Origin of the sequence: Klebsiella sp. 2019SCSN059 (genome assembly GCF_021739525.1) — a bacterium.
In the GTDB taxonomy this organism is placed as follows: domain Bacteria; phylum Pseudomonadota; class Gammaproteobacteria; order Enterobacterales; family Enterobacteriaceae; genus Klebsiella; species Klebsiella quasipneumoniae.
In genome coordinates this window covers 1-56,497 of sequence record NZ_JAKKOM010000026.1, presented here as the reverse complement: position 1 = coordinate 56,497, position 56,497 = coordinate 1, and the positions used below count along the sequence as shown (strand labels likewise).

The window sequence follows — 56,497 nt, the reverse complement described above, 5'->3', positions numbered from 1 at the left end:
CATAGGAGAGCGAGCTCAGGCCAAAGAGGACCACCACCATGCGGTACGACGGCGCGGGGCCAAAGCGAATGCACAGCGGGATCATGGCTATCACGGCGATAAACTGGAAAATCGCCATCGTTCCCAGCAGATTCGAGGCGACAGAGGCCTCCTGCATCAGAACAAAGACCACGTAATAGGTGAACACGGCATTGAAGACGTCCTGGGCGATATAGCCCCCCAGATACATGCCGAGGTGCTGGCGGAAGATTTTTATCCGCAGCGTGGAGCTCAGCTCAATCACCAGGCGATTGAGGCTCTGGGCGAGGGTTAAGTTCTGTTTTTCCGCTTCCGCCCGCAGCGCAGCCTCTGACCAGGCCTCACGCGGCCGCTCCCAGGTGAAACACCAGACGAAGGTCAGCATCACCGCGCACAGGACCGAGAACACCAGACTGGCATAAAAGAACGAGCTGGCATTGTCTTTTCCGAGCCAGGTAAGGAGGATCCCCGGCAGAAAGGAGGCTAAAATCGCCGACATTTGCGCCATTGAGATGCGCGCGCCGGAGAATTTGGTTTTCTGTTTAAAGTCATCGGTCATCTCAGGCACCAGCGTCTCGTAGGGCACCAGAATCATGGTGTAGACCATATCAAACAGCAGATAGGTGAGCAGGTAGTACCAGAAGCCCATCTCGCCAACCCACATCGCCGAGTAGCTGAATACGCACGGGATGCCGAGCAGAATAAAGAATTTTCTGCGGCCGAAGCGCTTGCCGAGCCAGGTGGTGCCGAAGTTATCGGTGAGAAAGCCCATCAGCGGGCTCACCACCGCATCCAGTACGCGGGCGGAAGCGAATATCAGCGTGGCTTCTATCGGAGAGAGTCCGCAGAAGGTGGTGTAAAAGTAGAGCAGCCATGCGGCGGTTAGCGCCGTGGTGCCGGCGCCGAGGAAATCGCCCGCGCCGTAGGCCAGGTAGTTAGCCAGTCCAATCTTTCGTGTTTTCATCGCCGTGATCCTGTGTCTTTTTTTAAGAGAACGCCGACAATCTTTCCGGATTTGCCACCGGAAGGGAGTGGGTACCTGGCTACACTAAAAGCAGCGAAACGACGTTACCTTTGTGCTTTTGCCACGCAACCGCCGCCGGTGGCAAAATGACAAAGAGATGACGTCTTCACTTCACTCATTTATAAAACGGCATTTCCTTTAAATCAAAAGACAGGTTCATCATTGTGATCTAACCGTAAAAACACTGACTGGCGAAGAGGCTCGCAAATCCCGGGATCGGCCCTTGCGCAGCCGGGTAAACAGGAGTAAAGAAAGAAGGAAGAAAGGGTTATTCCGCGTATCTCAAGGAGGTCAGATGCCTTATTCACATCTGCTGGTTGCCGTCGCGCCAACGCCGGAGAGTCAGGTATTAATTAAAAAAGCGGTGTCGATTGCCCGGCCCGTGAACGCGAAAGTGAGCTTTATCACCCTCGCCACGGATCCGGAGCTGTATAACCAGTTCGCTGCGCCGATGATGGAAAATCTGCGCGAGGTGATGCAGGAAGAGACGCGTGATTTTCTCAACGAGCTGGCGCGTCACGCGGACTACCCGATAGAGAAAATGACCATCGCCTGCGGCGAACTGGGCCATCATATTAAGGACTTCTGCCGGTCGCACCAGGTCGATCTGGTGATCTGCGGCAATCATAACCATTCCCTTTTTTCGCGCGCCACCTGCTCGGCGAAAAATATCGTCGGCAGCTGCGGCGTCGATGTCCTGCTGGTTTCCCTTGAAAAGGGCTAACGCCGGTTAGCCCTTTTCCTGAACTAGGCCAGTTTAGGGAACGTGGCTATCTTCCCCCGCAGGCGGCTCTCCTCACTGCGCGGTGAAATATGCTGCAGATCGTCGACAAAGCGCGCCTGCCAGTTATGAATATCATTTTCTCTGATCACGTCCAGCATCGCAGAATGACGGGCAATACGTTCCGCCAGCGGCATGCTAAGGGCGCGATCCAGCGCGGCGGCAACCTCGTCGCGATCGTAGGGGTTGACGATCAGGGCGCTGGTCAGCTCCTGCGCCGCACCAGCAAATTGCGACAGGACCAGTACGCCAGGGTTATCCGGATCCTGCGCCGCCACGTATTCCTTCGCCACCAGGTTCATACCATCGCGCAGGGGCGTCACCAGGCCGACGTCAGAGTAGCGGAAGACCTTCATCAGCAGCTTACGATCAAAATGCTGGTTCAGGTAGTAGAGCGGGGTCCAGCCAAGCTGGCCAAACTGGCCATTGATGCGCCCGGATGCAGTTTCCAGCTGGTGGCGGATATCCTGATAGGCCTGCACATCGCCGCGGGAGGTCGGTGCGATCTGGGTATAACGGATCTTACCGTGATGCTGAGGATACTTTTCGAGCAGCGTCTCATAGGCGAGGAACCGCTCCGGCAACCCTTTCGAGTAGTCAAGCCGCTCCACCGAGAAGATATTCTTCACGTTTTTGAGCTCGTTTTTCAGCTGGACCAGCTTCGGCGGCAGCGGACCTTTGGCGTTGCGCGTAATCTCGTCCGGATCGATCCCTATCGGATAAACCTCAGTGCTGAACGCCTTACCCCACGCCTGATAGCGTTTGTCTCCGAGGTCGGAGAGTCGGGTCTGCATGGCAATGCTGTCAAGAAACGCGGTTCTGTCGCTTTCAGTCTGGAAGCCCAGCAGGTCGTAATCGCACAGTTGTTCCAGCAGCTCAGCGTGCGGCGGTAGCGCGTTAAAAATCTCCGGCGTCGGGAACGGAATATGCAAAAAGAAGCCGATCCGGTTGTTGACCCCACGCTTGCGCAGTTCGCTGGCGAAGGGCAGCAGATGGTAATCATGGATCCACAGCGTATCGTCTGGCTCGATCAGCGGCAGAAGCTTGTCCGCCAGCATGGCATTGACTCGCTGATATCCCTCCCAGGCTTCGCGCTGGAAGCTGACCAGATCAAGACGATAATGGAAGGCCGGCCACAGCACGGCATTAGAGAACTGGTTGTAGTATTCGTCATGGTCACGTTCATTAAGGTTGAACGACGCCCATGAAATATTTCCGCGGGAGACCTGCTTCAGCGGTTGCTGGTCATCGCCAATTTCGCCGCTCCAGCCAAACCACAGACCCCCTGCCGCTTTCAGTGCCCCCAGGATGCCGACGGCCAGACCGCCAGCGCTCGATTTTTTATCGTCCGGTAAGGCGATACGGTTAGAGACTACGACTAAACGACTCATGGTCATCCCTCCTTTCGGTTTGCGCGTCATACGCCAGATGTTGCAACCACGTCCTTACGGCGGCGGCATCCGCCAACCGCCAGTGCGCCTGGGTTTCCCCGGCGCCCACTTTTATCGACATTCCCTGCAGTTGATTAACCACGCTGAATCCCGCTTCGTCGGTCAAATCATCGCCGACAAAAACCGGTTCGCGACCGGCAAACGGCGCTTCCTGCATGAAGGCGGTGATCGCCTCCCCTTTGTTGACACCGCGGGGTTTAATCTCCACTACGCACTTGCCAAGCTGTAGCGCCAGCAGCGGGTAGCGCTGAACGATGCGCTGCGCCAGCTCCAGCACCGCGCTCTGCTGCTGCGGCGCCTGGCGGTAGTGGAGCGCGAAGGCCATCTCTTTACTCTCCAGCTCGCACCCGGGGAGCGCCTGCAACGCCGAGGTCAGCTCAGCCGCGATTTCATCGCGCAGAGCCGACGGCAGAGAGACAATATAGGTTTTACCATTAATATCACGGCGTTCAGCCCCGTGAACACCGGCCAGCGGTAGCCGCCAGGGATGGGTTAGCGCGTCAAGTTCAGACATTGAGCGCCCTGAAATCAATGCCACCGCCCCGCCCTGCTGCCGGGCCAGCGCGTTGAGCGCCTGCAGCGTGTTGTCGGGTATCACCACCTGATCGGGGTGCGGCTGGATATCGGCAAGAGTACCGTCGAGGTCAAAGAAAAAAGCGTAGTTTCCGGTTAGCGCAGGCGGTACAGATATCTGGTTATCCACCCTGTTTCCTCCTTATCATGGCCAGCCGAAGCTGGTTGTTAATTATATGTTAGCCATGTAAGTATAGACAGTGTGACCAACCTCGCCATTTTTGATAGTTACCGCCAGCGAAACGGGCGCTGGCGGTAATTACTCTGTAGACTTAAAAGTTATGCCTGAAATCAGGCCGCACGTTTGGCTTTTTGTTTGTAGCGGTCAAAAATTACCGCCGCCAGCAGGATGACCCCGCGCACAACGTATTGTGAAAACGGCGAGATGTTCAGCAGATTCATCGCGTTCTCCACGGTCCCGAGGATCAGGATCCCGGCCACCACGTAGGAGATCTTGCCGATCCCGCCCTTCAGCGATACCCCGCCCAGCACACAGGCCGAAATAACAATCAGCTCATAGCCAATCGAGGTCATCGGCTGGCCGCTGGTCATCCGCGACGCCAGAATGATCCCCGCCGCGGCCGATACCAGACCGGAGAGCACAAAGATAATAATCTTGGTGCGCACCACCGGAACACCGGCCAGACGCGCCGCCTCTTCATTGCCGCCTATAGCCAGCGTATTACGGCCAAAGGTGGTTTTGTTTAGTAATAATCCGAAAACCACCAGGCAGGCGACCGTCAGCCAGATCGGCGCCGGCAGACCAAACCAGTTGGCGTAACCGAGGGTGAAGAAGCGTTCATCTTCGATCCCCACCGCTTTACCGTCGGAGATAATGTAGGCCAGACCGCGGACAATCTGCATAGTGGCCAGCGTGGTGATCAGGGCGTTGATCTTCAGCCGGGCAATGACAAAGCCGTTGACCAGGCCACTGATCGCCCCCAGCAGCAGACCGGCGGCAATCCCCAGCCACAGGCTTTCGCTCAGGTTAATCACCACCGCGGTAGTGACCCCGGCACAGGCGATAACCGACGCCACCGACAGGTCGAAATCGCCGGAGGCCAGGCAGAAGAGCATACCGCAGGCCACCATCCCGGACATCGAGATCGCCAGGCCCAGCCCCTTCATATTGACGAATGAGGCAAAGTTAGGCACAAAAATTACGCAGCCGATAAACAGCACCGCAAACACCACCAGCATGCCAAACTGATCCCAGATACGGGCAAAGCTAAAGGCAGAGCGGGTAGCGCCGGACGTAGTCACTGATGACATCATTTACTCCTTACTCAGGCGACAGCCTGACTCACTTTTGGCATCGCAAGGCTTAACGCCTGCTGTTCATTGGCTTCTTCATGCAGCAGTTCGCCGGCGACTTGCCCTTCACGCATCACCACGATGCGGTCAGCGACGCCCAGCACTTCCGGCAGGTCGCTGGAGGCAAATACCACGGCGACACCGGAGGCGGCGAGGCCATATATCACGTTGTAAATTTCATGTTTGGCGCCGACATCGATACCGCGGGTGGGCTCATCGAGCAGGATCACCTTCATCTCTTCCGACAGCCAGCGGCCCAGGATCGCTTTCTGCTGGTTGCCGCCAGACAGGTTCATGATCAGCTGTTCCGGGCCCGGCGTTTTAATGTTTAACGACTGGATATGTTGATCGGCGTTGTCCGCCTCCCAGGCGTTGTTGATCAGGCACCCGGCGTGGATATGCTTGCGCCGGGCGCTGATATTGATGTTGTCGCGCACGGAGTGAACCGGAATAATCCCCTCCGCTTTCCGATCTTCCGGGCACAGCATCATCCCGGCCTGGATGGCCTGGGCCGGTTTGCGAATGTCGACGGGCTGGCCATCGATATACACCTGACCGCCGGTGATCCGCGTCCCGCCGAACAGACCTTTCATCAGTTCGCTGCGCCCGGCGCCCACCAGCCCAAACAGGCCGACGATTTCGCCACTGCGCACCGAGAGGCTGACCGGCGTGCGCACGCCCGGGGCCTTCACCTCCTCCAGACGCAGCCGCTCTTCGCCGTAGGGGCGAGGTTTCCAGCCGTAAATATCCCCCAGATTGCGTCCCACCATGGCCTGAACCAGCGCGTCGTGGCTGACGCTCGGCATATCATCAAAGGTGCAGACGTAGCGGCCATCTTTAAAGACGGTGATGGCATCGCTGAGGGCAAAAATTTCTTCCATCCGGTGTGAAACATAGATGATGACGCGCCCCTCCTCCCGTAGCTCGCGGATAACGCGAAACAGGTTGTCGATCTCCCGGGCGGAGAGCGAACTGGTCGGTTCATCGAAGGCGATAATTTTGGCGTTACGCGCCAGCGCTTTGGCAATCTCCACCATCTGCCACTGGCCAATGGAGAGATACTTCAGCGGCGTCTCCGGGTCGATATCCAGCCCCAGATGCTCAAGCTGCAGGCGGGCCTCGTAGTTGAGCAGCGAGCGGTTGACGATGCCGCCTCTGTGCGGCAGCTGGCCAAGATAGATATTTTCGGCGACGGTCATCTCCGGGATCAGATGCAGTTCCTGATAGATAATCGCCACGCCGGCGTTGAGCGCCGCCATCGTATTGGTGAACGCCATCTGCTGACCGCCGATCTGCAGGTGGCCCGCGGTGGGGATGTAGTTACCGCTGAGGATTTTCAGCAGCGTCGATTTGCCTGCGCCATTTTCGCCCATCAGCGCGTGGATCTGTCCTGGGTAGCAGTCAAAACTGATATCGGACAAGGCCTTTACGCCAGGGAACGTCATGGTGATGCCGCGAAATGAGAGATAAGGGGTAGACTGTTGCATAACGACTCCGCTCTTCTGCACTCAGCCCCCGCCGCGGCGGGGGCCAGTTCAACCGGGCTGTTACAGCCCTTTTTTCGCCAGCTCTTCTTTGAAGTTATCGCGGGTAATCAGCACCACATCGGTCACCGCAGTGAACTTCGGCGGCTCAACGCCCTTGGTGACCCAGTTGTAGAGCATTTCGCTGGTTTTATAGCCATGAATATCCGGGCTTGGCAGCAGGGAGCCATAGAAACCGGTCGGCTGCGCCTTCGACAGTTCGTTGACGGCATCCACGCCGTTGATGCCAATGCCAATCACATCCGGCGCTTTAAAGCCCTGGCCTTCAGTGGCACGCACGCCGCCGAGCACGGTGTTGTCGTTCATCCCAACGATCAGCCAGTGTTTAACCTGCGGGTGCTGGACCAGCATCGAGTTACCGGCGTCAAACGCCCCCGGGATATCGTTAGATTTTGTCGGAACGCGGTAGATTTGCGCTTCCGGGAAACCGGCCGCCTTCAGGGCATCGATGGAGCCAGTGGTACGACGGCGGGCGGTGTCCAGCTCATCGGCGGTGATGGCCATCACCGCGGTGTCTTTAACATCCCAGCCGCGTTTCTGCATCTCTTTATACAGCTCCTGCCCCTGGCGGGCGCCGATTTCGCTGGCCGCCATCATCACCAGCGGCACGCTCTCCATCGGTTTACCTTTGGCGTTGACGAACTGGTCATCGACGGTAATCACCTTCATGTCATAGCCGCGCGCTTTAGCGACAATCGCCGAGCCGAGCTTAGGATCGGGGGTACAGATGACAAAGCCCTTCGCGCCGCTGGCCGCCAGGCTATCGATGGCGTTCAGGGTTTTCTCACCATCCGGCACCGCAATTTTAATGACGTCAAAGCCTAAATCTTTTCCTGCTTTATCAGCAAATTTCCACTCGGTCTGGAACCATGGCTCTTCCGGCTGTTTCACCAGAAAACCCAATTTCAGGTTTTCCGCCATAGCTGATTGTGACATAACCGCTGCAAGACCAATGGCCGCCAGCGCTTTAGTAAATTTGTGCATGGTAAACTCCAGCTTTAATTCGCTTTCATGTAGGGAAAAATCGGAATTAACTTTTTTATCAGCATCAAAACAAGGCATTAGAAAAATCACATTCCCTACTGCCGTTGTTAGAGTAGTAATACCCGGAAATTATTTCTCCATACGAGAGCATTATCACATCGCGGAATTACAGTAATTGCGTACATAGATTTAGCAAAAAAAGACATAAAAAAAGACATAATTGTCATACAATTTAACTGGCGAATAGCAGGATCATCTATACCACCAGCAGGGTTATCCCTGTGATGTCAGAGGGTGTTTAACAGAGGGTTACGGCACTGTTATATCCAGCGGCTAACGGGGTCGCAGCGGCGGTCAACTGCCTGCCGGCGCTGAAGATCAGCAGACGCGCGTCGCCAGTCCGGCATCGGCCGTTTTATATCGCGATAAAACGGATCTTTTGCGTAATTTATTCCGAATTGAAAAAAGATATTCCGGATACATAAAAAAGCCTGCAACAAAAAATAAAAATAATTATCATCACCATGAAACATTGCTCTCTGAAATAACTTATAGCTTTGCGTTATACGACGAATCTCGTAGTCAAATACCTATAACTTATACCTGGCACACCGCGCTAACGCCCCGGCCTACGCCGCCAATCCCCCGCCAGTCGTCATTCAGGAATAATCGTGTAACAAAACGTAAATTATCCATCTTGAGAGTTTTCTTAATTCCATTCAGCGAGTATTCTAAAATTGTCGGCAAGAGGAAAAATTACCCGACTCATACGGAATGTGTAGAGTTTTATTATTCTGCAACAGTGCAGCGCGCCACTCTTTTATCCTGTTGTTTACCGCAGGAACCGCTGACGCGCACCAGTAACCCCTTCCCGGTTAATAAGGATATTTTTATGGCAGTTCCAGGAATGGCACAAAAGCTAAACACCCAGATGAACCTTGAGTTCCACGCCTCTAACGTTTACCTGAACTTAAGCGAGTGGTGCGCCCGGCATCGCTTCGACGGCGCCGCGACATTTTTGCGCAACCGCGCGCAATGCAGCATCACCCTCACCATGCGCGTATTTGACTATCTGAAAAAAGCCGGCAGCTGGCCGATAGTGAATCCCGACCGCGCCTGTAATCCCGAATGTACCTCGCTGGAAGATCTCTTTACCCAAACCCTGGTCGATTACCGCCAGCGTAGCAGTATGCTGAGCGGTCTCGCCGAGGAAGCCAAAGCGCAGAGCGATGACAACACCTGGCGTTTTCTGACCCGGCTGGCGGAAGAGCAGCAGCAGGATGGGCTGCTGCTGCAAAGCGTGCTCGAGGAAATTCGCAATGCCGACAAAGCCGGGATCGGTATGGAACAGACCGATCGCCGTCTGATGGCCCTCGTCGGAGCGTCACAGAAACCCCATTAATCAGAGGTGTCGGGCCTTTCTCGGCCGATCAGGGGGGAGCGCGTTCGCGCTGCCCCGCCCTGTTTATTAATCCGTTATCGCTATACTCCCCTGCCATTTATTCCTCAAAAGAATAAAAAAGTTTTAACTCGATCCCATTCCCTCGTCACCGTTACCCCTTTGGGGGGATTAGTGAGCGCGGTCACTTTTTGTTGAGCCACAAAGAAATATAAAAACAGCGTTTCAAAAATATAAAACACGAGGTTTATTTTTTATGGCTCGATACACGGCTTCAGCCTCTGAAGGGCTGCAGGGAAGACCGATCTTGTTACGCCATCAGTTAGCCTACGGCGGCGGTAATCTGTTAGGGAGTGGCGCACTGGCGATAAGCGGGGCATGGCTACTCTATTTTTATACGACCTTTTGCGGCCTGACGCTGATCGAGGCCTCATTTATCTTCTCCGTCGCCAGCATCATCGACGCCATCAGCAACCCGCTGATGGGCTATCTGACGGATAACTTTGGCAAAACGCGGTTAGGCAAACGCTTTGGCCGTCGGCGCTTTTTTTTGCTGATCGGCATTCCGCTGATGCTGTTCTACCCGCTGCTGTGGGTAGAGGGCCTGAGTTTCTGGTACTACCTGTGCACCTATGTGGTGTTTGAGATCATCTACACCTCCATCATGGTGCCCTATGAAACGCTGGCGACAGAGATGACCGATGATTTCTCGCTACGCTCAAAGCTCACCGGCTATAAAGCCATCTTCGGCAAGCTGGCCAACTTCCTCGCCGCGTTTATTCCCGGACAGTTCATTCTGCTGTACGGCAAAGATTCCGCCACCCCTTTCTTCCTCACCGGACTGACCTACGGCGCGATCCTGATCGTCGCGATTACCTGTCTGTGGCTGTGCAGCTGGGAGCGCGAGCGTGCGGAAGCCGTGGATACCAGCGCGAAAAAGGGGCTGCTGAGCACCCTGCTGTCGCTGGCGAAAGACATGCGTTCCACCTTTTATCTGCGCGTGTTCCGCAAACATCTCGGTATGTACCTGTGCGGGTTTGGCGCGGAATGGCTGTTTGCCTCCATCTTCACCTATTTCGTGATATTCGTTCTGCAGCACGATCCGGCAATGGTGGCCGGGCTGAACAGCCTGAACTCGATTCTGCAGCTGATCTCCACCGCGCTGTTTATCGGCCTGTGTGTGAAAAAGGGCTTCAGCAAACCCTATATCCTCGCGCTGGGGATCGTGATTTTCGCAGTCCTGCTGTATACCTCGCTGTGGTTCTTCCATCTGCCGTCAGGCCTGGCGACCGTGCTGATGTTCGGTATTACCGTGCTGTTCGGCCTGGGGACCGGCGGGGTTTACTATATTCCCTGGACCGTTTACACCTTCCTCGCCGATGTCGACGAGATCTACACCGGACGCCGCCGGGAAGGGATCTATGCCGGCGCCATGACCTTCTCAGGGAAAATTCTGCGCTCGATTGTGGTGTTTTCGATGGGGGCCATCCTGAGCTTTTACGGTTTCCAGTCAAAAGCGCACAGCCAACCGGAAAGCGCCGTGACCGCCATCGCGGTGGTATTCTGCGTCGGTGTCGTCGCCTTAGCCCTGGCCGCCATCGTCTTCAGTAAGCAGATGAAACTGGACCGTAAAGCCCATCTGGTGGTCCTGCAGGAAGTCGCGCGGATTAAAGCGGGCGGTAAAATCAGTGATATTGCGCCGGAGGTGCGGGCAATCGTTGAGGATCTGGTTGGCCATCGCTACGAAGAGTGCTGGGGCAACAGCAAATTGTTTAAAACCGCTGAGGCTGCGCCAACGCAGACCGTGGTTTCCCATTAAAGGAAAATGCCCCGTCGGTCACCCGCGGGGCCGGTTATTAATGCGTTTCTTCCTGCGGGGTAAACTTCAGCTCAATCAGGGCAATCGCTTTTTGCACCGCGCGAAGCGTCACCGGATCGGCAGAGGCCGGGTGGCTGGCGAAGTCGATGGCTTTCAGCTGACTGGTCATTTTTTCACGCACTTCCACCGGCGCGATGACGTCAATCACGTCGAGGATCTGCTTGATAACCAGCTGGCAGGCAACCACATCGGAAACCAGCTCGTCGTGTTCGGTAAGATGTTGAGACATTAATTACTCCTTTTTTCAGGAGCGTAATAGTACCCTAAATCGTTAACGATAATAAAACCTGCCGTGGCAGGTTTTTTTCGCCACCCGAGTGGCTGGCGGCACCTTTGCTGCCGCTTTGCCGAGGATCCCCTTGATGGCAGCGACAACATGAATACCGCGATCTCTTCCGGGAACGAACGTGCTTTTTCAGCCCCGGCGCTGCTGGTGGCTGGCGCCTTTTTTATGGAGTTTCTCGACGGGACGGTGATCGCTACCGCCCTGCCCGACATGGCGAGAGATTTTGGCGTTACCGCCGTCGAGCTGAATATCGGCATCAGCGCCTATCTGATTACCCTCGCGGTGCTGATCCCCGCCAGCGGCTGGATCGCCGATCGCTTCGGCGCCCGGGCTATCTTCACCCTCGCCCTGGCCATTTTTACCCTTGCCTCGATCTTTTGCGGCCTCTCCAGCGAGATGCATATCTTTGTCGCCATGCGTATCATGCAGGGGATCGGCGGCGCGCTGATGGTCCCCGTCGGTCGTCTGGCGGTACTGCGCACCACGCCGAAACACCTGCTGATAAAGGCCATCGCCACCCTCACCTGGCCGGCGCTGGTGGCCCCTATTATCGGCCCGCCTTTGGGAGGCTTTATTACCCGCTACGCCAGCTGGCACTGGATCTTCTTTATCAATGTCCCGCTGGGCGTCGCGGCGATTATCCTGTCGCTGCGCATCATTCCTGATATCCGCGAAGCAGAGCGGCGCGCCTTTGATATGACAGGGTTTATCACGACCGCGGTGGCGATGGTCAGCCTGGTCACGGCGATGGAACGGCTCGGCGATCGTCAGCCGCAGATCTGGCCGACGCTGGCCCTCGCCGCGCTTGGCTTCGGCTGTCTGGCGTATGCTATCCGCCACTTCCGCCGGGCGACAGCGCCTATGGTTCGTCTGACGGCGTTGCAGGTGCCGACGTTCCGCGTGACGATGTACGGCGGCTCGCTGTTCCGGGCCTCCATCAGCGCGGTCCCCTTTCTCCTGCCGCTGCTGTTTCAGGTGGGGTTCGGCATGGATCCCTTTCACTCCGGTCTGCTGGTGCTGGCGGTATTTGTCGGCAATTTAACGATTAAACCCGCCACCACGCCGCTGATCCGCTGGCTGGGCTTTCGTCGCCTGCTGTTGATCAACGGCGCGCTGAACGTCTGTTCGCTGCTGGCCTGCGCGCTGCTCACGCCGCAAACTCCGGTCTGGGCGATCATGCTGATCCTTTATCTCGGCGGGGTGTTTCGCTCAGTCCAGTTCACGGGCGTGAGCACGCTGGCCTTTGCCGATGTCCCCGCCGCGCAGATGAGCGATGCCAATACTCTGTTCAGTACCGCGTCGCAGCTGGCGGTGGGGCTGGGGATCACGCTTGGGGCAATCGGCATCCGCCTGGGTGAACAGGTCGGCGACTGGCTGCACCTTTCCGCCGTACCGGGGATCAGCTTTCGCCTGGCGTTTGTGTTTATCGCGGTGATTTGTCTGGTGGGGATGATCGACAGCCTGCATCTGGCCAAAACGGCAGGCAGCAGCGTGTCGGCGAAGAAATCGTAGAGGATGGAAGGGCCAGCGGCCGCTGGCCCTGATAACGATTACCCGACGATCTGGCGGACAAACGCTTCGATCGCTTTATCCTGGCAGTTTTCGAAGAAGCACTGCTGGAAGCGAGGGCCAGAGACCGCGGTTTTCACCAGTTCCGGATCGATGGCGCGCAGGGTATCGAGATAATTTTCTTTGACTACCGCCGCTTTGACCTGGTTGAGGATCCCGGCATTACGCACCTGCGGTTCTTTGCGCTCCGGCGGATAGCCTTCGCCGTTACGACCGGTAAAGGCTTTTTCAAAGATAAACCGCACGTTCAGCTCGGCGCCCCAGCCGAAACCTTTGGCAAACGGCAGCGACAGCGCGTTACCGTTGTTGATCTGGGCAAACAGGAACGCATCCGCCGGGTCGATACAGTAGCCGCAGACCACGCCAGGATGGATGTTCAGCGACATCAGCGCTCCCTGGCCGGTACCGCATCCGGTGACCACGAAGTCGACCGCCTTCGAATTCAGCAGGATGCTGGCCATGATCCCGAGGTGAATATAGGTCAGATGATGATCGTTCTCATCGCTCATACCGACGTTATAGACCGGAAATCCTTTTTCGTCGGCAACCGCGTTAAGCTCCTTGAGGATGATGGCGTTTTTGTTCGCCTGGCTGTTCTCCATCATCAGTGCAATCTTCATGGTTTACTCTCCTGAATGCTGTGCGGGCCTGCCCGCAGAATGTCATTGGCGTTGACTGCACTCTACTACCTGGAAAACAAACTTTCAAATTTTATGAAAAGTTGTTTTAAAAATTACGCATCGCTTCACACTTTCGCCGCCTCTGCCGCTCAGGTTAGCGTGTCGCCTCCTCATCAGGACGACTCCGCCTGGCGCTCCCCGCCTCGCAATCCGCAGAGGCTGTCATTTCGCCTCCGCAAAAAACTAATAATAAATTAAAACCATTCTCATTTATTATTAAACTGCCAATGCGTGTTATTCCCATTAGCATTTTAAATAAAATCTTTTTAAATTTACTTTTTGCAAATAATTAAATAACAAATTATAGTGGCAGCCGATAACATCTATATTTTAATTCCAGGAGCGCGACGATGCTGAAAACGGAAATGATCGACAAACTGAATGAACAGATGAATCTTGAACTCTATTCTTCTCTTCTTTATCAGCAGATGAGCGCCTGGTGCAGTTATCATAGTTTTGAAGGGGCTGCGGCCTTCCTGCGTCGCCATGCCCAGGAAGAGATGACCCATATGCAGCGCCTGTTCGACTACCTGACCGACACCGGCAGCCTGCCGCGCATCAACGCTATCGCCTCCCCGTTTGCCGAGTATGCGTCACTGGATGAACTGTTCCGCCAGACCTATGAGCACGAGCAGCTGATCACGCAAAAAATTAATGAACTGGCGCACGCGGCTATGACCAGTCAGGATTACCCGACCTTTAATTTCCTGCAGTGGTATGTCGCCGAACAGCATGAAGAAGAGAAATTATTTAAATCGGTAATTGATAAACTGACCCTCGCCGGGAAAAGCGGTGAAGGTCTGTACTTTATCGACAAAGAGCTGGCCACCCTCGATACGCAGAATTAATTGCCCGCGCCGCGACGCTTCTCCGTCGCGGCATTTTCAATGCTGACAAATCTTGTTTTCTGCGGTGGTAAATCCTGCCTCTCTGGCAATAAATTTGCCTTTCTGCTCTAAAAACGCCACCAGCTCCGCAGCGCTCAGATTTTCCGCCGAACAGGTGTGAAAGCGCGCCTCTGCGCCAAAGCGACGGTGAATGGCCGCCTCCAGCGAAGCCACCGTCCAGCACTCCTTCGACGCCAGCATCATCTGCAGCACTTCATGACCATGAATAGAAGACATAACCCCTCCGGAAAAAAACGCCAGCTTAGGCCAGACCGACGGCCCGCGCCTTGCGCCAGCGCAGGCTTTCATCCTTTCGACCTTGTAAAGTTTTAATTACAGAGCTTGTAACCCTGATTTGACGAAAGACGCAATATCCCCTACTCTGCGCGGCATAAATTATTGTGATTTGCTGTAGGGATAGCGAAAAGCGTGAAGAACCGCACTCTGGGCAGTATTTTAATCGTAGCCGGCACCACAATCGGTGCAGGTATGTTGGCGATGCCATTGGCCGCCGCAGGCGTCGGCTTTACCGTCACGCTGGGTTTACTTTTCACCCTGTGGGCATTGATGTGCTATACCGCCCTTTTGCTGCTGGAAGTCTACCAGCATGTCCCTGCCGATATGGGGCTCGGTTCCCTGGCGGCGCGCTATCTGGGCCGTTATGGACAATGGATCACCGGGTTCTGCATGCTGTTTCTGCTGTACGCCCTCACGGCGGCCTACATCAGTGGCGCCGGCGAATTACTCGCTTCCAGCCTCAACCAGTGGCTGGACTGGCAGCTGCCGCCGGCTGCCGGCGTACTGATCTTCACCCTGCTCGGCGGGGCGGTGGTGTGCATTGGCACCGCGCTGGTCGACCTGTTCAATCGCTTCCTGTTTAGCGCCAAAATCGTCTTCCTGGTGATTATGCTGGCTCTGCTGATGCCGCACATTCATCAGGTGAACCTGCTCACGCTGCCGGTTGAGCAAGGCCTGGCGCTGTCGGCCATTCCGGTGATCTTTACCTCTTTTGGTTTTCACGGCAGCGTGCCGAGCGTCGTCAGCTATCTGGGGGGCGATATCCGTAAGCTGCGCCGGGTGTTTATTATCGGCAGTTTTATTCCGCTGGTGGCCTATATTTTCTGGCAGCTGGCGACGCTGGGCAGTATCGACGCTCCGGCCTTTACCGCCCTGCTGGCGCAACATGCCGGTCTGAACGGTCTGCTGGAGGCGATCCGCGAAGTGGTAGCGTCACCGCACGTGGAGCTGGCCGTACACCTGTTTGCCGACCTTGCGCTGGCGACCTCCTTCCTCGGCGTCTCGCTCGGGCTGTTTGATTATCTGGCCGATATGTTTCAGCGCAAAAACAGCGTCAGCGGGCGTCTGCAGAGCGGGATGATCACCTTTCTGCCGCCGCTGGCGTTCGCCCTGTTCTATCCCCGCGGCTTCGTCATGGCCCTGGGCTACGCCGGGGTGGCGTTGGCCGTGCTGGCCCTGATGTTACCGGCCATGCTGGTCATGAAGAGCCGCCGACTGCATCCGCAGGCCGCCTGGCGGGTGGCCGGCGGCGCCCCGGCGCTGTGGCTGGTCCTGCTGTGCGGGATCGGCATCGTAGCGATCCAGTTCTGCATCGTCGCCGGGCTGTTACCGGCGGTGGGATAAAAGAAGGGGCTAACTGGCCCCTTTTTCATTTCGCTAAGCAACACTGCTTATACTTTTTACCGCTGCCGCACGGACAGGGATCGTTACGTCCGACTTTCGTCTCATTTCTTACCGGCTGCGGGACCACCTCCGGCTGCGGATTCGCCATCCAGTACTGGTAAAGCGCCAGCGCCGCCGGGGTGATGCGCTCGATGCTGGCGATAAATTCATCCGCCGTCAGATTATCCAGCGCGGAAAACTGTTCTTCGCTACCGTGGAGCGCAATCGCCTCCAGCTCAGGCTGAAGTTCAGCAGGCAGCGTCGACCAGTCGCTCAGCGCCACGCCGCGCAGATAGCCAAAACACCACTCTTCAACGATGATCAGCTCCTGACCTTCCGCTTCACGGGTGCCGAACAGCGGTTCGAACTGATCGGGATAAGACTCCAGCCGTTCGGCGATATCGCTCATATGCTGCAGCGTCAGATTGACAAAGCGATCGCGCTCGCGGTCGTTGGCCCAGCGTGGCACATTATCGGCACCACCCCAGATAGCCAGCAGCCACTGGGCGGGTTCGATAGCGGTGGGCGCCGAGAGGATCGCCGTCAGCAGGCCATCCAGTTCAGAGACATCCAGAATAGCGCCTTCGGTGGCGTATTTCGCCAGCGTCTCGTCCAGCCATTCCAGTTCGTTTTCGTTTAAAGGTCCGGTATTCATTCACAGGCTCGCATGGTAAAAATCGGGCCTACAGTAGCCGAAATGCCGGCAGAAAGCCACCCGGCAGCGCCCATTGCGCCTGCGTCGACCCGACACAATCAGGCCAGCCCGTGCAGCGCCGCCGCCACGTCGCGACAGGCCTCCTCCCCTAACGGCAGCAAGGGGCGGGGAAGCGAGTCAGGATCACACAATCCCAGAATGGCCGCAGCGGCGGCGACCACCCGCAGGCTGCCGCCGTAGCGGTCAAAGCACCGCCAGAGGGGCGCAAGTTGCTTATTCAGCGCCGCCACCTGTGCCGCATCGCCGTGACGGATGGCTTTCACCAGCGCCAGAGAGATACGAGGAAAGAGGCCGCCGCAGACCGAGTACCAGACCTCGCAGCCGGCCTGCAAGCCCGCTGTCGCGCGAACGTCACCGCTAACGCCAAGCGTCACGCCGCCAGGCAGATGACGACGCAGAGCCGCCACCCGTTCGCTCGCCTGCGGCGCGGGCAGACCGGGAATTTTTATCGAGGCGATGGCCGGTAAGGCAGCAATCTGCCCCTGCAGCTCATCCGATAACGTCACGTGGGTGGTACGGGGGTTGTCATACAGGCAAACCGGCACCGAGGCATGCCGGCAGACCTCCTCGTAAAAAGCGTAGATCTCCTCCGCAAAGAGCGGCTGATAGGACATCATCGGCAGGAGCAATGCATCCGCCCCGGCCTGCTGGGCATCCTCCACCAGCCGGAGCACCTCGCTGGTGGCGATGGCGCCGACGCCGACCATCATCGGGGTCGACCCGGCATGCGCCTTCGCCACCTGCACCACCCGCTTGCGCTGTTCACGACTGAGATAGGCGTAGCTGCCGGTTGAGCCTAAGATGCCCAGGGAGTCGACTCCGGCATCGGTAAGACGAGCAAGAAGACGAATATACGCTTTTTCATCGATAGTTTGCTGATGCAGCGGCGTCAGCGGAAATGCGCAAAGCCCTGTGAACATGATGCCTCCGGCAGGCTGGATGAAGTGTCCGGACGATAGTAGCAGGGAGAGATCGTTTTGTCCTGGGACAAATGAGCGATTGCCGGTGACAATGGATTGTTTCCCACTACGTGGTGATCCCGTTCGCGAGATTGCCGCCGTCGGCCCAGGCATCGATAGCCACCAGATCCTGCCGAGGATATTCAACGACGCCGTGCCCTGCAGTCGCTATTTTTTGCTGGATTGCCAATCTTAAATCAACTTGTCATAATCCCGCGCAATTTATATGGCTATATATTTAAGCAGCAATTAAATAAAGCAACACTATGGCTTCAAGCGGATAAAAAATGGCAGATGACATCCAGAAAAAATATCTCAAAATATTGTTAATAAAGTCTACGTATAAAACATTACTGGGTCGCCCCGCAGATCCTGACGGTCTTAAAAATTATTACCATGCAATTTCTGACAAGTCGCTTGCAGAATCAGCACAACTTCTTAACGCATCGCTGATCAATAGTGACGAGTACAAGGGATTAACACCATCCAGAATGGCATTCGAGAATGTATGTATCCCGCCACATCCTGTATCAGGGATTGAAACTCAAGGACAATGGGCTGTGAAGCACATTGTGTCATTAGGAAGCCATTGTTTAACGTCGTGGACACTGAAAAAATTTAATCTGAAAAAAATCTCTCTGCCTTTTGACTGGATTTTTTCCTGCCCGGCGATGGTCATCGATTGCCTGAGGGACGATTTTCAGACTTTTTTAGACAAAAACGAATATAGCTCATTAAATCGCCAGTCCAAAGAACCCGGCGCCCACCACAATAGATATAAACAAAAATATAACCTGAATGATATCTTCACCCATCGCGATCCCACCACCCCAGCCGATTATGCGTATTACCTCCGCGCAGTAAAGAGATTCAGGAACATATTAAAAAGCGCGGATGGCAAGCTTTTTGTCATTTGCTGCAGAGAAGAGATCGACCTTGCCAAGTCGCTCCCGGCATTAGTCGCTGAACTTGCTCAGCACACGACGAACTTTTATCTGTTAGCTTTTTCACTGCGGAAACCCTCTCACCTTCAGCTGGAGCGCATCGCGTCCGGGGAGAATTATTCGCTATATCGTTTTACCCCTGAGTCTGAAGAAAGATTTACCGGCAAATTCCCCTCGCTTACGGATGAGATTGTATTTATATCGAAAGTACTTTCTTTCAACCTCGAACTGTAGAGACGGTTTCAACGCCGGTTCGCTGTGTACCCGCTTGCCTCCCCCTGCTGGCCTGGGGGAGCGAGATCGTTCCGATCATTTAATCCCCCACCCGCTAAGCCTATTATCCGCCGCGACCCGGACCGGCTTCACTACGGTAAGCCTCTACGCCAGAGGTCTGTGCCGATCACAGACCATGACTTCAGGCCTCTCCTTGCCCGGAGTCAGAACGGCATCCCGTATCATCAGGCGCAGGCTTAGCCAGTAACAATGTTTCGGGTGCAGGACAAGGTGGAGAAGAAAAACAGGATGACATGTCGTGATAAAGCGGGGTTGAAAACAAAAAAACCACCCGTAGGTGGTTTCACGACACTGCTTATTGCTTTGATTATTCTGCTTTTATCCCAATGGTACCCGGAGTGGGACTTGAACCCACACAGCGCGAACGCCGAGGGATTTTAAATCCCTTGTGTCTACCGATTCCACCATCCGGGCTCGGGATATAAAGTGGAGGCGCGTTCCGGAGTCGAACCGGACTAGACGGATTTGCAATCCGCTACATAACCGCTTTGCTAACGCGCCTTTAATTCTGAAGCACCCGCTACTGCCGATGCTGTTAATCTGGAGCGGGAAACGAGACTCGAACTCGCGACCCCGACCTTGGCAAGGTCGTGCTCTACCAACTGAGCTATTCCCGCATCATCAAGTTATTTGCTAATCACTTGATTTTGTTATCGTCTGGAAGACTGTGCCGCCGTTCGATGCGTTGCATTCTACTTATCTCTCGCGGTGAGTCAACGGTATTTTTCGCAACTTTGCATCGTTTGCTGAAAATAACGGCGAAACGATCACTGATCAAGCAAATCGCCGCGCGCCGCGTTCAAATATTGCAGCATCGACCACAGCGTCAGCACCGCCGCCACGAGGAAAAGCGCGATCCCGGCCCATTCCACCCACGGATAAGGACGCCACAGCATCCACACCAGGGCAGTCATCTGTGCGGTGGTTTTCACTTTGCCAATCCACGAGACCGCCACGCTGCTGCGTTTTCCCAGCTCCGCCATCCACTCGCGCAGCGCGGAGATAATAATTTCACGGGCAATCATCGTCGCCGCCGGCAGCGTGACCCACCAGGTGTGATAGTGCTCAGCGACCAGCACCATGGCGATAGCCACCATGACTTTATCGGCCACCGGATCGAGGAAGGCGCCGAACCGGGTACTCTGGTTCCAGCGACGGGCGAGGAATCCATCAAACCAGTCAGTCACGGCGGCAACAAAGAAAATCAGCGCGCAGGCAAACGGCGCCCAGCTAAAAGGCAGATAAAACGCCAGCACAAAAAACGGGATCAGGATGACGCGGAACAGAGTAAGCAACGTAGGGATATTAAATTGCATAGTGACGGGTAACTATCTGTTGTAAGTAAAAATTAGCCCTATGTTGCTACAGAGCCCCTAATGTTTCAACGAGTAGAAGATCTTTTCTGCCAGAGCGTGAGAGATGCCCGGTACTTTGGCAATTTCTTCGACGCTGGCCTGCTGCAGCCCCTGCAGCCCCCCCATGTACTTCAGCAGCATCTGGCGACGCTTCGGCCCCACCCCCTGGATAGTCTCAAGCGAGCTGGTGCTCTTCACTTTCGCCCGTTTTTTGCGATGTCCGGAGATTGCATGATCGTGCGATTCATCGCGGATATGCTGGATCACGTGCAGGGCCGGCGAATCCGGCGGCAGGCTAAACCCCTCGCCCTCTGGTTCAAAGAATAACGTTTCCAGGCCAGCTTTACGATCGCTACCTTTCGCCACGCCCAGCAGCAGCGGATGATGTTTATCCCAGGGGACGTCCAGCTCGGCAAACACCGCTTTCGCCTGCGCCAGCTGCCCCTTGCCGCCGTCTATCAGGATCACATCCGGAATCTTGTTGTCATCAATCGCTTTACCATAGCGACGGCGCAGGACCTGATTCATCGCCGCATAGTCATCGCCCGGGGTGATGCCGGCGATATTGTAGCGCCGGTACTCCGCGCGCAGGGGGCCATTACTGTCAAATACCACGCAGGAGGCGACGGTCTGTTCGCCCATGGTGTGGCTGATATCAAAGCACTCCATCCGCTTCACGGCCGGCAGCTCCAGCACGGTGGCCAGCGCCTGCAGACGCTGATGAATGGTCGATTGCTGAGACAATTTCGTGGTTAACGCCGTGGCGGCATTGGTGCGCGCCAGCTTAAGGTAACGCGCCCGGTCGCCGCGCGGTTTAGTCTGCACATGAATTCGGCGCCCCGCCAGCTCCGACAACGACTCGGCCAGCAGCGTCTTATCCCCGAGGTTGAAGTCGAGCAAAATCTCTCCCGGCAGCGTGCGCATCTGGCTGCCCTGCAGGTAGAACTGGCCGACAAAGGTCTCCACGACCTCGCCCAGCTCGGTGCCGCCCGGCACTTTCGGGAAGTAGCTGCGGCTGCCCAGCACTTTTCCCTGGCGGATAAACAGCACATGGACGCAGGCCATTCCGGCATCGAAGGCAACCCCGATCACGTCAAGATCGTCGCCGGTGTTAGAGACAAACTGTTTCTCCGTCACGCGGCGGACGGCCTGAATCTGGTCGCGAATGCGCGCCGCCTCTTCAAACTCGAGGTTCTGACTCGCCTTCTCCATCCTCGCGATGAGCTGAGTCAGCACCTGATCATCTTTGCCGGCGAGAAACAGCCGCACATACTCCACCTGCTGAGCATACTCGTCTTCACTGACCAGCCCCGCCACGCACGGCCCCAGGCAGCGGCCAATCTGATACTGTAGACAGGGACGGGAGCGATTGCGGTAGACGCTGTTTTCACACTGACGGATGGGAAAGATTTTCTGCAGCAGCGCCAGGGTCTCGCGCACGGCATAGCCGTTGGGAAAAGGACCAAAATACTCGCCCTTCGCATGTTTGGCGCCACGATGCATCGCCAGACGCGGATGGGTATCGCCGCTGAGGAAGATAAAAGGATACGACTTATCGTCGCGCAACAGCACGTTGTACCGCGGCTGGTACAGCTTGATATAGTTGTGTTCAAGCAGCAGCGCTTCCGTCTCAGTATGGGTGACGGTCACGTCGATTTGCGCGATCAGCGCCACCAGCGCTTCCGTTTTACGCGACGCGAGGTTGCTGCGGAAGTAGCTGCTGAGCCGCTTTTTCAAATCTTTGGCTTTGCCAACATAGATGACGGTTCCGCCAGCATCATACATCCGATATACACCGGGCTGGCTGGTTACCGTTTTCAGGAAAGCTTTTGCGTCAAAAACATCACTCACTGGCTTGCTAACGACTCCGCATTACACAGGCCATGGCGAATTGCCAGGTGGGTCAGCTCGACATCGCCATGAATGTTCAATTTGCTGAACATCCGATAGCGATAGCTGTTAACCGTTTTAGGACTCAGATTCAGCTGCTCTGAGATCTCATTCACCTTCTGACCTTTAGTGATCATCAGCATAATCTGCAATTCGCGTTCAGACAAACTGGCAAACGGCGATTCTGTTTTTTCCGGTTCAATCTGACTTAACGCCATTTGCTGAGCAATATCGGAGGCAATGTAACGTTGCCCGGACGCGACGCAACGAATCGCATTCACCACTTCCTGTGGCGCAGCGCCCTTACTGAGATACCCTGCCGCCCCTGCCTGCATGACCTTGGCAGGTAAAGGATTCTCGGTATGCACGGTCAACATGATCACTTTCGTGCCCGCTACCGAGCGCGCGATTTTGCGCGTCGCTTCCAGACCACCGATCCCGGGCATGTTCATGTCCATCAGGACGACATCAGCGGAATTAGCCCGGCACCACTTGACGGCGTCTTCGCCGCAGCAGGCTTCGCCAGCGACTTTAATCCCTTTTATATCTTCCAGAATGCGTCGTATCCCTGCGCGCACCAGTTCGTGGTCATCAACAAGAAGAACGTTGATCAAAGGAATAATCTCCAGAATGAGGGATAACGCTACTGATACTTTATCTCCCACATATTACCGGGTTTTATTGCTAATTTAAAAGGCAAAAAAATGCCGTCTCCTCGATTTGGCTCTCATTTATGGCAATGTCTGTGCACACTGAGTGGAAAGTCATTGCGAACAATCAGTTGCCCGAGGCTTATTTTTTAACAATCCTCATACAGAAGGCACAAAAAACACAACAGATTACGTAGCGCATAAATACGAGGCAAAATATGTAACAATTATTAACGTGCTAAATAATTGGGGGAAATTATTGCGCTGCTGACAGCTATTACGTCTTATCTGATGCATAAAATCATTCACAACTCAGATGAGAGAACAGAAATTAAGCACTCCTTTTTTTTCTGTCGCTTGTGGTATACTGCGCGGCCTTCACATTCAGACAGGCGCAATAGCGCAGCGAGCAAACGAGGATATCGATGAGCACACCAGATTTTTCCACTGCAGAAAATAATCAAGAACTGGCGCAGGAAGTCTCCTGCCTGAAAGCGCTGATGACGCTAATGCTGCAGGCGATGGGTCAGGCAGACGCGGGTCGCGTGATTATTAAAATGGAAAAGCAGATCGCGCAGATGGAAGATGAGGCTCAGGCCGCCGTATTCTCCAGCACCGTTAAGCAAATTAAACAAGCATACCGGCAGTAATCTTGTACCGGCTGAAAGTATGACTGACAGCCGGTATCACGTCTGGCACGCAGAACGGCAGGCGCATTCAGATTAGCCCTGTCGCCACGGCGTAACAGGCAATTTGCGTTTTATTCGGCGCGTTAAATTTCCGTTGCATATTCTTCTGATGGAAATTAACCGTATTTTCCGAAATCGAGAGAATCATCGCCACCTCCGCCGAGGTCTTTCCTTCCGCGGTCCATTTGAGGATCTCCAGTTCGCGCCGGCTGAACTTCATCTCCGGCGGCATCACCATCTCATCTTCCAGACGCAAGAGCGTCAACAGGCTCAACTCCGTCAGCGTTCGCAGGCGCAGCTCCAGTTCATCATCAGGATAAGCGTTCGGCAAACGGTTGTTCGCGGAGACGGAGAGAAAACCCTGAGCATGATTCGGCAACGTCAGACACTGTGTCACCCCTTTTTGCAAACCATGGTCGCGCGCCCCGTCCCATAATGCCTGCGCATCGCGAAACAGCCCATCTTCCCATGGCAGATGGCCACGCATAAAATTCTCCGGGCGTAACACGGGATCTATCGTGAAATAATTCTCTGCCTGGTAATGAGACATCCATGCGCGGGGATAGGTCGACTGAAACGTGACGCGGGGGCGAGTGAAAGGCACCGGGTGACGCACACAAAGCGTGTAGTAATCATATTCCAGCGTTTCTGTTTCTCGTTGCAGGAGGTTATAAACCTCCTCACCGGCGGCCATGGACTGAAATTGATGCAGCATATCCCGCCGCCAGCTGAAAAAATCATTGTCCCTCATAGCTGTGCAAATAACTCCTGATTGATAATCATTATTATAAATACAGAAAACTAACACATAAATCTTATTTATATGTATAAAATATCGTAGCTGTCGCATTTATTAGCCTGAAGGCTTGCCTTTTTTCCGCTCGCTGCGCTGAAACTAAGGCCCTCCTTTCATTTTCTACACCCTACACGGGGGGATGGGAAGCGGTGTATACGGCCAGGGGAGTCAATAGCACGAAAATGTGATGATGGGGCGTTCCCCCGGCGTGGAAGCGGGCTGAACGCGGCGGCCCTCGCGATGGAGCGCCGCCGCGACAGCGCCTGCTCTACTGCATCAGGAATTTTTCGAGGAACTGGCAGGTACGCGGCTGCTGAGGCGAGGCGAACAGCGCTTTGGCCTCGCCTTGTTCAACGATGCGTCCCTGATCCATAAAAATCGCCCGATCGGCAACGTCGCGAGCGAAGCTCATTTCATGGGTCACGATAACCATGGTGCGTTTCTCCTGCGCCAGCTGGCGGATGGTATTGAGCACCTCCCCTACCAGCTCAGGATCAAGGGCCGAGGTCGGTTCATCAAACAGGATCACGTCCGGACGCATGGCCAGCGCGCGAGCAATGGCGACCCGCTGCTGCTGACCGCCGGAGAGGCGGCGCGGATAGCTGTTCTCTTTGCCGCTGAGGCCTACCTTCGCCAGAAGATCGCGCGCCCGCGCCATCGACTCCTGCTTGTCTTCGCCTTTTACGATGACCGGCCCTTCAATAATGTTCTCCAGCACCGTCCGGTGGGGAAACAGATTAAAGTTCTGGAAGACAAAACCCACGTGCTGGCGCAGCCGCCGAATAAGCCCTTTTTGCGGCCCGAGGCTGCGACCGGCGTCGATCGTCACATCGCCGACGCGGATAGTGCCGCTCTCCGGTTGCTCCAGCAGATTAATGCTGCGCAGCAGGGTAGTCTTCCCCGAGCCGCTGGGACCGATGATCGCCACCACTTCGCCTTCCTGCACCTCCAGGTCGATACCGTGGAGCACCGTCTGGCCATGGAATTTTTTCACCAGGCTTTTTACTTCAATCGCACTCATTTCGGATCACGCTCCTGGCGGTTCAGCTGGTTTTCAAAATAGTTCTGCAGCGAGGAGAGTACCGTCGCCATCACCCAGTAGATCAGTGAGGCTGCCAGATACATGGTGAAGACCTCCAGCGTACGCGAGGTGATAAGCTGCGCCTGACGGAACAGCTCCGGCACCTGGATCGTCGCCGCCAGCGAGGTATCTTTTACCAGGCTGATAAAACTGTTAGAGAGCGGCGGCAAAGCGACCCGCGCCGCCTGGGGTAAAATAGCCCGACGCATTGTCTGCCACGGGGTCATACCGATACTGGCCGCCGCTTCCCATTGCCCTTTGTCAATCGAGGCGATGGCCGCGCGCAGGGTTTCCGCCGCGTAGGCCGCCGTGTTCAGCGACAGGCCGATCATCGCCGCCGGGATCGGGTCAAGTTCAATGCCAAACTGCGGCAAACCGTAGTAGATCATAAACAGCTGGGCGATAAGCGGTGTCCCGCGAAAAATGGAGATATACATGCGCGCCAGCCATTTTACCGGCCAGAGGGGCGACATGCGCATCAGCGCCAGGATAAAGCCCAGCACCAGGCCGAAAAACATCCCGCCAATGCTCAGCTGCAGCGTAAAGACGGCGCCTTTCAGTAGAAAAGGCGCGGAATCGATGACCAGTTGGATACTTTCTTGCATGCTGTGGTTTCTATATTAGACGTGAGGATGATAGGCAAACAGCGCCGGCGCTCCGCCGGTGTGGACGAACAAAATCGGCCCTTCATCCTTAAAGCGCTTCTGCGTAATGCCATCGATAAGTCCGGCCATCGCTTTGCCGGTATAGACCGGGTCAAGCAAAATACCTTCCAGTTGCGCCAGCAGCTTCACGGCGGCCATCCCTTCCTCGTTTGGCGTCCCGTAGCCGGGTGCAAAGTAATCATCCCACAGGATGATGTCGGCTTTCGCCTGCAGCTCAAGGCTGTTGGCCACGGCCTGCTGCAGCGCCACCACTTTCGGCAGCTGGTCGGCAACAGCGCGCGACACCGTCACCCCGATCAGTTCCGCCTGCGGCATCAGCTGTTCAAGGCCGACCGCCAGTCCGGCATGGGTGCCGGCGCTCCCGGAGGCGACCACCACCGACGAAATCTCCACTGCGTCTTCGCACTGCTGGGCGATTTCCAGCGCGCTTTCCACATAGCCTAGCGCCCCAAGGGCGTTAGAGCCGCCGACCGGAATGACATACGGGCGGTACCCCTGCGCTTCGATACGGGTCGCCAGCTCGTCGAGCTGGGCCGCGGGATCGGTCAGGGCATCGCACATCTCAATCTGGGTATTAAACAGATCCAGCAGCAGGCGGTTGCCATTGCTCAGATAGTTCTCCGCCCGGGTGCCGATGGGATTTTCCAGCAGCGCTACGCAGTGCAGGCCCAGTTTGGCGGCGACCGCCGCCGTCTGGCGCACATGGTTAGACTGGATCGCGCCGGCGGTGATTAACGTATCCGCCCCTTCGCGCAGCGCATCGGCGGCGAGAAACTCCAGCTTACGCAGTTTGTTGCCCCCCATCGCCAGCGGCGTCGTATCATCACGTTTGATAAAAATTTCGCGCCCGAGATGATCGGACAGACGCGGAAGATACTCCAGCGGCGTCGGCGCGCCGATCAGTTCCAGACGCGGAAAGCGGGTTAAATTTTGCAGTGACATGGCCCCTCCTGACTCAGTTATGCTTCATTATGCACACAGTTACGCGCTAAATAAAAAAAGGCGCTTCCAGGAGCGCCTTTTTTCACCGCTGGCCGTTATTTTGTCACGTCAGCGCCAAACCATTTCTCGGACAGCGCCTTCAGGCTGCCATCTTTCTGCATATCCGCAATCGCGCCATCTACCGCTTTCAGCAGGTCATCGTTGCCTTTACGCAGCGCAACGCCAGCTTCCTGACGGGAGAACGCTTCGCCGGTGACCGCCAGCGTATTGTTGGTTTTCTTCACCAGATCCAGCGCCGCCAGACGGTCAACCAGAATGGCGTCAATACGGCCTACGCGCAGATCCTGGTATTTGGTCGGGTCGTCGTCATAGGTGCGGACATCCACGCCCTGGACGTTCTGACGCAGCCACTCTTCATAGTTAGTGCCCAGCCCGACGCCCACTTTCTTGCCTTTCAGATCCGCCGCGGTTTTAATCGCGCCTTCGTTGCCTTTCTTCACCAGCGCCTGCACACCGGAGATCGTGTACGGGGTAGAGAAATCGTATTTTTTCTTACGCTCATCGGAGATAGTGACCTGATTAATCACCACGTCAATGCGTTTGGAGTCCAGCGAGGCCAGCATACCGTCCCACTTGGTCGGTTTGAGGTCGGCCTTCACGCCCAGATGTTTCGCCAGCTCGTTGGCGAACTCCACTTCAAAGCCGGTCAGCTTGCCGTCATCGCCCTGGAAGCTAAAGGGAGGATAGGTGCCTTCGAGGCCCACGCGCAGCGTGCCGCGCTCTTTAATCTGATTGAGCAGGTTTTCCGCCGCAAAAGTTTTCACGCTAACGCCAGCCATCAAAACAACGGCCATTGCGCCCATCAGCGCCTGACGACCCAGAAGTGCTAATTTCATAGATACCCCGAAGATTAGGATTTTCCTGTAGTGTAAGGCGCTTAACAGCCCGACACCAACATCGTTACGCTACATCTTATGCAAATTTATTATATATGATCCGCTTTAGGGTATAGCGAAATTCAGGGCTTTCCTCACCCGTTTTGCGGGATATCTCCCATACTGCAAAGGTCAGCCTGTTGACGTCTGGAGCATGGAAGATGAAAAACCCCACCTTGTTGCAATGTTTTCACTGGTACTACCCCACCGGCGGCGAACTCTGGCGTGAAGTCGAAGCGCTGGCCCCCAGTCTTAACGAAATCGGCATCAATATGGTCTGGTTGCCACCCGCCTACAAAGGCGCCTCGGGCGGTTATTCCGTCGGCTATGACACCTACGATCTCTTCGACCTCGGCGAGTTCGATCAAAAGGGCTCTGTCGCCACCAAATATGGCGATAAAACCCAACTGCTGGCGGCGGTCAACGCCCTGAAGGAGCACGACATCGCCGTGCTGCTGGACGTGGTGGTGAACCATAAAATGGGCGCCGATGAAAAAGAGGCCTTGCGCGTGCAGCGCGTCGATGAGCAGGATCGCACGCAAATTGACGAGACGATCATAGAGTGCGAGGCATGGACTCGCTATACCTTCCCGGTGCGCGCCGGGCAGTATTCGCAGTTTGTCTGGGACTACAAGTGTTTTAGCGGCATTGACCACATCGAGAATCCGACGGAAGACGGTGTATTTAAAATCGTCAACGACTACACCGGCGAAGGCTGGAATGAGCAGGTCGATGATGAGCTTGGCAACTTCGACTACCTGATGGGCGCCAATATCGATTTTCGTAATCACGCCGTCACCGAAGAGATCAAATACTGGGCGCGCTGGGTGATGGAGCAGACCGGCTGCGACGGTTTTCGCCTTGACGCCGTGAAGCATATCCCCGCCTGGTTTTACAAAGCATGGATCGAACATGTTCAGGAGGTGGCCCCGCAGCCGCTGTTTATTGTCGCGGAATACTGGTCCCATGAAGTGGAAAAGCTCCAGCAGTATATCGACCTCGTCGAGGGCAAGACGATGCTGTTCGATGCCCCGCTGCAGATGAAATTTCATGAAGCGTCCCGTCAGGGGCGCGATTACGACATGAGCCAGATTTTCAGCGGGACGCTGGTGGAAGCCGACCCCTTCCATGCCGTCACCCTGGTCACCAACCATGATACCCAGCCGCTGCAGGCGCTCGAGGCGCCGGTTGAGCCATGGTTTAAACCGCTGGCCTATGCGCTGATCCTGTTGCGTGAAAATGGCGTGCCCTCGGTCTTCTATGCCGATCTCTTCGGCGCTTCCTATGAAGATACCGGCGGCGACGGACAAACCTACGCCATAGAAATGCCCGTCATCGAGCAGCTACACGAACTGATCGACGCCCGTCAGCGCTTTGCCCACGGCGTGCAGACTCTCTGGTTCGATCACCCCAACTGCATTGCCTTCAGCCGCAGCGGCACCGACGAGGATCCCGGCTGCGTGGTGGTGATGTCCAATGGTGATGAGGGAGAAAAGACCCTGACGCTGGGCGAGAACTATGGCAACAAACGCTGGCGGGATTTCCTGGGCAACCGGGAAGAGATTGTCGAAACCGACGACGAAGGCTGCGCAACCTTTACCTGTAACGGGGGAAGCGTCAGCGTGTGGGTGCTGGAGGCGGTGCTGTAGTCATCTGACGCCGGACGGGCCAGCAGTGGCCCGCCGGAACCTTAGCGCGCGGTGGTCGGCGCGCTGACTGGAGCGGCGGCACGCGCTTTAGCCCACGCCTTCTCGCACTCCGGGGTGAGACGTTCAACGCGGGTCAACGTCATACGATCGTAGGAAAGGGTGTTGCCCTCGCGCTCGATCGGGTAGATATCCAGGGAAGCGGTCACGTTGTAGATATCGCTATCGCGGTTCATCAGTTTCCCCGGCTGGGCGATCACACGCTGCCACTGGCGGCAGTCGAAGGTGTCCCCTTCTTTGGTGACGATCAGGCTGGCGATGGCGTCCGGACTCATCATCTCACTCTGCGGCCCTTTCGTCTGCCAGTAGCCGTCCAGGCCTGCCGGCGCTGGCGCTTTAACAACCTCTTCGTAACGATCAACCTGCACGCATCCGGCCAGCGCCAGCACCATGCCAGCAAAAACTAACTGTTTCATCATTCATCCCACAAGCTGATAAAAAAGTATTGTGGCATTAAAGCGTTAAGCCTTCCACCCCCGCCGCAGGCGGAGAAGCCGGGCAAAACACGGCCAGGCATCGCAGCCTTCATTTGAAATAAGGAAATTCTGAAAGTAAAAGAATGTTTGGGGCCTAACCATAGCATCCGTGGGCACTTTTTGTTTTTAATTCGCTCACACTACCGGTTCTTGACTTTACTTTAAGAGTTTTCCTGGCAAATTATATACAGAGATGCGGAATAGTTTAATGGAACTAATGGGTTCTTTCTTAAACCTACTATTATCACCGCCCGCAAGGACTGCTTCGCACAGCCAGTGTGAAGTGTATATCGTTACGTGTTGATTGAGGATGGGTCATGTCAACGATGATTATGGATTTGTGCAGTTATACCCGGTTGGGACTAACGGGATATCTGACCAGTCGGGGAATTAAAAAACAGGAAATCGTTGAGGTCAACTGCGCTGAGGATCTGCACAGGCATTGTGCGTCATGTTGCCCGGCGGTGGTGTTTCTGAATGAAGATTGCTTTGTGCATGATGATGAAAGTAATGGCATTATTCGCCAGATCATCACGCAAAACCCGGCGACGTTGTTTGTGATTTTTATGTCGCTGGCGAACATCCATTTTGACCGCTATCTACGGGTGCGTAAGAACCTGCTAATCAGCTCAAAATCGATCACTCCAAAAGACCTTGATGTCATTCTGGTTAATTATCTTAAATACAAGAACACGAGTCTGGGGCAGCTAAATTTACCGACGTTGTCGCTGAGCAAAACAGAATCAAATATGCTGCAAATGTGGATGGCCGGGCATGGTACTTCGCAAATTTCAACGCAAATGAACATCAAAGCGAAAACGGTATCATCGCATAAAGGCAATATTAAAAAGAAAATACAGACGCATAATAAGCAGGTGATTTACCACATCGTTCGGCTGACCGAAAACATTACCAGCGGTATTCAGGTGAATCTACGCTGAAACAAACTGGCGGTGGTCCCGCCAGTTCGGTTTTACGAGATTTCTTTTTCCACGAAGATCCCATCCGGGTGCCCTATTTCATTGAAAAACCAGATCCCCAGGGGATAGTCTTCCAGCGAAACCAGATACATCGTCCCTTCACTAAACGACTCAATTGCCAGCACTACTCCCGATCGACGTGGGCCACCGTCGGTCTTCACCGTGACACGATCGTTCACCTGCATAATCCATCTCCTCTCTATTTCCAGCCAGTGTAGAACAAAACCACGCCGCTCGCAGCGTCGCGGGCAGTGACTGGCGTTTTTTTAGACCGACTATACTTAAAGAGGCTTGAGCGACGCTCAGCGAGGGGGGGTAATGATGAAGAACCGATTGACAGACCAGACCGGGAACGACGTTGATGTCAACGTTGATGCTCTGCTGGCGGCGATTAATGAGATCAGCGAAAGCGAAGTCCATCGCATCCTCGATGACCCGCAGCGCGCCAGTATCGATGGCCGCGGGGCGCATACCTGGCGTGAACTGGCGGAGGCATTTGAACTCGATATTCATGATTTCAGCGCCAGTGAAGCCAACCGCTAGCGATGGGCGAAAAAAATCCCGACTCGCAGGAGTCGGGATCAAACTTGCTAATGCAAGAAGCACTTGAAAATTCGTTACACCGGGAAATCCGATGCGTTGAAACATTATCCTCAATTATTTTGCATGACAAGCGATATTCATGGCGCAAAATATTGAGAAAGATGGCGCTTCGCAGCAGAAAGGGCTGCAGGGCTGATGCGATAAGGCTTAGCCGCAAACCGATTTCATTCGATAGCGCGATCCCCGTCGAACACTTTAAGAAAAATCTCATTTTGCCTGATTCGGGCGAAACGTTTTGCTCACGCTTCGCTGCGATACCAGACCTGGTTGCGGCCATTTTGCTTGGCCAGATACAGTCGACCATCGGCGACCGACTGCAGGGCTTCAAAATGATACTCCCCCCGCTCTTCGCTGCCGCTCACCCCTAACGACGCGCTGACCCGCAGCGTCACGTTGTTATGCAAAAAGACCTCCCGGCCATGAATACGCAGGCGTAGCCGCTCCGCTACCGCCGCCGCTTCCTGCAGCGTGGTATTCGGCAGCACGACACAAAACTCCTCTCCGCCCACGCGGCACAGCAAATCACCGTCCCGGACGGTGCCGGCAAGCGTACTGGCCACCATCGACAGCACTCTGTCACCCGCCTGATGGCCATAGCGATCGTTAATGCCCTTAAAGTGATCCAAATCGAGCTGGATGACCGCCAGCGGTCGTCCGCTGCGCTGGCAGTCGCTGGCTACCGCCATCGCCTTCTCAAACAGCGCCCCGCGATTGAGCAGGCGGGTTAAGGCATCGTGCCAGGCCTGCCACTCCAGGGAGGTCTGGAGAACGCTCATATTGCGGACCATACGGCGGATCACCAGCCAGGAGAGCAGCAGCATTAAGGTGAAGAGGATCCACATCAGGGTCAGGGCGATGGTGATGGTGCCAAAGTTGCCGCGTACGCCTTCCCGCAGAGTATGGATCCGCAGCAGCACGCCATCAAAATTGCGCAGTTTGGCCCAGCTGATATAGCGCGTCAGCAGACGCAGACCGCCCTGATTATCATGGGCAAACGCGCGGCTGAGCAGTTCCTGTTCGCGCGGCGACAGCAGCGTCAGGACATTCCCCGGCGCAGAAGAGGCCAGCAGGCTAAGATGGCTGTCGTAAAGCTGGTATTCCCCCTCCTGCCCGCCCTGCATCGCGCTGATTAAAAATGCTTTTATTTCGCTGACTGAGAAATCCATCGCCAGCACGCCGCGCCAGTAACCGGCAAAATCCAGCGGTATCGAGGCGGTGACCACCTGCTCTTCCAGCTGCGGGTCATCGTCAGGAAAGGTTTGCCAGATAACGCCGCGGTGCGGATTGTTCCGCTGGGTCTGCCGGGTAAACCACAGGGCGCTGATGGCGCGCGAATAGTAGGTCTTCACCTGCGATTCATCGCGCAGCGGCAGGGTCGAGGTGAAAAAACCGCTGCGGGAGATATATTGCATCCGCTCGGCAAAATCGCGGTCATGCTGCGTCAGGTTTAACAGATAACCCAGCTCCAGCGTCGCCATCAGTTCATTGACCACCAGCGGATCGTCCGGCAAGAGCAGCGGGTGATCCCTGACGACGCCCTCCGAGACGCCAAACACCGGCAGCGTCCGGCGGTTGGGGAGCGCCACCCGCCAGGTCTCCAGGTGGCGTTGGCTCAGATAGCGCTGGCTGGCTTCGTGCAACACATCGACGTCGAGCGGGCGTTCAAGCGCGGACTGCATACCGTGGCGAAAAAACATCATCCTGTCGATGTTGAACTGCAGCAGGCCATCCATTTCATGCGCGACGTTAGCCAGATTATTGCGCTGGTTCGCCACGTAGGCCTCTTCCAGGACATTGATTTCGCGCCAGATCAGCAGCGTGGAGAAAAACAGCACCACGATAAAACAAATGTTAACCACATGCGCCGGGCGAGTCAGGTGGTAGAGTTTTTTCAACTTCAACCGTAGTGGCTTTTCCATCTTTCTCTCGCAGTACGTTGCGCAAATCTGACGTCGTCAGCACGCCCGGTCTCTGTCGATACCGGAGGCGCTTTTAGCGTAGACCACGCGGCGCCGTCATGCGGCGCCGCACCTGACTACTTCACCGCGCCACGCAGGCGACTGACCGCCTTGACGCCCGCCAGCACCACCGCGCCGATGATAAAACCCAGCACCAGATTAGCCACCATCGGCAGCAAGGCGGCCAACATGCCGCCCAGCCCCGCGCTCCAGTGCTCAATGGCATGGTGTAGCGGCGCAATACCGTGAACCACAATCCCGCCGCCCACGAGGAACATGGCCAGCGTTCCGACGATAGAGAGCACTTTCATCAGCCAGGGCGCCACGGTCAATAACCCTTTGCCCAGCCACTGCGCCAGGGTACTGCGTTTCTCCGCCAGCCAGTAGCCCATGTCATCCAGTTTGACGATCACCCCCACCAGGCCATAGACCCCGACGGTGACCAGAATCGCGATCCCCGACAGAATGAGTATCTGATTCAGCAGCGGCGCTTCCGCGACAATGCCGAGGGTGATGGCGACAATTTCCGCGGACAAAATAAAGTCGGTGCGGATCGCCCCTTTGACTTTGTCACGCTCAAAGGCCAGCGGATCACGATCCGCCAGCGCCTGAAGACGCTGCTGCCGTTGCGCTGGGTCCTCTTTGTGCTTACGCGCTTCCAGGCTGTGGAGCACCTTTTCCACCCCTTCAAAACAGAGAAACGCGCCGCCCAACATCAGCAGCGGCGTAATCGCCCAGGGAATGAAGGCGCTGATTAGCAGGGCCAGCGGCACGAGGATGATTTTATTGACGAACGACCCTTTCGCCACGCCCCAGACCACAGGCAGCTCACGATTTGCCCGCACGCCGGTCACCTGTTGGGCGTTGAGGGAGAGATCGTCGCCCAGCACCCCGGCCGTTTTTTTCGCCGCCAGCTTGCCCATCATGGAAATATCGTCCAGCAGCGTGGCGATATCATCGAGTAATGTTAAAAGACTACTTCCTGCCAAAATGATTTTCCTTCTCTTTTCATCAATGTCTCCCTCGAGTATGCGTTAAAAAACGGCCGCTGCCCAAGGTACAATTAGTCAATATAAATTTAACAACCTGACGCAAATTAAGCGCTCGCCAGCAGGATAGTTTTCACGTTTACTATATGTCCCCTTTCTATCTCTGCACCGTCGTGAGGAAGTATGTCTACCCGTCAGCTGTTACCGCTTATCGGGGCGCTGTTTGCGCTGTATATCATTTGGGGCTCTACCTATTTCGCCATCGCCGTCGGCGTCGCCAGCTGGCCGCCGCTGATGATGGCCGGAATTCGCTTTCTCTCTGCCGGCGTGCTGCTGCTGGGATGGCTGTTGGCCACCGGCCATAAACTGCCGGCCCGCGGACCGTTGCTTAACGCCGCGCTGATCGGGGTTTTGCTGCTGGCCGTCGGCAACGGCTTTGTCACCCTGGCCGAACATCAGCACGTTCCCTCCGGGATCGCCGCGGTCATGGTCGCCACCGTTCCGCTGTTCACCCTGTGCTTCAGCCGCTTTTTCGGCATCGCCACTCGTAAACTGGAATGGCTGGGATTGCCATTGGCCTCGCGGGTATTGTGATGCTTAACAGCGGAGGCAACCTGAACGGCAACCCCTGGGGCGCGCTGCTGATCCTGATTGGCTCCCTGAGCTGGGCCTTCGGCTCGGTTTACGGCTCGCGGATTGAGCTGCCGACCGGCATGATGGCGGGGGCAATCGAGATGCTCGCCGCCGGGATCGTCCTGCTGGCCGCGTCATGGCTAAGCGGCGAAACCTTAACCGGTGTTCCGTCGTGGTCCGGGATCGCCGCTGTGGCCTACCTGGCTATCTTTGGCTCGCTGATTGCCATCAACGCCTATATGTTTTTGATCCGCAATGTCACCCCGGCGGTGGCCACCAGCTACGCCTATGTCAACCCGGTGGTGGCAGTTCTGCTTGGTACCGGATTCGGTGGCGAAAGCCTGTCCCTGATCGAGTGGCTGGCGCTGGCGGTGATTATTTTTGCCGTCGTGCTGGTGACGCTGGGGAAATACCTTTTCCCGGTTCGCAGCGAAGCTACCCCTTGTAAGGCGTCGAAATAAGCGCCAGTTCGCGGATACCCTGGGTGTCGATCTGCGCATCGTGTCCGGCGCCGCAGATCCACTCTTCCAGACGCTCGGTGAGCGCCTCGTCATTCAGCTTCAGCCGACCGCGCAGGGCGCATTCCCAGACGATAAGCACCCGCCAGCCCTGCTCGGCCAGCTTTCGCCGGTCACGGGCATCGCGCGCCACGTTGCCGGCGATCTTGTCCAGCCAGAACGCCGTCCGGGTGGCCGGCACCTTAAACAGGTAACAGTCATGGTGATGCCAGAAACAGCCGTGGGTAAAGATGACGCAACGGTAATCGGGTAAAGCGAAATCAGGGCGTCCCGGCAGCTCGCGATCTTGGGCAACAAAGGTGAATCCCGCCTGAGTCAACAGCGTCGCTATCCGCTTCTCGATCGCCGTATCGCGCGTGGCGATAGCCCGCATATTTTTACTGCGCGTGGCTTTATCGTGAACATCCGCCATCGTTATCACCCGCTTCGCGACGCGCCACCGCCTGAGCGATGCGCGGGGCCAGGAGCTTCGCCACCGCGGCGAAGACCGGAACCACCACCGAGTTGCCGAACTGACGATAGGCCTGGGTATCCGACACCGGGATGCGGAAACGCGCCCCCTGAGGCGATTCGAAACCCATCAACCGGGCGCACTCCCGCGGCGTCAGCCGACGAGGACGCCGCTGTTGATTCTGCGGATCGTCAAAATGCGTCTCGCCCAGCGGCTGGTCCCAGCCGCGATCGACGAGAATTTCGGCGCCATCTTTATAGTAGCGGGCGGAGAGCGTCCGGGCCACGCTGTGGGGATTGGCGGGGTCCACCAGGCCATAACCAAAGCCATTGCCCCGCGCCTGATGCTTGCGGGCATATCGATAAAGATATTTCCACAGTACCGGCGTGAGGATAAATTTGGCATCCACCGTCGGCTCCAGCAGCTCGCCAAATGTTGGCCGAACCGTCGGGTATAGCGCCGCGATATCGCGCAGCGTAAACCCCTCGTGCAGCTGCAGATCGCGACGGAAGCCCACCAGCACGATGCGCTCCCGGTGCTGCGGTAAGAAATGGCGCCCGTCGATCACCTTCGGATCGTCCGGCCCGCTATGCGCGGCGTCAGCGACCTCATACCCCAGCTCATCCAGCGTCTGCATGATGATGCGGAAGGTCCGCCCCTGATCGTGGCTTTTGAGATTTTTAACATTCTCCAGCACAAAGATCGCCGGCTGACGGGCAGCGATAATTCTCACCACATCAAAAAACAGCGTCCCCTGGGTTTCGCAGGCAAAGCCGTGGGCGCGACCCATGGCATTTTTTTTCGACACGCCGGCGAGTGAGAAAGGCTGGCAGGGAAAGCCGGCCAGCAGCACATCATGCTGCGGGATAGTCTCGCGGATATGCTGCGCCGCCTCGTCATCGCTAACGTCGGGGCGATGGCTGAGGGTGATATCGCGAATATCTTCATTGAAACGGTGTTGCTGCGGATCACAATACCAGTTGGCCTTATAGGTGCGCACCGCATGCTTGTTCCACTCGCTGGTAAAGACGCACTGCCCGCCGATAGCTTCAAAACCGCTGCGGATCCCGCCAATACCGGCAAACAGATCGACAAAGCGGAATCCATAGTGCGGATGATGGGCCGGCGGCGACGGCAGCAGCGTCGCCAGATGAGCGACCTCCTGCGGACGCAAACGCGCTGCCGCGCGGCTGAGGGCCGCCACGCGCTTGAGGATCGCCGCGCTCCAGTGCTGCTCCCCGACGCTCACCAGTTCGGCGACCAGCGTTTTCACATCGTAGATCGTCATCAGCTGGCGCAGCAGCGCCTGAGCCTCTTCACCGGCCTGTTCCGTCAATGACAACGACCTGTTTTCCTTGCTTAACTTTTGTGGCATATCCTCAACCAGCGCGGACGATTTTTGCAGAGAGTACCATAAATCACTGGTCGGTTGACGGCTGCGGTGCAAAGCGGCGTAAAACCGCCTCATCCAGCGCCAGGGGTTCCCCCTTCAGCTCCGCGCTGATCTTGGCCATAAACTCGACGAGGAAGCGCGCATTATGCTGCGCCATAGCCCTTCCTCCGGCGGTCTGCATGGTTTCCGGCAGGCGCAGGAGCTTGCACTGGAAATGGTCGAGGGCATATTTTCTGTCATCCAGCGCTCGCCGGTCGGCGAAAGGATCGTCGGCATCAAACAGAATGGTGTTCAGGGCGCCGGCGACGGCGAAGACCCGCGCCAGGCCTATCGCCCCCAGAGACTCGAGACGGTCGGCGTCCTGGACGATTTTCGCCTCCAGCGTGCGCGGCGGGATCGCCGCGCTGAAGCTGTGCGCCTCAATAGCGTGGCTGACCGCCGCATACCGGTCTGCGGGAAAATCGGCAAACGACGACTGCAAAATAGCCAGGGTTTTCTCGGCAGCCATCATCGAGGAGCGGCTTCGCTCCGGATGATTTTTAGGCAGACTGACAATGTCATGAAAATAGCAGGCCGTGAGAAGCACCAGCCCGTCGACCTCCTCCTCCCCGGCGGCCAGCCGGGTGGCGGTGGCCCAGACGCGACGAAAATGGGACAGATCGTGCGCCGCATCCTCCCGGGCGTGGTGCGTCAGTATCCAGTGCTCAAATCGCTGCTGCCAGTCAACCAGGTTCATAGGCGTTCCTTTATCTGTAGGTCAGCCTCGAGCATAGCAACTTTACGACCGATGATCCCGCCCGCTTCCGGAGGGCCGTGTATACCAGACGACAGCGCCGAGGATCGCGCCAATGCCGGCGAGCACCAGCATTCCCAACAGGGCGCCAAGCCATTTCCCTGCCATGGTGCCAAAGTCGCCCTCCGCGCTGGCGCCGGGGACGCTGTGAATTTTTCCCACCACCCACCAGTAACGCACAATGACCCAGACACAATATCCGCAAAAGGCATACAACGCCCATAGCGCGAGTTTGCCGCCCGGGCTGCGTTTTGCCTGCTCTTCCATCTCATTCCTCTCCGTGACAAATCATACTACCGCCACTCAAAAACGTGACGCTCATCACATTATACCGCCATGCTGCGCCACAGGCAGCAGTTTCATCCTTGTCTTCTGCACCCACTTATCACTTATTCTGCCAATGGAAATACACAGGGGTGGTTTTTTTTATTCTTTACCCACGGGCTTAAACATTAACGACACCCAGTCATGCCGCGTAGTGTAATTATCCCTCCGCCGGCGGCATTGACTAATAAATTATATTTAAAGACTGAATGACCAACTCGCTGTAAATTAATATAAATAATTTCATTCAGTTAACTACGATCGCAACACAGCAACATAACTTATTGCTATACAACAAAATAATCATTAAAACAGATTCATTTAAATTTAATATAATGAACCACATAGAAATATCTTGTAATATCTTACATTATTTATTTACATATTTTATTTTAAATAAAAATGAACTTAGTCGTTAGTATCTGACAGGCATTCCGGAGGGATTGTCATAATTCACAGAAATTATTATTAAAAGGGAATATATAATGAAAAGAAAAGTACTGGCACTCATGGTACCGGCATTACTCATGGTCAATGCCGTTAATGCTGCAGAAATTTATAACAACAACGCCAACAAACTGGACCTTTATGGGAAAGTTGACGGCCTGCGTTACTTCTCTGACGACACCAGCGAGGACGGCGACCAGACCTATGCTCGCTTAGGCATCAAAGGCGAAACGCAGATCGCTTCCGAGTTAACCGGCTACGGTCAGTGGGAATACAATGTCAAAGCGAACACCAGCGAAGGAGAAGGCGCGAATTCATGGACTCGTCTGGCCTTCGCCGGTCTGAAGTTTGCTGACTATGGCTCACTGGACTATGGCCGTAACCACGGCGTGGTGTACGACATCGAATCCTGGACTGATATGCTGCCGGAATTCGGCGGCGATACCTACACTCAGACCGACGTTTACATGACCGGCCGCACCAACGGGGTGGCCACCTACCGTAACAGCGATTTCTTCGGCCTCGTCGACGGCCTGCATTTCGCCCTGCAGTATCAGGGGAATAATGAAAACGCCGGTTCTGGCGAAGGCACTAACAACGGTGGCGCTCGTAAACTGGCGCGGGAAAATGGCGACGGGTTTGGTATCTCCAGCTACTACGATCTCGATATGGGCATCAGCTTCGGGGCCGCCTACTCGGCTTCCGACCGTACCCATAACCAGCTGGCGGCAGCACGCAGCAGCCATATTTACGCTAACGGTGATAAAGCCGAGGCCTGGACCGTCGGCGCAAAATATGACGCCAACAACATCTATCTGGCCGCCATGTATGCGGAAACCCGCAACATGACCTTCTACGGCAACGGCGCTATTGCCAACAAGACGCAGAACTTTGAAGTCGTCGCCCAGTACCAGTTCGATGAGTATAATTTACCGCTGCGTCCATCCGTGGCCTATCTGCAATCGAAGGGGAAAGATCTTTACAACTACTCTCGCTATAGCGACAAGGATCTGGTCAAGTATGTCGACATCGGCATGACCTACTACTTCAATAAGAATATGTCCACCTATGTAGATTACAAAATCAACCTGCTGGATGAAGACGACCGCTTCTACCGCAACAACGGTATCTCGACCGATGATATCGTGGCCCTCGGTCTCGTTTACCAGTTCTGATCCCCATCAAAGCCCGCGCTCAGCGGGCTTTTTCTTGTTCCCGCTCCGTTGAGATCACTCTTTTCAACATTGCCGCTTTCCAGGCGTACCTTCCCTCTTTATGATGCGTTTAAGCTCGTTCGGGCAAATTGCGGCGGTAAGACCACAAAAGGACAAGGCGCACTACCGCGTCTTTACGCTGAAACCAGGACGATGATGATGGCGATACCCCAGCGCAGGCGTTATACCTGAAGCTAACGGTGTTATTGAAGGGGAATGGTCAGAGAAAGAATAGTTGGCGGAGAGAGGGGGATTTGAACCCCCGGTAGAGTTGCCCCTACTCCGGTTTTCGAGACCGGTCCGTTCAGCCGCTCCGGCATCTCTCCGCTGTTGTGGTTGCTATAATGCCAGGATCTTTGGCATTTTAATAGCTCCCGTTTCGGTAATCGTGTTCAAGTGACGACTTTGCGAGCAATATGATGTTTAAATGGCCCTGGAAAGCAGATGATGAGTCCGGCAACGCAGAGATGCCCTGGGAGCAAGCGCTTGCCATTCCGGTTTTAGCCCACCTTTCGCCCGCTGAGCAGCACAAGCTGACGCAGATGGCTGCCCGTTTCTTACAGCAAAAACGTCTGGTGGCGCTTCAGGGGCTGGAACTGACTCCGTTGCACCAGGCGCGGATAGCTATGCTCTTCTGCCTGCCGGTACTTGAGCTGGGGATTGAGTGGCTGGACGGTTTTCACGAAGTGCTGATCTACCCTGCCCCCTTTGTCGTGGATGATGAATGGGAGGATGATATTGGTCTGGTCCACAACCAGCGGGTAGTGCAGTCGGGGCAAAGCTGGCAGCAGGGTCCTGTAGTGCTGAACTGGCTGGATATTCAGGACTCCTTTGATGCGTCAGGCTTTAACCTTGTGGTGCATGAGGTGGCGCATAAGCTTGATGCGCGGAATGGCGATCGGGCCAGCGGGGTGCCGCTGATCCCACTGCGCGAAGTCGCCGGCTGGGAGCACGATCTCCACGCGGCGATGAACAACATTCAGGATGAGATAGATCTGGTAGGGGAAAGCGCCGCCAGCATTGACGCCTATGCCGCCACCGATCCCGCGGAGTGCTTCGCCGTCCTTTCGGAATATTTTTTCAGCGCGCCTGAACTGTTCGCGCCCCGCTTCCCGGCCCTGTGGCAACGTTTTTGCCATTTTTACCGCCAGGATCCGCTGGCGCGCAGACGTGAAAATGGCCTGCAGGACGAAGACGAGCGGCGCATTGTTCACTAAAACAACGTGTTGAGCTAAATTTAGCCATTTGAATCAGCAGGTTAATTTTAGTGTTGACACAAAAATGCCGGGCCAGTAGTATGCGCCTCGTTCACACGATTCCTCTGTAGTTCAGTCGGTAGAACGGCGGACTGTTAATCCGTATGTCACTGGTTCGAGTCCAGTCAGAGGAGCCAAATTTAAAAAGCCCGCTCAGGGAAACCTGAGCGGGCTTATTGCTTTCCGTGAGCCCCACGCCAGCGGGTATAAGCAGCATCGTACCGTTGGTACCGTCCAACGTTCCGTATGCGATCCCCGCAGGTGAAAAGCAGCGCCGCTGCTCCCAACCTTATGGCTACAGACTTTCGATCCGACGGTAACCACTGGGTCTACTGCTGGGTAGCAGACGATCCCGATTCGGCAGTTACCGCTGCAGACAGCGCGGGCTGCCCAACTGGCGGAAAGACCCGTAACGCTTAGGGTAGCCTGGCAATAACCTTAATCTCGAACTTAAATCCATAAAGCCACGTCACGCCGATCCCGGTCAGCGTAGGGTAAGGCGCTTCTCCCCAATATTCTGGCAGGATACTCCAGATAGCGTCGAGATTTGACTCAGGATCGACGACAAAGAGGGTAACGTCAACCACGTCCCTAAACGTGCAGCCCGCCGCTGCGAGCACAGCATTAAGATTTTTGAACGCCAGCCTGACCTGTGCTTTCAGATCGTGCTCAGGCGAACCATCCTCGTGGCTACCCACCTGCCCAGAAACAAACAAGAAACCATTGGATTTGATGGCCGGTGAATAACGATTGCGCTCATAGAGCGCCTGCCGACCGTGGGGAAAAACGGCTTCGCGTGCTGTCATGTTTGTACCTTTATGCTGGGGCGAATTCAGCCCGGTGAATGTAAAGACACTGTACAACGGCAAGATCGGGCGGATAAACAAGCGACTTTGTCCCTCATTGTTTGTAATATCCAAACAATCGATGAAAGACAGGATAAGAAATGGATCGTTTCGATGCGATGCGCGCCTTTGCTCGGGTGGTGGAGGCAGGGAGCTTCACGAAGGCTGCCCAAACGCTGCATATGAGCAAAACCACGGTGACGCAACTCATTCAGCAACTGGAAGCGCGACTGCGCGTCAAATTGCTCCATCGCACCACCCGCAAGCTTGGAGTGACTCCCGATGGCGCGGTCTACTACGAGCGCGTCATCCGCCTGCTGGCGGACATGGAGGATGCTGAAAACAGCCTGTCCAGTGCGGCGATGACGCCCAGGGGACGGCTACGGGTGGATGTGCCCAGTCCGCTAGCCCGCCTCATCCTGGTGCCGGCGCTACCGGCTTTCCACGCCCGCTACCCTGATATCCAGTTCGACATGGGCGTGAGCGACCGGAAGGTAGATCTGATCGGCGACAACGTGGATTGCGTCCTGCGCGGTGGCGAAATCACCGACCAGTCCCTAATCGCACGCCATGTCGGCGATTTGCCAATCGGCGTCTACGTCGCCCCCCGTTATGTGGAACGCCTTGGCGCTCCCGCACACCCGCGAGAGCTGCAAAATACTGACCATTGCATAGTGGGATTCTTGTCCTCACGCACCAGTAAGATTGATCCTTTGGTACTGCGCAGTGAGAATGAACGTATTGAAATCACGGGCAACTACGTCCTTGCCGTGGATGATGGCAATGCTTACCTCGAAGCTGGGTTAGCTGGCTTAGGCGTGATTGCGTTGCCCAACTATATGGCGGCAGCGCATCAGGCCGTTGGCGCTTTGATTCCATTATTTACACAATGGCGGATTAGCCCAATGCCTCTGTACCTGGCGTTTCCACCGAACCGCCATGTCAACGCCAAGCTGCGCGTTTTTATTGACTGGATCGTTGAAGTGATGCAGCAGCATGTCCCGATTGCCAACAATAAGTAACGACATCCCAGCCCCCTGATTCGCTTATCAACGACGATGGGGGTCAGTAGTAGTGACTGTGGTCAGGCGTGTTTTGACAATAGGGATTCTGCAGCACTCATCAGTATTATATTCTGGATATTGGCTATCATAACGGGGATCTTCGCTTTCATGGACAATGGCAGCCAAAAAAAAGATCCTCAGTAACATTATTAAGTCCATAGATATATTTGCAGACTTTATCATCTCCGCCTGAGCCTCTCCTGGCGCCCTCATTAACACGCCATCACCGCCACTGTTGATAAGTTAAGGATCGGTTTCCCGATCCTTATCCCCAACAACGTTGAATGCATCGACAGCACAAGAGCCTTCTTACAATAGCCGTTAATCAGGCTAAACGACCCGCTACAAACTCCCCTGCGCCGCTGTGGCGCTGATATTCACCGGCATGCCGGAGCGGCGCTGCAGGGTTTGCTCGGCCTGCGAAGGACTCACTCCCGGCCCCTGAGTAAATTCGCGCAGCGCCGAGGTCATCGGCAAGGGGACTTTTCTGTCGGATTCAAATTCCGCCCGGTTGCGCGACAGCGGCTCGTGCACCTCCAGCCAGTGGCTGCCATCCGGTTCCACGGTGTACTTCACCGGCTGATCGATCAGCTGGACGCGCGTCCCCACCGGTACGTTATCAAACAGGAATTTAATGTCGTCATTGCGCAGGCGGATGCATCCCTGGCTGACGCGCAGCCCGATGCCAAAGTTGGCATTGGTGCCGTGGATGGCGTACAGCCTGCCGATATAGATCGCATACAGCCCCATCGGATTATCGGGGCCGGGCGGCACCATCGCCGGCAGGGTTTTGCCCTCTTTCGCATATTCACGGCGGGTATTGGCGGTCGGTACCCAGGTGGGCCCTTCCTGCTTGCGCTCTACCGCCGTCACCCAGTTACGCGGCGTTTCGCGTCCCGCCTGGCCAATGCCGATTGGCAGGACTTCCACGCTATTGCCCAGCGGCGGGTAATAATAGAGGCGCATCTCGGCGACGTTGATAACGATCCCCTCACGCACGGTGTCAGGCAGGATCAGCTGCTGCGGAATAGTCAGCGTCGAACCGGAGTGCGGCAAATAAACATCGACGCCGGGGTTCGCCTCCAGCATATTGCTCAACCCTTGGCCGTACTGGGCGGCAAAGCTTTCCAGTGGTTGAGTGTTGTTCTCCGGCACGGCAATGGTAAAAGCGCTGCCCACCAGACGGCTCCCCTCCGGCGGCAGCGGATAGCTGACGGCCAGCGCGCTGTGGCTGGCGAACAGCATCAGCGCCGAACAGAGTAATGTCACACGCCGCATCGTCATTTTCCCTTCCTCAGTCGCGACTCTCGTGTGTGAATTATAGCGGCATTTCCTCTCCCCGATCCGCTGGCCAGCATTTCCTTAGATCTGATAGTCGATAGCGGCCTCTTCCGGCTCCATCGCCTGGCGCTTGATCTCATCCAGCGACAGTCCGGCATTGCACAATTCGATAAAGCGCCAGACGTAATTACGCTGCAGCTGACCCCGCTTCAGTCCCAGCCATACGGTATTGGCATCAAACAGATGGCGGGTATCGAGCCGCGTAAAGGTGTCCGCTTCGCGGGCATCCCCGGACTGCTCGGCAACCAGCCCGACGCCCAGCCCCAGCTCGACGTAGGTCTTGATCACATCGGAATCCTGGGCGCTCAGCACAATATCCGGCATCAGCCCTTTGCGGTTGAAGGCCTCATCGATCCGCGAACGGCCGGTGATCCCCTGGCGATAGGTGATTAACGGCCAGCGGGCAATCGCCTCCAGCGTCAGAGGAGACACCTGGGTCAGGGGATGGTCTTTGGGTACCAGCAGGCTGTGATGCCAGCGGAACCAGGGGAAAGCCGCCAGCGTCGGGTCGTTGCTCAGACGCTCGCTGGCGATGCCGATATCCGCTCCGCCGTTATGCAGCAGCGCTTCGATTTCCTGCGGGGTGCCCTGCACCAGCTCGACGCGAACGTCGGAGAACAGCTCGCGGAAAGCTTTAATCACCGGGGGCAGGCTGTAGCGCGCCTGGGTATGGGTGGTGGCGATGGTTAAGACGCCGGAGGCATCGTTAGTGAAGAGATCCGCCAGCCGCCGGACGTTGCTGGCTTCATTGAGGATCCGCTCAGCAATGGATAACAGCGCTTTACCCGGCTCGGTCATGCCTAACAGGCGTTTGCCGCGACGGATAAAGATCTCAATCCCCAGCTCCTCTTCCAGTTCCCGGATATGGCGGCTGACGCCTGACTGCGAGGTATAGAGCATATTCGCGACTTCCGTCAGGTTGTAATCCTGACGGGCCGCCTCACGGATAATTTTCAGTTGCTGGAAGTTCACCCTTTCCTCCGGGCCAATGGACTTAACGTATCTGCTATTGTTAAAGTCTGTTGTCCCGGGTAACAAATAATAAAAACCAGCAACTTATTCCTTAAGAGAATATAGCCTAACTAACCAGCTGCAGTTCGCGGTTCTCCAGCGACGGACGGCTCACCAGAGACAGCAGGATCTCCTTCACCGCCTGCGCCTGCGGCGACAAACCGCCGCGCGCCGACATGTTCAGCGACAGCGACAGGCTCATTGACGGCGTGCTAATCCGCGCCATCCAGCCGTTCGCCGCGCCGCACAGGGAGCGGGCAGCGGATTCCGGCAGGACCGTCGCCCCCATGCCGCTGGCGATGGCCGCGGTCAGGGTGGTAATGGATTCGATCTCGCCGATAATTTTCGCCGACAGACGACGCAGGGTGAACGCCTCGGTGACCCGCGCCCGTACCGCGCTGTAATCCCGCGGCAGGAACAGGTTCATCTCCGCCACCGCCGTGAGGTCCACGCTCTGCCCCGGGCAGTCGCGGGTGCCGACCAGGTAGAGGTCTTCTTTCAGCAGCGGCTGACTGACGATGCCGGCCACCGGCGAACGCTCATACAGCACCGCCATATCGAGCTGGCCCGCCAGCAGCTTGTCATTCAGCGCAGTGCCGCTGCTTTCCTGCAGATAGACCATCACCTCGGGCAGCTCATTACGCACAGTCTGCAGCAACGGCATGGTAATGGCGGAGGCCGCTGTGCCCGGCGCCAGGCCGATCGAGACCTGGCCACGCAGCGTCTGGCCGACGTTATTGACCGCCAGCTGCGCCTGCTCACACTGGCGCAGAATGGTCCGCGCATGGGTATAAAGGATTTTACCGGCTTCCGTTGGCGTGACCCCTCGCTTGGTGCGTATCAGCAGCTGCTGGTCCATTTCACCTTCCAGGGTCGCGACCTGCTGGCTGAGGGCCGGTTGGGCGATGTGCAAGACTTCAGCGGCCTGGGTCAGACTGCCGATATCGACGATTTTCACAAAATATTTCAGTCGTCTTAAGTTCATTTTGCCTCCTGTAAGGAACGCCAGCGTCAACGCTGGAAGTATGATGAAACTGGTTTTGCAATTTGCTTGCCAGCTTTTCATTTCCGCTGCCGTTGCCCGCCACAGGCGGTGTTATAAGGGATAGTGATAGCAATCCGGTTTTTATTTGCCCGGTAAGCAGATTGTGGTATGCCCCATTAGGGGTACATTCGCACTACAACGGTGCAATCTGGTGAAAAAAACAGCGCATGCGCGGGGGTTGCTGAAATTGTCAGCAGTCGAACGCAATTCTTTGAATCAGGCTTTGACAAGGCCGGGTGGCATCGTTAATATGCGCCCCGTTCACACGATTCCTCTGTAGTTCAGTCGGTAGAACGGCGGACTGTTAATCCGTATGTCACTGGTTCGAGTCCAGTCAGAGGAGCCAAATTTAAAAAGCCTGCTTTCGAGCAGGCTTTTTGCTTTTCCGCGCCAGCTGCGCTGCCGGAAGGCGAAGGATCCCCCCTCCGGCGATGGCGCCCCTAGCGCAAGCTCTCTTCCTTCAGGTCTATCTCTCGCAGCACCTCATAAAAGGTGATATCGCTAATGTTGTGGGCGCGACGCAGCCGGAACAGCTCCTGACGCTGGGCGATAATGACCTCTCTTTGCATATATTTCTCCAGCCTGGCGCGCTTAGCCAGCTCCAGCCCGACGTCCTGCCCTTCGTCATTGTCGTTATAGTGCAGCCGCCGCTGGTAGGTTTCCAGCAGCATATTGCCGGCATCAGCCCGCAGGGCCTGCTCAGTCGGATCCTCCACCGGCTCGTCGAGTAGCGCATTCAACCGGTTGATAGCCACTTCGGTCATGACGGCGCCAATATCGTCTTTGCCGGTGTCATGGGGTAAATCATCGGCAAGATAGCGGGTCATAAACGGCAGACCGATAGCCGCCACCACCAGCGACATCAGGATCACCGCCATTGAGAGAAAGATCAGCAGTTCGCGGCCCGGGAATGGTGAACCATCCGCCAGCACCGCCGGCAGCGTCAGAATACCGGCGAGCGTCACGGAGCCTTTGACCCCCGCCAGCGCCATGACGGCGAGGATGCTGAATCGCGGACGGACGGTGATGGCTTTGCCCCGGCGTTTGCGGCGAAAAATGGTCAGCGTCATCGACAGCCATACCCAGGCGAAACGCATCAGACCGAGCGCGAGAGTGATGGCCACGGCGTACAGCAGCAGATACCAGGGCGAAGGGACGCCGGCCTGGCTGGCTACCGCCGGCAACGTCCTGAGCATGCGGGGCAACTGCTCGCCCAGCATCAGGAAGATCATCCCGTTGAGGGTAGTCTGCAGCATGGACCACACCGCGCTGCTTTTCATGCGCGTCGCGGGTAGCCGGGGCCCCGACAGCTGTTCATAGTGCATCGCAATGCCGGCGGCGACGGCAGCAAGAATGCCGGAGACATGGAACGCCTCGGCCAGCAGGTAGGCGGCGAAGGGGATAAGCAGGCTGATCAGGATCTGGATGGCCGGCTCCTCGCGGGTGCGCCGCACCAGAAAGTTATTACATTTGCCGGTGACCCACACCACCACGAGCCCACTGAGGATGCCCCCGAACGCCATCAGGAAAAACTTCATCACCGCCTCTCCCGGGGAGAAGCTGCCGGTCAGCACCGCGGCGATGGCGAAATTAAAAGCGACGAGGCCCGAAGCATCGTTTAACAGCGATTCCCCTTCGAGGATATGCGCCATCCGGGAAGGCAGCGGCGAGCTGGCGGTCATTGCCGATACCGCCACCGGATCGGTGGGTGACAGAATCGCCGCCAGGGAAAACCCCGCCGCCACGGTGATCGCCGGAATAAGCCAGTGAATAAACAGGCCAATGCCGAGGATAGTGACCATCACCAGGCCTATCGCCAGCGACAGAATCGGCTTCATATCGCGGAAAAACGCGTCTTTCGGGATCCGCCAGCCATCAAGGAAAAGCAGCGGCGGGATAAACAACAGCAAAAAGATGTGCGGATCGAAATCGACCTGAAAACCACCGGCGGCCAGCGCGGCGCCCGCGGCGATCTGGATCAGCGGCAGCGGCACTTTAACGGGCAGAAGATGGGAAATGAACACCGTCACCACGATGGCCATCATAAAGACCAGCACAATAGCGATTAGCGACATTCATCCCCTCCTTTGACGGCAATATTCATTCTGTACATCAGGCTGTTATTCCTTTTTCGCAGGTGTGGTTTCGGCGGCGGGTTATTTATCCAGACGCCGATAATAAAGGACAGGCTTTCCTGCCTTGCGGCGTTTTTATTTAAACTGAGGTGGCAACCGCCGCCCCTTCAGGGGGGACAATGTGTTTTATCATGCCGGAGTTGTCAATCCGCCAGGGTCTGCAAATCATCGCCAGCCCGGCAATATAATCGCTACCATTCATCCTTATCATTCCGTGGCGGCCAGAGAGATATATGGTCAGCGGAATAGTCTCAGCGGATTGATATTCTCTGCAGCAGCCGCGCGGAGAACCACGCATTAATAATTGATGATAATCCGCGTCGCCTTCTGCCTCGAAATCCCGCCCTTCTCTGCCATACATAGCTTGCCCCCCACCGGGATTGGGGGTACCCTGACAAACAATTAAACCATACGGTCTAAATGATGAATCCCGCTACCTCCGCCAACCAGAAGCCCCGCCGCGGCCGACCGCCAAAGGCCGATCGCCAGTTTGTCGACACGCGACAGGCGCTGATCCGCTCGGGCCTGGAGGTGCTGACCGAAACGGGCTATCTCGCAGCGGGTATTGATGCGGTGATCAAGAACATCGCCGTGCCGAAGGGGTCGTTTTACCACTGTTTCAAAAGCAAGGAGGCCTTTGGCCTCGCCGTGCTTGCCGCCTATGGCGACTACTTTGCGCATAAATTAGATAAATTCCTGCTGGACGACGCCGTGCCGCCGCTGGAACGGATGGCGGCCTTCGTGCGTGATGCCGGTCAGGGAATGGAGAAATACCAGTTTCGTCGCGGCTGCCTGGTAGGCAACCTGCTGCAGGAAGCTCCCCTGTTGCCCGAGGCATTTCCCCAGCGGTTGCAGACCATCCTGGCGGCATGGGAGGCGCGCGTGGCCCGCTGCCTGCACGAGGCGCGGGCTGCCGGGACGATCGCCAGCGACACCTCGCCGGAGGCGCTGGCCCAGGTGTTCTGGATCGGCTGGGAAGGCGCGGTGATGCGCGCCAGGCTGGTCCAGTCCGCCGCTCCCCTTAACCAGTACTGGGATTTCTTTGCGCACACTATGATGACAATAACACCTGCACAGGACGGCGATAGCGCCGATAACTCCCTTCAGACGAGGAATACTCAGTCATGAAAGCATTAGTTCTGGACCAGATTGACAACCGCACCGTGGCCGACGTCAAAGCGATTGACCTGCCCGCCCTCACCGAAGGCGACGTGCGGGTCGCCATCGACTGGTCGAGTCTCAACTATAAAGATGCCCTGGCGATCACCGGCAAAGGCAAAATCATCCGCCAGTTCCCGATGGTGCCGGGGATTGATTTTGCCGGCCGGGTAAGTGAAAGCCGCGATCCGCGCTTTGTTCCCGGCCAGGCCGTGATCCTCACCGGCTGGGGCGTGGGCGAAAACCACTGGGGCGGTCTGGCCACCGAGGCCTGTGTCAAAGGCGACTGGCTGGTTGCCCTGCCGGAGGCGCTCAGCGCGCGCCAGGCGATGATCATCGGCACCGCCGGCTTCACCGCGATGCTGTGCGTTGATGCCCTCGTCAGCGCGGGCATCACCCCGGAAAGCGGTGATATCCTGGTCACCGGCGCCAGCGGCGGGGTCGGCAGCACCGCCGTGGTACTGCTGAAAGCGCTCGGCTACCGGGTGACGGCCGTATCGGGCCGCGAGTCGACGCACGACTACCTTCGCCAGCTCGGGGCCGACGCCATCCTGCCGCGCAGCGACTTTGCAGAGACCCGCCCGCTGGAGAAACAGCTGTGGGCGGGCGCGGTGGATACCGTTGGCGGCACGATGCTGGCCAAAGTGCTGGCGCAAACGCACTATCGCGGCTGCGTCGCCGCCTGCGGTCTGGCCGGGGGCTTCGATCTGCCAACCACCGTGATGCCGTTTATTCTGCGCAATGTGCGTCTGCAGGGGGTGGATTCGGTGATGGTGCCCACCGCAGAACGCGACGCGGTGTGGCAGCGTCTGGCCCAGCTGCTGCCGGAAAGCTACTATCAACAGGCAGCCACCGAAATCACGCTGGAGCAGGCGCCAGCGTATGCCGCAGATTTCCTCAGCAACAATATTCATGGCCGCACGCTGGTCAATATCGGCCAGTAATCCTCTCCTCCCGGCGCCCCACGGCGCCGGTCCCCGGGGCGATCCTGAGATATCATTTCCTTCCCCACGGGATTATGATGACGCGAACGAATGGCTTTGCGAGTGGTAAAGAACGTAAATGGATGTCATAAGCATCATTATGGCGGCGGGCAAATCGTCCGTTGACGTCGCGCTGTATACGCTGTTGCCGATCATGGTGATCATGCTGATTATCATGAAATATCTGGAGGTCCGCGGCATCCTCGATGTGATTGTGCGCTGGGTTGCGCCATTGCTGAAGCCCTTCGGCTTAACCGGAATGAGCGCCTTCGCCCTGATCCAGATTAACTTTGTCAGCTTCGCCGCCCCGCTGGCCACGCTGTCGATTATGGACAAACGCGGCGTTTCTGACCGGCAAATGGCCGCCACCCTGGCCATGGTCTTCGCCATGGGGCAAGGCAACGTCTTTTATCCCCTCACCCCTTTCGGCCTGCACTGGCTGGCCTCGATCGTTATCTCAGTGGTCGGCGGCCTGTGCGCGGCGGCGGTCGCCTGGCACGTCACCGGACGGCGCCTATCGGTCGCCGAGAACCCTCGCGCGGAAGCGCTGCCCAACGCCGAGCAGAACAGTCAGGGCATTCTGGCGGTGATCAACAGCGCCGGCTCCGACGCCATCCGCCTGGCGCTCGGCGCGGTGCCGATGCTGATCCTGTCGTTAACCATCGTCGGACTGCTGCAGGGCGCTGGCGTCATCGACCTGCTGCAGCAGCTGCTGAAACCGGTGCTCGGCTGGCTGCATATTCCGCAGAACTTTGTCCTGCCGGCGCTGGTGAAGTGCGTCGCCGGGGGCACCGCTTATTTTGGCGTCATTTCCGAGCTGATCCAGCAGGGCAAAGTCACCGTCAGCCAGGTCAACGCCTCGGCAGGCCTGCTGATCCAAACCTTCGATCTGCCCGGAATCGGTATTTTCCTCGGCATCAGCTCACGGTTTGTCCGCCTGTTTCGCTTCGTGGCTCCCGCGGCGATCGTCGGCATTCTGCTGCGCACCGTCCTGCACCTGATCCTCTTTTAACGCCTCCGCGCTGGCCTGCGCCTTCAGGCAGGCCACCACCGCCGCCTGCTCGCCGCAGGCGATATGCTCATCGACGCGGGCCAGCATCCACGGAAAGAAAGGATTGGAGGTGACGCGCATTAACGTCTCCAGCCCCACGCTCAGCGTCCCGGTCTCTCCGCGCAGTGAAATGGTGCCCAGGCTAATGCCGTAGCGGTTCTTCTCGTCCGGCTCACGACCATACAGCGAGTCGCTCAGGGGAAACGGCACTGCCACATGCGACAGGGAGTACATATCCGCCGGCCAGGCAAGGTGTAAAGGATAACGATGCTCTTCCCGTTCCTGCGCCAGCGTGGTACGGGCGATGGTCTGCAGGGTGTGCGCCGTCGCGTTGGTCACCACCGTCGTGGTATAGGCCCGCGGCGCCGGCGGCAACAGCGTATTCACCGCCGCATAGAGCGCGGGACGGAACAGGACCCGGAGATCCGCCGCCTGGTTTATGTCGAACACCACCAGCTCGCTGCCGTTGTCCGGCAGGTAGCGATACAGGGACTCCACCACCGCCCGGGTGCTGACGGTGGAATCCATTATCGACTGAAAGGTGAGGACCGGCGGCAGCGCTTTCAGTTCCCCCTGACGGGACGCGCGAATAATCTGCTGCTGCAGCGCCTGGCTCAACAGCCAGGACTGTCTCGCCGCTTTTACCGGAAACGAGTTGTACTTGAACGGATTAAACTCAGGCGCCACGTTCAGCCAGGCCGCGCGGGCAAACGCCGGGAAGATGGATGGCAGCCCGGCGAGACCGGCAAAACGGGCAAACGCCGTCACGCCGATCATCGGCGACAGCAGGATAATCTGCTGCGGCTGGCGCAAGTGGCTGTCCTCCAGGCTATCGAGGGCATACTTGAGCGCCAGCGCGCCGCCGTTAGAGTAGCCGACCAGATGCAGCGGCACGTCCGCCCCGGCCAGACGCGTCGCTTCCCGCACCGCCAGACGCGTTGCCGCCAGCCAGGTCTCCCAGTCAACGGCGGTTAACGCCCCCGGCGCGGTGCCGTGGCCCGGCAAACGCGGCGCCACCGCCACATAGCCCCGCTGCCGCCAGAGTTGCGCCAGATAGCGCACGCTGTAGGGCGAATCGGTCAGGCCATGGAGCAGCACCACGCTGCCGCGCGGCTTGCCCTGCGGCAACAGTATAAAAGAACGGTTCCAGTCCTGCGTAAACTGTCCCGGCCAGACGCGGCTGTGGCGATAAAAGCGGTTGACGGGGGTTTTATCTTCCTCCGGTAAAGCATCCGTCACCTCGCGCTGGAGATTGGCGAAAATGGTCTTCTCCCGCGCCAGATATTGGGCAAAGGTCGCCTGGTCGATCTCTTTGGCCGCCATCTCATTGCCGCGCCAGGTATGCCAGCGATGCAGCGCCGGGCCGCGCTGCGACTCATAGATCCGTCCGGCGAGAAACACCACCAGCAGCGCCAGCAGCGCAATGCTCCCTTTTTTCAGCAGTGAGCCGATAACGGCGCCCGACGTTCGCCAGTGTCGTAATAGATGCTTCATAACGCTCTCTCTGATATTTATCGCGTAGCCGGACGCGTTCTGCCCTATTCCTGGCAGACGTTTCTCACGGTCTGCTTTTCAGCATAGTCATCGCTTCCGGCAAATTAAACCCGGCAGATCATTCCCTGCCGGCGAAAAAAAACCTACCGCTGAGATCATCGTTTGGTCGCCTATTTTTAAACACTGCATAAACCAGCGGGATAATCTTATTGTCAGATTTTTAAGAAACATGAATTATCGGCGGATGTGTCACCAGGAGAGGAAAAAAACAGATGGAGTGGTGGGTAAAAAAAGTCCAGGATAATTCTCCGTCCAGCCCCTGCCGCGTCGTGCTCCAGAGCGGCGCACTGGAGATGATCGCTGAGATTGAAGCCTGTCGCCTCCGCCTGCGGGAAGGGGATAAACTCACACCGCTGGCCGATGCGCGCTATTGTCTGAATAATAATCCGGCGCAGACATTGAAGATCCGCAACGCCAGCCATTATAGCAGCGCGCGCTGGGCAAACGCCGGTAAATAAATCGAGTCCGGCCCCTGTGCCGGTATTGATCTGAGTATCTTCGCAACTGACAGATAAATTCCCCTTCGCCCTTTTCCCGCTGTGACATACTATCGGGAATGTCAGCAGACCTGAAACAAGGAGCGAATCATGAATAACAAGGCCGCCAGTCTGACCCCGGAACAAGCGCTTGCCGAGCTGGAAGCGCGCTATGAGGCCTCGGTCACGGCGTTGCGCAAAGCCATTGGCGACTATATTGACCATCATACGCTCCCTGATACCGAAGCCCGCGCGGAAGGCCTTTTTGTCTATCCGCAGCTGTCGGTCTCCTGGGGCGGCGCCGATCATAAAGCCCTTAAAACGCGCGCCTGGGGACGTTTCACCCATGCCGGGTGCTATACCACTACCATCACCAACCCGAAACTGTTCCGCCACTATTTGCTCGAACAGCTGACCCTGCTCTATCAGGACTATGGCGCCCATATTAGCGTCGAGCTGTCGCAGCATGAAATCCCCTACCCTTACGTGATAGACGGTTCCACTCTGACCCTTGACCGTTCGATGAGCGCCGGTCTGACGCGCTATTTCCCCACCACCGAGCTGTCGCAGATTGGCGATGAGACCGCGGACGGCCTGTTCCATCCTACCGAGTTCTATCCGCTGTCGCACTTTGACGCCCGGCGCGTCGATTTTTCGCTGGCGCGTCTGCGGCACTATACCGGCACCCCGGCGGAACACTTCCAGCCCTATGTGCTGTTCACCAACTATACCCGCTACGTGGATGAGTTTGTCAGCTGGGGCTGCAGCCAGATCCTCGATCCTGACAGCCCCTATATCGCCCTCTCCTGCGCCGGCGGGATCTGGATCACCGCCGAAACCGAAGCGCCGGAGCAGGCCATTTCCGATCTGGCGTGGAAGAAGCACCAGATGCCGGCCTGGCATCTGATCACCCACGACGGCAAAGGGATCACCCTGATTAACATTGGCGTCGGCCCGGCCAACGCCAAAACCATCTGCGACCACCTGGCGGTGCTGCGCCCGGATGTCTGGCTGATGATCGGCCACTGCGGCGGCCTGCGTGAAAGCCAGGCCATCGGCGACTATGTGCTGGCCCACGCCTATCTGCGCGACGACCATGTACTGGATGCGGTGCTACCGCCGGATATTCCCATCCCCAGCATTGCCGAAGTGCAGCGCGCCCTGTACGACGCCACCAAGCAGGTGAGCGGGATGCCGGGCGAGGAAGTGAAGCAGCGGCTGCGTACCGGGACGGTGGTCACCACCGACGACCGTAACTGGGAGCTGCGCTATTCCGCTTCCGCGCTGCGCTTTAATCTCAGCCGCGCGGTGGCTATCGATATGGAGAGCGCGACCATCGCCGCCCAGGGCTATCGCTTCCGCGTCCCCTACGGCACGCTGCTCTGCGTCTCGGACAAGCCGCTGCACGGTGAGATCAAGCTCCCCGGTCAGGCCAACCGCTTCTATGAGGGGGCCATCTCTGAGCATCTGCAGATCGGCATTCGGGCCATCGACCTGCTGCGCGCCGAGGGGGATCACATGCACTCGCGTAAGCTACGCACCTTCAACGAACCGCCGTTCCGCTAACCGGCGACGGGGGAAGAGAGAGGAAAACGCTGGCGTTCCCCGCAGGGGAGCGTCAGTGCCCGGGTGAGCGAGACAAACGGCCCGGCGGTGGCTGCGGATTATGAGTCCGCAAGGAAACGGACAGACAGAAAAGCAAAAAGCCTGCTCGAAAGCAGGCTTTTTTAAATTTGGCTCCTCTGACTGGGATCGCCTTTGCCATTAACTGGCTGATTGATAAGCTAAAGTAAAATTTCTTGGTTGTCAAGACCACCAGAATGACCACCATTTAGATTATATATCTAGAATGGTGCTAATCAGCGCGCCTATTAAAGAGGATGTGAAATCTTGAGCTCATTTGATCTACTGACACTAATTTGACGCTCCATCAATTGTGCTTCATGTAAAGCTGCATCACTGAAACTTTTACCAGTTAGAAGAGTATCAATTGCTTTAAATAATGACGAATCAAACTGGTTATGAAGCCATTGGGTGATGCTTCCAATTAGTAGAACATGTGTTTTTCAATAAACGTCCCGATGACTTTTTCGTGGATCTCTACTGAAC

The 56,497-nt window shown here is 56.5% G+C and carries 55 protein-coding genes, 6 tRNA genes and 2 pseudogenes (1 of these 63 cut by a window edge); 23 read left to right on the top strand and 40 right to left on the bottom strand.

Annotated features, from left to right (window positions below; translation table 11 throughout):
• Window positions 1-982, bottom strand: the 5' portion of a protein-coding gene (locus L2I46_RS21715; RefSeq protein ID WP_048297823.1) for an MFS transporter. Its footprint begins 602 nt before the window's first position; 982 of the gene's 1,584 nt are visible here — the first part of the coding sequence; it begins with the start codon at window positions 980-982; its stop codon lies beyond the left edge, outside the window.
• Window positions 983-1,337: 355 nt separating this feature from the next.
• On the opposite strand from L2I46_RS21715, the gene uspC reads away from it, so the two are divergent.
• A complete protein-coding gene (gene uspC / locus L2I46_RS21710; protein ID WP_004203433.1) occupies window positions 1,338-1,766 on the top strand; it encodes a universal stress protein UspC in 429 nt (142 codons plus the stop codon).
• A 23-nt stretch (window positions 1,767-1,789) separates the two neighbouring features.
• Here the strand turns inward: uspC and otsA are convergent, their stop codons facing one another.
• The 5 genes from otsA to L2I46_RS21685 all read right to left on the bottom strand — a co-directional run bounded on the left by otsA (window position 1,790) and on the right by L2I46_RS21685 (window position 7,689).
• A complete protein-coding gene (gene otsA, locus L2I46_RS21705; protein ID WP_032453397.1) occupies window positions 1,790-3,214 on the bottom strand; it encodes an alpha,alpha-trehalose-phosphate synthase in 1,425 nt (474 codons plus the stop codon).
• On the bottom strand, window positions 3,189-3,977 hold the full coding sequence (gene otsB, locus L2I46_RS21700; protein ID WP_023290265.1) for a trehalose-phosphatase: 789 nt from the start codon (window positions 3,975-3,977) through the stop codon (window positions 3,189-3,191). The genes otsA and otsB overlap by 26 nt, the downstream gene beginning before the upstream one ends.
• Before the next feature lie 161 nt (window positions 3,978-4,138).
• Window positions 4,139-5,119 carry an L-arabinose ABC transporter permease AraH gene (gene araH / locus L2I46_RS21695; RefSeq protein WP_023290266.1) on the bottom strand — a complete coding sequence of 327 codons (981 nt, stop codon included), beginning with the start codon at window positions 5,117-5,119 and terminating at the stop codon, window positions 4,139-4,141.
• A 14-nt stretch (window positions 5,120-5,133) separates the two neighbouring features.
• Entirely contained in the window at window positions 5,134-6,648 is a 1,515-nt protein-coding gene (gene araG / locus L2I46_RS21690) for an L-arabinose ABC transporter ATP-binding protein AraG (protein WP_032453398.1), read from the bottom strand.
• A gap of 60 nt (window positions 6,649-6,708) precedes the next feature.
• Entirely contained in the window at window positions 6,709-7,689 is a 981-nt protein-coding gene (locus tag L2I46_RS21685; RefSeq protein ID WP_004203441.1) for an arabinose ABC transporter substrate-binding protein, read from the bottom strand.
• Window positions 7,690-8,581: 892 nt separating this feature from the next.
• Here L2I46_RS21685 and L2I46_RS21680 point away from each other — a divergent pair.
• On the top strand, window positions 8,582-9,091 hold the full coding sequence (locus L2I46_RS21680) for a non-heme ferritin-like protein (protein ID WP_032453399.1): 510 nt from the start codon (window positions 8,582-8,584) through the stop codon (window positions 9,089-9,091).
• A 104-nt stretch (window positions 9,092-9,195) separates the two neighbouring features.
• Here L2I46_RS21680 and L2I46_RS21675 read toward each other — a convergent pair whose 3' ends face one another.
• On the bottom strand, window positions 9,196-9,330 hold the full coding sequence (locus L2I46_RS21675; RefSeq protein WP_032428923.1) for a hypothetical protein: 135 nt from the start codon (window positions 9,328-9,330) through the stop codon (window positions 9,196-9,198).
• A 65-nt stretch (window positions 9,331-9,395) separates the two neighbouring features.
• On the opposite strand from L2I46_RS21675, the gene L2I46_RS21670 reads away from it, so the two are divergent.
• Window positions 9,396-10,907, top strand: a complete 1,512-nt coding sequence (locus L2I46_RS21670; protein ID WP_032453400.1) for an MFS transporter — start codon at window positions 9,396-9,398, stop codon at window positions 10,905-10,907.
• 37 nt (window positions 10,908-10,944) lie between these two features.
• Here the strand turns inward: L2I46_RS21670 and L2I46_RS21665 are convergent, their stop codons facing one another.
• The gene (locus tag L2I46_RS21665) at window positions 10,945-11,196 is read right to left on the bottom strand and encodes a DUF2766 family protein (RefSeq protein WP_004203448.1); all 252 of its coding nucleotides are present in this window, start codon (window positions 11,194-11,196) and stop codon (window positions 10,945-10,947) included.
• 147 nt (window positions 11,197-11,343) lie between these two features.
• On the opposite strand from L2I46_RS21665, the gene L2I46_RS21660 reads away from it, so the two are divergent.
• Window positions 11,344-12,765 carry an MFS transporter gene (locus L2I46_RS21660; protein WP_236948225.1) on the top strand — a complete coding sequence of 474 codons (1,422 nt, stop codon included), beginning with the start codon at window positions 11,344-11,346 and terminating at the stop codon, window positions 12,763-12,765.
• A gap of 38 nt (window positions 12,766-12,803) precedes the next feature.
• On the opposite strand, the gene L2I46_RS21655 is transcribed toward L2I46_RS21660, so the two are convergent.
• Window positions 12,804-13,442, bottom strand: coding sequence for an RpiB/LacA/LacB family sugar-phosphate isomerase (locus tag L2I46_RS21655; RefSeq protein WP_023290273.1), 639 nt, complete (start codon window positions 13,440-13,442; stop codon window positions 12,804-12,806).
• Window positions 13,443-13,684: 242 nt separating this feature from the next.
• Here L2I46_RS21655 and L2I46_RS21650 point away from each other — a divergent pair.
• Window positions 13,685-13,795: pseudogene (locus L2I46_RS21650) on the top strand (hypothetical protein); the annotation flags it as partial.
• 57 nt (window positions 13,796-13,852) lie between these two features.
• Window positions 13,853-14,350 carry a non-heme ferritin gene (gene ftnA / locus L2I46_RS21645; protein ID WP_004203451.1) on the top strand — a complete coding sequence of 166 codons (498 nt, stop codon included), beginning with the start codon at window positions 13,853-13,855 and terminating at the stop codon, window positions 14,348-14,350.
• Window positions 14,351-14,386: 36 nt separating this feature from the next.
• Here the strand turns inward: ftnA and L2I46_RS21640 are convergent, their stop codons facing one another.
• Complete coding sequence (locus tag L2I46_RS21640) at window positions 14,387-14,626, bottom strand: YecH family metal-binding protein (protein WP_023290274.1); 240 nt, start codon at window positions 14,624-14,626, stop codon at window positions 14,387-14,389.
• 192 nt (window positions 14,627-14,818) lie between these two features.
• Between L2I46_RS21640 and tyrP the strand changes: the two genes are divergently transcribed.
• Complete coding sequence (gene tyrP, locus L2I46_RS21635; protein WP_032428925.1) at window positions 14,819-16,030, top strand: tyrosine transporter TyrP; 1,212 nt, start codon at window positions 14,819-14,821, stop codon at window positions 16,028-16,030.
• 25 nt (window positions 16,031-16,055) lie between these two features.
• Here tyrP and L2I46_RS21630 read toward each other — a convergent pair whose 3' ends face one another.
• Together L2I46_RS21630 and L2I46_RS21625 are read right to left on the bottom strand one after the other, a co-directional pair.
• A complete protein-coding gene (locus L2I46_RS21630) occupies window positions 16,056-16,724 on the bottom strand; it encodes a YecA/YgfB family protein (protein ID WP_048336031.1) in 669 nt (222 codons plus the stop codon).
• A gap of 98 nt (window positions 16,725-16,822) precedes the next feature.
• Window positions 16,823-17,704 carry a dihydrodipicolinate synthase family protein gene (locus tag L2I46_RS21625; protein ID WP_147733310.1) on the bottom strand — a complete coding sequence of 294 codons (882 nt, stop codon included), beginning with the start codon at window positions 17,702-17,704 and terminating at the stop codon, window positions 16,823-16,825.
• Window positions 17,705-18,030: 326 nt separating this feature from the next.
• Here L2I46_RS21625 and L2I46_RS21620 point away from each other — a divergent pair, with 326 nt between their 5' ends.
• Window positions 18,031-18,921 carry a DUF1796 family putative cysteine peptidase gene (locus tag L2I46_RS21620; protein ID WP_236948224.1) on the top strand — a complete coding sequence of 297 codons (891 nt, stop codon included), beginning with the start codon at window positions 18,031-18,033 and terminating at the stop codon, window positions 18,919-18,921.
• A 387-nt stretch (window positions 18,922-19,308) separates the two neighbouring features.
• On the opposite strand, the gene L2I46_RS21615 is transcribed toward L2I46_RS21620, so the two are convergent.
• The 6 genes from L2I46_RS21615 to uvrY all read right to left on the bottom strand — a co-directional run bounded on the left by L2I46_RS21615 (window position 19,309) and on the right by uvrY (window position 22,840).
• Window positions 19,309-19,395 (bottom strand) — tRNA-Leu (locus tag L2I46_RS21615).
• A 13-nt stretch (window positions 19,396-19,408) separates the two neighbouring features.
• Window positions 19,409-19,482: transfer RNA gene (locus L2I46_RS21610), tRNA-Cys, on the bottom strand.
• A 40-nt stretch (window positions 19,483-19,522) separates the two neighbouring features.
• Window positions 19,523-19,598, bottom strand: a tRNA-Gly gene (locus L2I46_RS21605).
• A gap of 150 nt (window positions 19,599-19,748) precedes the next feature.
• Window positions 19,749-20,297: a CDP-diacylglycerol--glycerol-3-phosphate 3-phosphatidyltransferase gene (gene pgsA / locus L2I46_RS21600; protein WP_004141115.1), complete on the bottom strand. Its 549-nt coding sequence runs from the start codon at window positions 20,295-20,297 to the stop codon at window positions 19,749-19,751.
• A gap of 57 nt (window positions 20,298-20,354) precedes the next feature.
• Window positions 20,355-22,187: an excinuclease ABC subunit UvrC gene (uvrC, locus tag L2I46_RS21595; RefSeq protein ID WP_236948223.1), complete on the bottom strand. Its 1,833-nt coding sequence runs from the start codon at window positions 22,185-22,187 to the stop codon at window positions 20,355-20,357.
• Window positions 22,184-22,840, bottom strand: coding sequence for a UvrY/SirA/GacA family response regulator transcription factor (gene uvrY, locus L2I46_RS21590; RefSeq protein WP_002911539.1), 657 nt, complete (start codon window positions 22,838-22,840; stop codon window positions 22,184-22,186). The genes uvrC and uvrY overlap by 4 nt, the downstream gene beginning before the upstream one ends.
• Window positions 22,841-23,301: 461 nt before the next feature.
• Between uvrY and L2I46_RS21585 the strand changes: the two genes are divergently transcribed.
• Window positions 23,302-23,526: a DUF2594 family protein gene (locus tag L2I46_RS21585; RefSeq protein ID WP_023290279.1), complete on the top strand. Its 225-nt coding sequence runs from the start codon at window positions 23,302-23,304 to the stop codon at window positions 23,524-23,526.
• Window positions 23,527-23,593: 67 nt separating this feature from the next.
• Here the strand turns inward: L2I46_RS21585 and sdiA are convergent, their stop codons facing one another.
• The 5 genes from sdiA to tcyJ all read right to left on the bottom strand — a co-directional run bounded on the left by sdiA (window position 23,594) and on the right by tcyJ (window position 27,945).
• Window positions 23,594-24,316, bottom strand: a complete 723-nt coding sequence (sdiA, locus tag L2I46_RS21580) for a transcriptional regulator SdiA (protein ID WP_044524003.1) — start codon at window positions 24,314-24,316, stop codon at window positions 23,594-23,596.
• A 313-nt stretch (window positions 24,317-24,629) separates the two neighbouring features.
• Complete coding sequence (gene tcyN / locus L2I46_RS21575) at window positions 24,630-25,382, bottom strand: L-cystine ABC transporter ATP-binding protein TcyN (protein WP_236948222.1); 753 nt, start codon at window positions 25,380-25,382, stop codon at window positions 24,630-24,632.
• Window positions 25,379-26,047, bottom strand: coding sequence for a cystine ABC transporter permease (gene tcyL, locus L2I46_RS21570; RefSeq protein ID WP_008804215.1), 669 nt, complete (start codon window positions 26,045-26,047; stop codon window positions 25,379-25,381). The genes tcyN and tcyL overlap by 4 nt, the downstream gene beginning before the upstream one ends.
• 15 nt (window positions 26,048-26,062) lie before the next feature.
• Entirely contained in the window at window positions 26,063-27,049 is a 987-nt protein-coding gene (dcyD, locus tag L2I46_RS21565; protein WP_044524005.1) for a D-cysteine desulfhydrase, read from the bottom strand.
• Between the two features lie 95 nt (window positions 27,050-27,144).
• A complete protein-coding gene (gene tcyJ / locus L2I46_RS21560; RefSeq protein WP_004203468.1) occupies window positions 27,145-27,945 on the bottom strand; it encodes a cystine ABC transporter substrate-binding protein in 801 nt (266 codons plus the stop codon).
• Window positions 27,946-28,145: 200 nt separating this feature from the next.
• Here tcyJ and amyA point away from each other — a divergent pair, with 200 nt between their 5' ends.
• Entirely contained in the window at window positions 28,146-29,633 is a 1,488-nt protein-coding gene (amyA, locus tag L2I46_RS21555) for an alpha-amylase (RefSeq protein WP_236948221.1), read from the top strand.
• A 41-nt stretch (window positions 29,634-29,674) separates the two neighbouring features.
• On the opposite strand, the gene yedD is transcribed toward amyA, so the two are convergent.
• Complete coding sequence (gene yedD, locus L2I46_RS21550; RefSeq protein WP_074186081.1) at window positions 29,675-30,109, bottom strand: lipoprotein YedD; 435 nt, start codon at window positions 30,107-30,109, stop codon at window positions 29,675-29,677.
• 374 nt (window positions 30,110-30,483) lie between these two features.
• On the opposite strand from yedD, the gene rcsA reads away from it, so the two are divergent.
• Complete coding sequence (gene rcsA / locus L2I46_RS21545; protein WP_023290286.1) at window positions 30,484-31,107, top strand: transcriptional regulator RcsA; 624 nt, start codon at window positions 30,484-30,486, stop codon at window positions 31,105-31,107.
• A gap of 32 nt (window positions 31,108-31,139) precedes the next feature.
• On the opposite strand, the gene dsrB is transcribed toward rcsA, so the two are convergent.
• Window positions 31,140-31,331 (bottom strand): protein DsrB, encoded by a 192-nt coding sequence (gene dsrB, locus L2I46_RS21540; RefSeq protein ID WP_004203477.1) that lies wholly within the window; start codon window positions 31,329-31,331, stop codon window positions 31,140-31,142.
• Window positions 31,332-31,467: 136 nt separating this feature from the next.
• Between dsrB and yodD the strand changes: the two genes are divergently transcribed.
• Entirely contained in the window at window positions 31,468-31,689 is a 222-nt protein-coding gene (gene yodD, locus L2I46_RS21535) for a YodD family peroxide/acid resistance protein (protein ID WP_004203478.1), read from the top strand.
• A gap of 299 nt (window positions 31,690-31,988) precedes the next feature.
• Here yodD and dgcQ read toward each other — a convergent pair whose 3' ends face one another.
• Both dgcQ and L2I46_RS21525 read right to left on the bottom strand, forming a co-directional pair.
• A complete protein-coding gene (gene dgcQ, locus L2I46_RS21530; protein ID WP_236948220.1) occupies window positions 31,989-33,668 on the bottom strand; it encodes a cellulose biosynthesis regulator diguanylate cyclase DgcQ in 1,680 nt (559 codons plus the stop codon).
• Between the two features lie 116 nt (window positions 33,669-33,784).
• Window positions 33,785-34,696 carry a DUF808 domain-containing protein gene (locus L2I46_RS21525; RefSeq protein WP_044524012.1) on the bottom strand — a complete coding sequence of 304 codons (912 nt, stop codon included), beginning with the start codon at window positions 34,694-34,696 and terminating at the stop codon, window positions 33,785-33,787.
• A gap of 183 nt (window positions 34,697-34,879) precedes the next feature.
• On the opposite strand from L2I46_RS21525, the pseudogene yedA reads away from it, so the two are divergent.
• Window positions 34,880-35,790: pseudogene (gene yedA / locus L2I46_RS21520) on the top strand (drug/metabolite exporter YedA).
• Here yedA and L2I46_RS21515 read toward each other — a convergent pair.
• From L2I46_RS21515 to drpB, 4 genes are all read right to left on the bottom strand, one after another.
• Window positions 35,765-36,259, bottom strand: a complete 495-nt coding sequence (locus L2I46_RS21515; RefSeq protein ID WP_236948219.1) for a very short patch repair endonuclease — start codon at window positions 36,257-36,259, stop codon at window positions 35,765-35,767. The pseudogene yedA and the gene L2I46_RS21515 overlap by 26 nt on opposite strands.
• On the bottom strand, window positions 36,240-37,640 hold the full coding sequence (locus L2I46_RS21510; protein WP_236948218.1) for a DNA cytosine methyltransferase: 1,401 nt from the start codon (window positions 37,638-37,640) through the stop codon (window positions 36,240-36,242). Before L2I46_RS21510 ends, L2I46_RS21515 begins: the two co-directional genes overlap by 20 nt.
• Window positions 37,641-37,716: 76 nt before the next feature.
• Window positions 37,717-38,427, bottom strand: coding sequence for a phosphohydrolase (locus L2I46_RS21505; RefSeq protein ID WP_023290292.1), 711 nt, complete (start codon window positions 38,425-38,427; stop codon window positions 37,717-37,719).
• 42 nt (window positions 38,428-38,469) lie between these two features.
• Entirely contained in the window at window positions 38,470-38,751 is a 282-nt protein-coding gene (drpB, locus tag L2I46_RS21500; RefSeq protein WP_023290293.1) for a cell division protein DrpB, read from the bottom strand.
• 542 nt (window positions 38,752-39,293) lie between these two features.
• Between drpB and ompC the strand changes: the two genes are divergently transcribed.
• Window positions 39,294-40,430, top strand: a complete 1,137-nt coding sequence (ompC, locus tag L2I46_RS21495) for a porin OmpC (protein WP_236948217.1) — start codon at window positions 39,294-39,296, stop codon at window positions 40,428-40,430.
• A gap of 275 nt (window positions 40,431-40,705) precedes the next feature.
• Here ompC and L2I46_RS21490 read toward each other — a convergent pair.
• Window positions 40,706-40,795 (bottom strand) — tRNA-Ser (locus L2I46_RS21490).
• A gap of 90 nt (window positions 40,796-40,885) precedes the next feature.
• Between L2I46_RS21490 and mtfA the strand changes: the two genes are divergently transcribed.
• Complete coding sequence (mtfA, locus tag L2I46_RS21485) at window positions 40,886-41,686, top strand: DgsA anti-repressor MtfA (protein WP_072096628.1); 801 nt, start codon at window positions 40,886-40,888, stop codon at window positions 41,684-41,686.
• Between the two features lie 100 nt (window positions 41,687-41,786).
• Window positions 41,787-41,862 (top strand) — tRNA-Asn (locus L2I46_RS21480).
• A 279-nt stretch (window positions 41,863-42,141) separates the two neighbouring features.
• Here L2I46_RS21480 and L2I46_RS21475 read toward each other — a convergent pair.
• A complete protein-coding gene (locus tag L2I46_RS21475) occupies window positions 42,142-42,531 on the bottom strand; it encodes a RidA family protein (RefSeq protein ID WP_072413409.1) in 390 nt (129 codons plus the stop codon).
• Window positions 42,532-42,671: 140 nt separating this feature from the next.
• On the opposite strand from L2I46_RS21475, the gene L2I46_RS21470 reads away from it, so the two are divergent.
• Window positions 42,672-43,592 carry a LysR family transcriptional regulator gene (locus L2I46_RS21470; protein ID WP_032453414.1) on the top strand — a complete coding sequence of 307 codons (921 nt, stop codon included), beginning with the start codon at window positions 42,672-42,674 and terminating at the stop codon, window positions 43,590-43,592.
• Window positions 43,593-43,976: 384 nt separating this feature from the next.
• Here the strand turns inward: L2I46_RS21470 and ldtA are convergent, their stop codons facing one another.
• The 3 genes from ldtA to nac form a co-directional block, all read right to left on the bottom strand.
• Window positions 43,977-44,918: a L,D-transpeptidase gene (gene ldtA, locus L2I46_RS21465; protein WP_023290298.1), complete on the bottom strand. Its 942-nt coding sequence runs from the start codon at window positions 44,916-44,918 to the stop codon at window positions 43,977-43,979.
• Between the two features lie 78 nt (window positions 44,919-44,996).
• Complete coding sequence (gene cbl / locus L2I46_RS21460; RefSeq protein ID WP_004180456.1) at window positions 44,997-45,947, bottom strand: HTH-type transcriptional regulator Cbl; 951 nt, start codon at window positions 45,945-45,947, stop codon at window positions 44,997-44,999.
• 106 nt (window positions 45,948-46,053) lie between these two features.
• Window positions 46,054-46,971, bottom strand: coding sequence for a nitrogen assimilation transcriptional regulator NAC (nac, locus tag L2I46_RS21455; RefSeq protein ID WP_004203498.1), 918 nt, complete (start codon window positions 46,969-46,971; stop codon window positions 46,054-46,056).
• A 330-nt stretch (window positions 46,972-47,301) separates the two neighbouring features.
• On the opposite strand from nac, the gene L2I46_RS21450 reads away from it, so the two are divergent.
• A tRNA-Asn gene (locus tag L2I46_RS21450) sits at window positions 47,302-47,377 on the top strand.
• Window positions 47,378-47,471: 94 nt separating this feature from the next.
• Here the strand turns inward: L2I46_RS21450 and L2I46_RS21445 are convergent.
• Entirely contained in the window at window positions 47,472-49,106 is a 1,635-nt protein-coding gene (locus L2I46_RS21445; RefSeq protein ID WP_236948216.1) for a Na+/H+ antiporter, read from the bottom strand.
• A gap of 139 nt (window positions 49,107-49,245) precedes the next feature.
• Window positions 49,246-49,527: a hypothetical protein gene (locus tag L2I46_RS21440; RefSeq protein ID WP_236948215.1), complete on the bottom strand. Its 282-nt coding sequence runs from the start codon at window positions 49,525-49,527 to the stop codon at window positions 49,246-49,248.
• Between the two features lie 62 nt (window positions 49,528-49,589).
• Between L2I46_RS21440 and acuR the strand changes: the two genes are divergently transcribed.
• The 3 genes from acuR to L2I46_RS21425 all read left to right on the top strand — a co-directional run bounded on the left by acuR (window position 49,590) and on the right by L2I46_RS21425 (window position 52,319).
• Window positions 49,590-50,294 (top strand): acrylate utilization transcriptional regulator AcuR, encoded by a 705-nt coding sequence (acuR, locus tag L2I46_RS21435; protein ID WP_032429190.1) that lies wholly within the window; start codon window positions 49,590-49,592, stop codon window positions 50,292-50,294.
• Window positions 50,291-51,268, top strand: a complete 978-nt coding sequence (acuI, locus tag L2I46_RS21430) for an acrylyl-CoA reductase (NADPH) (protein ID WP_023290302.1) — start codon at window positions 50,291-50,293, stop codon at window positions 51,266-51,268. The genes acuR and acuI overlap by 4 nt, the downstream gene beginning before the upstream one ends.
• Window positions 51,269-51,386: 118 nt before the next feature.
• Entirely contained in the window at window positions 51,387-52,319 is a 933-nt protein-coding gene (locus tag L2I46_RS21425) for a nucleoside recognition domain-containing protein (protein WP_048336040.1), read from the top strand.
• Here the strand turns inward: L2I46_RS21425 and L2I46_RS21420 are convergent.
• Window positions 52,230-53,852, bottom strand: coding sequence for an alpha/beta hydrolase (locus L2I46_RS21420; RefSeq protein WP_236948214.1), 1,623 nt, complete (start codon window positions 53,850-53,852; stop codon window positions 52,230-52,232). The genes L2I46_RS21425 and L2I46_RS21420 overlap by 90 nt on opposite strands.
• A 272-nt stretch (window positions 53,853-54,124) precedes the next feature.
• Here L2I46_RS21420 and pmrD point away from each other — a divergent pair, with 272 nt between their 5' ends.
• Both pmrD and L2I46_RS21410 read left to right on the top strand, forming a co-directional pair.
• Entirely contained in the window at window positions 54,125-54,370 is a 246-nt protein-coding gene (gene pmrD, locus L2I46_RS21415) for a signal transduction protein PmrD (protein WP_023290305.1), read from the top strand.
• A gap of 129 nt (window positions 54,371-54,499) precedes the next feature.
• Window positions 54,500-55,954 (top strand): AMP nucleosidase, encoded by a 1,455-nt coding sequence (locus tag L2I46_RS21410; RefSeq protein WP_135718862.1) that lies wholly within the window; start codon window positions 54,500-54,502, stop codon window positions 55,952-55,954.
• Between the two features lie 481 nt (window positions 55,955-56,435).
• Here L2I46_RS21410 and L2I46_RS29820 read toward each other — a convergent pair.
• A partial coding sequence (locus tag L2I46_RS29820) for an IS1 family transposase (RefSeq protein ID WP_140410632.1) occupies window positions 56,436-56,497 on the bottom strand: 62 nt, incomplete at its 5' end.

Coding starts and splice junctions, on each gene's coding strand:
- L2I46_RS21425 (WP_048336040.1), top strand. CDS start 51,387: ATGGATGTCATAAGCATCATTATGGCGGCGGGCAAATCGTCCGTTGAC.
- araH (WP_023290266.1), bottom strand. CDS start 5,119: ATGTCATCAGTGACTACGTCCGGCGCTACCCGCTCTGCCTTTAGCTTT.
- drpB (WP_023290293.1), bottom strand. CDS start 38,751: ATGGAAGAGCAGGCAAAACGCAGCCCGGGCGGCAAACTCGCGCTATGG.
- uspC (WP_004203433.1), top strand. CDS start 1,338: ATGCCTTATTCACATCTGCTGGTTGCCGTCGCGCCAACGCCGGAGAGT.
- yedD (WP_074186081.1), bottom strand. CDS start 30,109: ATGATGAAACAGTTAGTTTTTGCTGGCATGGTGCTGGCGCTGGCCGGA.
- dsrB (WP_004203477.1), bottom strand. CDS start 31,331: ATGCAGGTGAACGATCGTGTCACGGTGAAGACCGACGGTGGCCCACGT.
- mtfA (WP_072096628.1), top strand. CDS start 40,886: ATGATGTTTAAATGGCCCTGGAAAGCAGATGATGAGTCCGGCAACGCA.
- nac (WP_004203498.1), bottom strand. CDS start 46,971: ATGAACTTAAGACGACTGAAATATTTTGTGAAAATCGTCGATATCGGC.
- L2I46_RS21630 (WP_048336031.1), bottom strand. CDS start 16,724: ATGAATACCGGACCTTTAAACGAAAACGAACTGGAATGGCTGGACGAG.
- tcyL (WP_008804215.1), bottom strand. CDS start 26,047: ATGCAAGAAAGTATCCAACTGGTCATCGATTCCGCGCCTTTTCTACTG.
- L2I46_RS21445 (WP_236948216.1), bottom strand. CDS start 49,106: ATGTCGCTAATCGCTATTGTGCTGGTCTTTATGATGGCCATCGTGGTG.
- L2I46_RS21685 (WP_004203441.1), bottom strand. CDS start 7,689: ATGCACAAATTTACTAAAGCGCTGGCGGCCATTGGTCTTGCAGCGGTT.
- pmrD (WP_023290305.1), top strand. CDS start 54,125: ATGGAGTGGTGGGTAAAAAAAGTCCAGGATAATTCTCCGTCCAGCCCC.
- amyA (WP_236948221.1), top strand. CDS start 28,146: ATGAAAAACCCCACCTTGTTGCAATGTTTTCACTGGTACTACCCCACC.
- L2I46_RS21470 (WP_032453414.1), top strand. CDS start 42,672: ATGGATCGTTTCGATGCGATGCGCGCCTTTGCTCGGGTGGTGGAGGCA.
- dgcQ (WP_236948220.1), bottom strand. CDS start 33,668: ATGGAAAAGCCACTACGGTTGAAGTTGAAAAAACTCTACCACCTGACT.
- yodD (WP_004203478.1), top strand. CDS start 31,468: ATGAAGAACCGATTGACAGACCAGACCGGGAACGACGTTGATGTCAAC.
- L2I46_RS21585 (WP_023290279.1), top strand. CDS start 23,302: ATGAGCACACCAGATTTTTCCACTGCAGAAAATAATCAAGAACTGGCG.
- pgsA (WP_004141115.1), bottom strand. CDS start 20,297: ATGCAATTTAATATCCCTACGTTGCTTACTCTGTTCCGCGTCATCCTG.
- araG (WP_032453398.1), bottom strand. CDS start 6,648: ATGCAACAGTCTACCCCTTATCTCTCATTTCGCGGCATCACCATGACG.
- dcyD (WP_044524005.1), bottom strand. CDS start 27,049: ATGTCACTGCAAAATTTAACCCGCTTTCCGCGTCTGGAACTGATCGGC.
- L2I46_RS21515 (WP_236948219.1), bottom strand. CDS start 36,259: ATGGCGGATGTTCACGATAAAGCCACGCGCAGTAAAAATATGCGGGCT.
- acuI (WP_023290302.1), top strand. CDS start 50,291: ATGAAAGCATTAGTTCTGGACCAGATTGACAACCGCACCGTGGCCGAC.
- L2I46_RS21420 (WP_236948214.1), bottom strand. CDS start 53,852: ATGAAGCATCTATTACGACACTGGCGAACGTCGGGCGCCGTTATCGGC.
- L2I46_RS21440 (WP_236948215.1), bottom strand. CDS start 49,527: ATGTATGGCAGAGAAGGGCGGGATTTCGAGGCAGAAGGCGACGCGGAT.
- L2I46_RS21505 (WP_023290292.1), bottom strand. CDS start 38,427: ATGAACCTGGTTGACTGGCAGCAGCGATTTGAGCACTGGATACTGACG.
- otsA (WP_032453397.1), bottom strand. CDS start 3,214: ATGAGTCGTTTAGTCGTAGTCTCTAACCGTATCGCCTTACCGGACGAT.
- ftnA (WP_004203451.1), top strand. CDS start 13,853: ATGCTGAAAACGGAAATGATCGACAAACTGAATGAACAGATGAATCTT.
- tcyN (WP_236948222.1), bottom strand. CDS start 25,382: ATGAGTGCGATTGAAGTAAAAAGCCTGGTGAAAAAATTCCATGGCCAG.
- sdiA (WP_044524003.1), bottom strand. CDS start 24,316: ATGAGGGACAATGATTTTTTCAGCTGGCGGCGGGATATGCTGCATCAA.
- L2I46_RS21620 (WP_236948224.1), top strand. CDS start 18,031: ATGGCAGATGACATCCAGAAAAAATATCTCAAAATATTGTTAATAAAG.
- tcyJ (WP_004203468.1), bottom strand. CDS start 27,945: ATGAAATTAGCACTTCTGGGTCGTCAGGCGCTGATGGGCGCAATGGCC.
- L2I46_RS21640 (WP_023290274.1), bottom strand. CDS start 14,626: ATGTCTTCTATTCATGGTCATGAAGTGCTGCAGATGATGCTGGCGTCG.
- ldtA (WP_023290298.1), bottom strand. CDS start 44,918: ATGACGATGCGGCGTGTGACATTACTCTGTTCGGCGCTGATGCTGTTC.
- ompC (WP_236948217.1), top strand. CDS start 39,294: ATGAAAAGAAAAGTACTGGCACTCATGGTACCGGCATTACTCATGGTC.
- L2I46_RS21660 (WP_236948225.1), top strand. CDS start 11,344: ATGAATACCGCGATCTCTTCCGGGAACGAACGTGCTTTTTCAGCCCCG.
- rcsA (WP_023290286.1), top strand. CDS start 30,484: ATGTCAACGATGATTATGGATTTGTGCAGTTATACCCGGTTGGGACTA.
- L2I46_RS21665 (WP_004203448.1), bottom strand. CDS start 11,196: ATGTCTCAACATCTTACCGAACACGACGAGCTGGTTTCCGATGTGGTT.
- L2I46_RS21680 (WP_032453399.1), top strand. CDS start 8,582: ATGGCAGTTCCAGGAATGGCACAAAAGCTAAACACCCAGATGAACCTT.
- L2I46_RS21475 (WP_072413409.1), bottom strand. CDS start 42,531: ATGACAGCACGCGAAGCCGTTTTTCCCCACGGTCGGCAGGCGCTCTAT.
- L2I46_RS21410 (WP_135718862.1), top strand. CDS start 54,500: ATGAATAACAAGGCCGCCAGTCTGACCCCGGAACAAGCGCTTGCCGAG.
- L2I46_RS21625 (WP_147733310.1), bottom strand. CDS start 17,704: ATGTTCACAGGGCTTTGCGCATTTCCGCTGACGCCGCTGCATCAGCAA.
- acuR (WP_032429190.1), top strand. CDS start 49,590: ATGAATCCCGCTACCTCCGCCAACCAGAAGCCCCGCCGCGGCCGACCG.
- L2I46_RS21655 (WP_023290273.1), bottom strand. CDS start 13,442: ATGAAGATTGCACTGATGATGGAGAACAGCCAGGCGAACAAAAACGCC.